At 42.3% G+C, this 40,994-nt stretch carries 35 protein-coding genes; 24 read left to right on the top strand and 11 right to left on the bottom strand.

The genetic code is table 11. The features are described 5' to 3' along the window. Positions 1 to 3: 3 nt before the first annotated feature. Positions 4 to 843 carry a dienelactone hydrolase family protein gene (locus G563_RS0126155; protein WP_028667935.1) on the bottom strand — a complete coding sequence of 280 codons (840 nt, stop codon included), beginning with the start codon at positions 841 to 843 and terminating at the stop codon, positions 4 to 6. A gap of 163 nt (positions 844 to 1,006) precedes the next feature. Between G563_RS0126155 and G563_RS0126150 the strand changes: the two genes are divergently transcribed. The 4 genes from G563_RS0126150 (at position 1,007) to G563_RS0126135 (ending at position 4,374) form a co-directional block, all read left to right on the top strand. Next, positions 1,007 to 1,369: a BlaI/MecI/CopY family transcriptional regulator gene (locus G563_RS0126150; RefSeq protein WP_028667934.1), complete on the top strand. Its 363-nt coding sequence runs from the start codon at positions 1,007 to 1,009 to the stop codon at positions 1,367 to 1,369. 33 nt (positions 1,370 to 1,402) lie between these two features. Continuing rightward, a complete protein-coding gene (locus G563_RS37265; protein WP_051211216.1) occupies positions 1,403 to 3,202 on the top strand; it encodes a M56 family metallopeptidase in 1,800 nt (599 codons plus the stop codon). 82 nt (positions 3,203 to 3,284) lie between these two features. Continuing rightward, positions 3,285 to 4,100 (top strand): hypothetical protein, encoded by an 816-nt coding sequence (locus G563_RS0126140; RefSeq protein WP_157585617.1) that lies wholly within the window; start codon positions 3,285 to 3,287, stop codon positions 4,098 to 4,100. Between the two features lie 61 nt (positions 4,101 to 4,161). Further along, positions 4,162 to 4,374: a hypothetical protein gene (locus G563_RS0126135; protein WP_028667932.1), complete on the top strand. Its 213-nt coding sequence runs from the start codon at positions 4,162 to 4,164 to the stop codon at positions 4,372 to 4,374. A 255-nt stretch (positions 4,375 to 4,629) separates the two neighbouring features. On the opposite strand, the gene G563_RS0126125 is transcribed toward G563_RS0126135, so the two are convergent. Next, complete coding sequence (locus G563_RS0126125) at positions 4,630 to 5,466, bottom strand: universal stress protein (RefSeq protein WP_169579813.1); 837 nt, start codon at positions 5,464 to 5,466, stop codon at positions 4,630 to 4,632. Positions 5,467 to 5,611: 145 nt separating this feature from the next. Here G563_RS0126125 and G563_RS0126120 point away from each other — a divergent pair, with 145 nt between their 5' ends. From G563_RS0126120 to G563_RS0126110, 3 genes are read left to right on the top strand one after another with little or no spacing between them, the layout of a single operon-like run. Further along, on the top strand, positions 5,612 to 6,388 hold the full coding sequence (locus G563_RS0126120) for a hypothetical protein (protein ID WP_028667930.1): 777 nt from the start codon (positions 5,612 to 5,614) through the stop codon (positions 6,386 to 6,388). A gap of 3 nt (positions 6,389 to 6,391) precedes the next feature. Next, positions 6,392 to 7,501 carry an alcohol dehydrogenase catalytic domain-containing protein gene (locus G563_RS0126115; protein ID WP_037328271.1) on the top strand — a complete coding sequence of 370 codons (1,110 nt, stop codon included), beginning with the start codon at positions 6,392 to 6,394 and terminating at the stop codon, positions 7,499 to 7,501. A 51-nt stretch (positions 7,502 to 7,552) separates the two neighbouring features. Next, positions 7,553 to 7,774: a VF530 family protein gene (locus tag G563_RS0126110; protein WP_028667928.1), complete on the top strand. Its 222-nt coding sequence runs from the start codon at positions 7,553 to 7,555 to the stop codon at positions 7,772 to 7,774. Positions 7,775 to 7,792: 18 nt separating this feature from the next. Here G563_RS0126110 and G563_RS0126105 read toward each other — a convergent pair whose 3' ends face one another. Further along, positions 7,793 to 8,689, bottom strand: coding sequence for a PPK2 family polyphosphate kinase (locus tag G563_RS0126105; protein WP_028667927.1), 897 nt, complete (start codon positions 8,687 to 8,689; stop codon positions 7,793 to 7,795). A 98-nt stretch (positions 8,690 to 8,787) separates the two neighbouring features. On the opposite strand from G563_RS0126105, the gene G563_RS0126100 reads away from it, so the two are divergent. After that, positions 8,788 to 9,705, top strand: a complete 918-nt coding sequence (locus G563_RS0126100) for a DMT family transporter (protein WP_169579812.1) — start codon at positions 8,788 to 8,790, stop codon at positions 9,703 to 9,705. Positions 9,706 to 9,782: 77 nt separating this feature from the next. On the opposite strand, the gene G563_RS35915 is transcribed toward G563_RS0126100, so the two are convergent. Beyond that, entirely contained in the window at positions 9,783 to 11,123 is a 1,341-nt protein-coding gene (locus G563_RS35915) for an amidohydrolase (protein ID WP_037328269.1), read from the bottom strand. 92 nt (positions 11,124 to 11,215) lie between these two features. Here G563_RS35915 and hisB point away from each other — a divergent pair, with 92 nt between their 5' ends. Continuing rightward, the gene (gene hisB, locus G563_RS0126090; RefSeq protein ID WP_028667925.1) at positions 11,216 to 12,337 is read left to right on the top strand and encodes a bifunctional histidinol-phosphatase/imidazoleglycerol-phosphate dehydratase HisB; all 1,122 of its coding nucleotides are present in this window, start codon (positions 11,216 to 11,218) and stop codon (positions 12,335 to 12,337) included. A gap of 349 nt (positions 12,338 to 12,686) precedes the next feature. Beyond that, entirely contained in the window at positions 12,687 to 13,055 is a 369-nt protein-coding gene (locus G563_RS0126085) for a DUF3127 domain-containing protein (protein ID WP_028667924.1), read from the top strand. Between the two features lie 257 nt (positions 13,056 to 13,312). On the opposite strand, the gene treA is transcribed toward G563_RS0126085, so the two are convergent. Both treA and G563_RS0126070 read right to left on the bottom strand, forming a co-directional pair. Continuing rightward, positions 13,313 to 14,848, bottom strand: a complete 1,536-nt coding sequence (treA, locus tag G563_RS0126075; protein ID WP_051211214.1) for an alpha,alpha-trehalase TreA — start codon at positions 14,846 to 14,848, stop codon at positions 13,313 to 13,315. A 61-nt stretch (positions 14,849 to 14,909) separates the two neighbouring features. Next, positions 14,910 to 16,166, bottom strand: coding sequence for an MFS transporter (locus G563_RS0126070; protein WP_028667922.1), 1,257 nt, complete (start codon positions 16,164 to 16,166; stop codon positions 14,910 to 14,912). A gap of 224 nt (positions 16,167 to 16,390) precedes the next feature. Between G563_RS0126070 and G563_RS0126065 the strand changes: the two genes are divergently transcribed. Then, positions 16,391 to 17,245, top strand: coding sequence for an AraC family transcriptional regulator (locus tag G563_RS0126065; protein ID WP_028667921.1), 855 nt, complete (start codon positions 16,391 to 16,393; stop codon positions 17,243 to 17,245). Positions 17,246 to 17,259: 14 nt separating this feature from the next. On the opposite strand, the gene guaB is transcribed toward G563_RS0126065, so the two are convergent. Continuing rightward, complete coding sequence (gene guaB, locus G563_RS0126060) at positions 17,260 to 18,735, bottom strand: IMP dehydrogenase (RefSeq protein WP_028667920.1); 1,476 nt, start codon at positions 18,733 to 18,735, stop codon at positions 17,260 to 17,262. 366 nt (positions 18,736 to 19,101) lie between these two features. Here guaB and tyrS point away from each other — a divergent pair, with 366 nt between their 5' ends. From tyrS to G563_RS0126030, 5 genes are all read left to right on the top strand, one after another. Further along, the gene (gene tyrS, locus G563_RS0126055; RefSeq protein WP_028667919.1) at positions 19,102 to 20,403 is read left to right on the top strand and encodes a tyrosine--tRNA ligase; all 1,302 of its coding nucleotides are present in this window, start codon (positions 19,102 to 19,104) and stop codon (positions 20,401 to 20,403) included. A 307-nt stretch (positions 20,404 to 20,710) separates the two neighbouring features. Then, positions 20,711 to 22,165 carry an RNA polymerase factor sigma-54 gene (rpoN, locus tag G563_RS0126045; RefSeq protein WP_028667917.1) on the top strand — a complete coding sequence of 485 codons (1,455 nt, stop codon included), beginning with the start codon at positions 20,711 to 20,713 and terminating at the stop codon, positions 22,163 to 22,165. A 105-nt stretch (positions 22,166 to 22,270) separates the two neighbouring features. Next, the gene (locus tag G563_RS0126040) at positions 22,271 to 22,909 is read left to right on the top strand and encodes a hypothetical protein (protein ID WP_028667916.1); all 639 of its coding nucleotides are present in this window, start codon (positions 22,271 to 22,273) and stop codon (positions 22,907 to 22,909) included. A gap of 21 nt (positions 22,910 to 22,930) precedes the next feature. Continuing rightward, the gene (locus G563_RS0126035; RefSeq protein ID WP_028667915.1) at positions 22,931 to 23,713 is read left to right on the top strand and encodes an enoyl-CoA hydratase/isomerase family protein; all 783 of its coding nucleotides are present in this window, start codon (positions 22,931 to 22,933) and stop codon (positions 23,711 to 23,713) included. Positions 23,714 to 23,749: 36 nt separating this feature from the next. Beyond that, positions 23,750 to 24,043 (top strand): putative quinol monooxygenase, encoded by a 294-nt coding sequence (locus G563_RS0126030; RefSeq protein WP_028667914.1) that lies wholly within the window; start codon positions 23,750 to 23,752, stop codon positions 24,041 to 24,043. Positions 24,044 to 24,046: 3 nt separating this feature from the next. On the opposite strand, the gene G563_RS0126025 is transcribed toward G563_RS0126030, so the two are convergent. Beyond that, positions 24,047 to 24,562, bottom strand: coding sequence for an acyl-CoA thioesterase (locus tag G563_RS0126025; RefSeq protein WP_028667913.1), 516 nt, complete (start codon positions 24,560 to 24,562; stop codon positions 24,047 to 24,049). A 202-nt stretch (positions 24,563 to 24,764) separates the two neighbouring features. Here G563_RS0126025 and G563_RS0126020 point away from each other — a divergent pair, with 202 nt between their 5' ends. Together G563_RS0126020 and G563_RS0126015 are read left to right on the top strand one after the other, a co-directional pair. Then, positions 24,765 to 25,064: a hypothetical protein gene (locus tag G563_RS0126020; protein ID WP_028667912.1), complete on the top strand. Its 300-nt coding sequence runs from the start codon at positions 24,765 to 24,767 to the stop codon at positions 25,062 to 25,064. Positions 25,065 to 25,111: 47 nt separating this feature from the next. Beyond that, on the top strand, positions 25,112 to 26,896 hold the full coding sequence (locus G563_RS0126015) for a MutS-related protein (protein ID WP_037328263.1): 1,785 nt from the start codon (positions 25,112 to 25,114) through the stop codon (positions 26,894 to 26,896). 4 nt (positions 26,897 to 26,900) lie between these two features. Here the strand turns inward: G563_RS0126015 and G563_RS0126010 are convergent, their stop codons facing one another. From G563_RS0126010 to G563_RS0126000, 3 genes are all read right to left on the bottom strand, one after another. After that, positions 26,901 to 27,608, bottom strand: a complete 708-nt coding sequence (locus G563_RS0126010; RefSeq protein WP_028667910.1) for an NUDIX hydrolase — start codon at positions 27,606 to 27,608, stop codon at positions 26,901 to 26,903. 51 nt (positions 27,609 to 27,659) lie between these two features. Continuing rightward, positions 27,660 to 28,562, bottom strand: a complete 903-nt coding sequence (gene rimK, locus G563_RS0126005) for a 30S ribosomal protein S6--L-glutamate ligase (RefSeq protein ID WP_028667909.1) — start codon at positions 28,560 to 28,562, stop codon at positions 27,660 to 27,662. Positions 28,563 to 28,674: 112 nt separating this feature from the next. Next, positions 28,675 to 29,145 carry an ATP-dependent zinc protease family protein gene (locus G563_RS0126000; RefSeq protein ID WP_229598572.1) on the bottom strand — a complete coding sequence of 157 codons (471 nt, stop codon included), beginning with the start codon at positions 29,143 to 29,145 and terminating at the stop codon, positions 28,675 to 28,677. Between the two features lie 182 nt (positions 29,146 to 29,327). Between G563_RS0126000 and G563_RS0125995 the strand changes: the two genes are divergently transcribed. From G563_RS0125995 to G563_RS0125970, 6 genes are all read left to right on the top strand, one after another. Further along, positions 29,328 to 30,008, top strand: coding sequence for a sigma-70 family RNA polymerase sigma factor (locus tag G563_RS0125995; protein WP_037328261.1), 681 nt, complete (start codon positions 29,328 to 29,330; stop codon positions 30,006 to 30,008). Between the two features lie 108 nt (positions 30,009 to 30,116). Then, positions 30,117 to 31,133, top strand: a complete 1,017-nt coding sequence (locus G563_RS0125990) for a FecR family protein (protein WP_028667906.1) — start codon at positions 30,117 to 30,119, stop codon at positions 31,131 to 31,133. Positions 31,134 to 31,189: 56 nt separating this feature from the next. Continuing rightward, positions 31,190 to 34,714, top strand: a complete 3,525-nt coding sequence (locus G563_RS0125985; protein WP_229598571.1) for a SusC/RagA family TonB-linked outer membrane protein — start codon at positions 31,190 to 31,192, stop codon at positions 34,712 to 34,714. 20 nt (positions 34,715 to 34,734) lie between these two features. After that, the gene (locus G563_RS0125980) at positions 34,735 to 36,588 is read left to right on the top strand and encodes a RagB/SusD family nutrient uptake outer membrane protein (RefSeq protein WP_028667904.1); all 1,854 of its coding nucleotides are present in this window, start codon (positions 34,735 to 34,737) and stop codon (positions 36,586 to 36,588) included. Positions 36,589 to 36,743: 155 nt separating this feature from the next. Next, on the top strand, positions 36,744 to 37,412 hold the full coding sequence (locus G563_RS0125975) for a hypothetical protein (protein ID WP_157585613.1): 669 nt from the start codon (positions 36,744 to 36,746) through the stop codon (positions 37,410 to 37,412). 48 nt (positions 37,413 to 37,460) lie between these two features. Further along, positions 37,461 to 40,814 (top strand): VCBS repeat-containing protein, encoded by a 3,354-nt coding sequence (locus G563_RS0125970; RefSeq protein ID WP_028667902.1) that lies wholly within the window; start codon positions 37,461 to 37,463, stop codon positions 40,812 to 40,814. Positions 40,815 to 40,994: the final 180 nt, after the last annotated feature.

The following is a 40,994-nucleotide window of genomic DNA, read 5'->3' as shown; positions in this document are numbered from 1 at the left end:
ACTTTAGCTAAACTTCTTCTTCAAATACTCAATTGAGTGCTTGTAAGCATCAGCCGTCGCTGTTGCGTCGTGCTTAGGATTGCTTGGATTGGCAAAACCATGTACGGCATCGTACATTTTCACGGTTACTTGTTTGCCCGCAGCCTTCATATTTTGCTCAAACTGTTCTACCATTTCGGGGGAAGGAGCTTTGTCTTGTTTGCCAAAAATACCCAATACGTCCACGTTCAACGTCTTGAGTTTTTCTACATCTTGCTCTGGACGACCATAATACATGACACAGCCCACCGCTTGTTTTCCTTCCAACAACGCTGACTGCAACGACAACATTCCGCCAAAACACCAGCCCACACTCGCAATTTTCGCTTTTTTACCTACATGATTCAAAGCTCCTTGCATGATAGACGTCAAACGCTCCTTCGGTACTGACTGCATGATTTTTCCGGCTTCCTGCGGAGTAGTACCCACTTGGCCATCGTACATGTCCAGTGCCAATACGTTGACATTGCCCAAATCATTGTAGTATGTCTCGGCTTCGTGCTTGATATGGTCATTGAGTCCCCACCATTCTTGATACACAAAAAGCCACTTGTCCGACTTTTTGGGAGCTTTAATCAAAAAGCCCGAACCCGTTTTACCGTCGGGCGTCGGAAAGGTAATGGTTTCGCCTTTACCTGCATAATGATACGCTTCAGGTGCCTCATGCATGGCCATAAAATTGGCATCGGCTGCCCAAGTTGCCATGTCATGGGAGGTTTGGCACAATGGAATCGGCGCCTCGACAGGCCGCTGAATGAATGCTTGCAATGCAAACATCGCTCCTAACAAAATCAGTCTTTTCATTGGAAAATGGGATAAGATGAATATAAATGTATTTACATACAATTTTAACCAAAATCCTCCTAAATGGTTTCAAATCACTCAGAAAATTAATAAGCTAAATTATTTTTTTACAAAAACTATAAAAATAGTTTGCAAACTATTTTTATAGTTATACATTTGAGCTATGGAAAAACTAACGAACAAAGAAGAAGAAATTATGCGGGCGCTTTGGAAAGCCGAACGCGCTTTTGTAAAAGACCTTTTACCGTTTTTTACTGACCCACCTTTGCACTACAACACCGTATCGACTATCATTCGTAACCTCGAAGAAAAAGGCTACGTAGGTCACAATACTTACGGAAACACCCACAAATACTTTCCACTTATAAGCAAGGAAAATTATCAGAATCAATTTGTTATCAATAAGTTGGTAGACGAATATTTTGATAATTCCTACAAAAATATGGTATCTTATTTTGCCAAAAATGACAAAGTAAGTGCCGATGAGCTTCGAGAGATATTGCGAATGATTGAAAAAGGCAATTAGCCACAAAACCTAAACTTCTAAACCTCTACTGCTATGCCGTACGCTCTGTTTTTTTATCTCTTAAAAGCCAGTTTGGTTTTAGCGATTTTGACCACTGCTTATGCGTGGTTGGTCAAGAAGGAAACTTTTTTACAAGTGAATCGGTGGCTTTTGTGGCTCAATGTTGCCGCTACGCTGTTGTTGCCGATTGCACCTTTACCCGATTTTGATTGGCTACCTGATGCGCCTGCTCAAGCCGTTGCGAGGGTATTGCCTGCCACTCCTCCGTCTGTCGCTACTGTTCCTCTTTCCGCTTCGGTGCCTTCCACTTCCCCACCCTCTTCTAGTGCGCCTGTCTCACTCTCTACGCGAGAGACTGATTATACGTTTTGGGACTGGCTTATACTTGGATATGCGTTGGTAGTAGGAGGATTGTTGATAAAACTTCTGATACAGATAGGCGTATTATGGAAACTCAAAATTCAGAGTTCGACACGTGCTACAGAATACGACGTTATATTGGTCGAAAATCCTAAAATCAGTTCTCCTTTTTCTTTTTTCAGCTGGATTTTTTTCAATCCTGAACTTTATACCGAAGATGAATGGAATCAGATTTTTACCCACGAATGCGTACATGCTCATCAACGTCACAGTATCGATATGCTCTCGGCAGAGCTTTTGAAGATTGTGTTTTGGTTTAATCCTTTTGCTTGGTGGCATCAAAAACTCGTTCAAGAGACCCTAGAATTTATCACCGACCGCGCCGTGCTTGACAGTGGCATCGAAAAAAAGTCTTATCAGTACCATCTTTTACGAAATACACTAGGCAACGAAACGCCTTCTATCACCAATCATTTCAACCAATCGATGCTCAAAAAAAGAATTCAGATGATGAACAAGCGTAATTCTGCTTGGAATGCCTTTGGAAAATATGGATTGTTTATCTCAGCTATTTGGGTGTGTGCGGCTTTCACCAAACCTTATCAGGAAATAGTAAAAACGAATCTAATAAAAAAAATGCCTGAACTTCAACCCGTTTTTCAGGTCTCAACCACCATTCCCAAAGAAAATTTACGAGATTTTGAATGGAAAAGCCCCGCTCCTATCACCCACTTAGACTCTAATTCAATATCTACTCAGCCCAAATTTGTTTCTACTTCACAACCTGTCACCTCTACTAAATACTTGATTTATAGAGATAGCACAGTCTATTGGCTAGTTACTTCAAAATCAAAACTTTCGGATCTAAATGCTATTCAGCAAGAGCTTAATAAATATGGACTCGAATTTGAAACTACTGAATTTAAGCTTGATCCGCTACGGTTGTTTAACCAACGTATCGGAGTGATATGTCTGAAAAAAGGCTCAGGAAGTACCTCCTCTGCCATTGGGGACGCCGAGTTGTTCATACCTTGTCAATCCATTTCGGGTTTTGCGACGATTGATAAAAAGGGCATAATGGGAATTAGTGAGCTAGAGCCTTCTTTACCCGAATTCAAAAAACTGGCCGAGGACGATTACCGCGCATCTCTTGAGGATTTACGCGCCCGTCACCTCGACTACCTTGTTATCGAAACAGACAGAAAAGTAGGAGGAAGAGGTTCTCGTGATTATTCCAAAGCATCTTTGGAGTATTTGAGAGCTCAAAATAAAACTTCTACTAGCATCCATTTATCAAGTGACAATTATATCAGGATTGGAGAAGAGTACCGTAGCAACATAGTGTATTTGAATGGCAGGGTTTCGAGCATTGAAGAGATTGAAAAAATCTCAGTTCAAGATCTTTACTTAGCCCGCTTCAAGGATGCCTTCAGAGACAAGAAAGCCAATATTCTAATCTTTATTTACCACTAAAGCCATGAAACCTCTCATCAATCCCGAACACTTTGCTTTTACGAATCATTTCAACCAATCGATGCTTATCAATAGAATTCAGATGATGAACAAAAACGCCGTTACTTGGAAAACAGCGTTACAATATCTCTTATTCGCAGTGGCAATAGGTTTAGTTTTTTCTTTTTCCAAACCTTCTCTTGCAATTGATGAGGCTGAAAAATCAAAGTATTTGCATCAAAACCAAAACGAGCTTGAATGGGTGATTACGCCTAAAATTTCTTTGGGTGATTTAGCCATTATTCAGCAAGCATTGAAAAAGCAGGATATTGATTTTAAGGTTTCAAAATACGTCTTAGACAATTCTCAAAACTTCATCAAACAAATTGAAACTTATCAAATTGGCAAAGGCTACAATTATGTACATACCCATGGCAATGAAAGTCATAAACTCCCTTTTAAATCTAAATTTTATAAGTACAACCCTCATACAAATCAGCTTTCATCTTCTCTCAAACCTTCCTCCTCTACTTTAGAAAAGATAGCGAAAGAAGATGAAGCAAGTGCCAAGGAAGTCTTCTCTAGCCGAATTTTGCAATACGAAATTTCTGAGCTAAAAATAAAGCACGGCATGTCGTGGGATAAGTTGCTTTACATGTCAACTAATAGCTTTACTCAAAATCCCTTTGAAGGAATTGAGGGGACACCTACGTATAAAATTAATACGCCTGCTAATGAAGTTTTGAAAAAAGCATTAGAAAATAGAGGCGCTATTTTTAGAAAAAATGGTTTTCCCGTTTCTTATGAGTATGTCAGCAAACTACTCCCCAATCAAATCAAAGAGTTTGTATCTTTTGTAATCTATGATACTAAAAATTTATACAAGCCTCAATCATTTGTTCTTATTCATACTTACTAAAGCCACGAAACCTCTCACCAATCCCGCGCACTTCGCATTTACGAATCATTTCAACCAATCGATGCTCAAAAAAAGAGTTCAGATGATGAATCGTCGCCCTTCTTCTTGTAATGCTTGGAGATATTTTACTTTTGGGTTTGTGGCATTTTCAACAATGATGTGCCAGCCTAGCATCCACTCTGAATCTATCACAGATACCCAAAAAGAACTTTGGGAACAAAAAAAATTAGAAGTAGATAACAAAAACGATATTGACATTTTTGTGGATGGATAGCGCATCACTCAAACAGACTTGTCAAAAATCCAAATCGACCACATCTCAAAAATCTACGCTCACAAAAGAGAAGAAGAAATACCTATGATTAAGCTTTCGGCTAATAACGTAAATACGCCTCAAAAAAAATGCTCTTCCCAAAATATCTATCTGATTTGGATTGAAAAAATAAAGTCCAAAAACAAAGACACCTGAGCCTAACCAGACTCAGGTGTACTCTAAACAACCCATTCTCGCAAGATTTTTATAAATAAGCTATGCTAGCACAGCTTCTTCTAAATGACAAATTAATACGGGGATGTGTGTGGCCAATACCATTTTTTTAGACACACTCGGATTGACAATACTCGATAGCCAATCGCGTTTGCGCGTCGACATCACAATCAAATCCGCTTGATTTTCATCCGCATATTTCTGCAACCCTCCTACTACCGATTCATCGTCGATGGTATGAAGTGTGTATTTTTTTTCGCCAAACACTCCTTTGATGTCATTCACAAATTGCTCATCGTCAAACACATTGACCTCAAAAGGTGCATTTACTTTTACCAAATCAAGCTCCGCCTTGAAATGTTCGGCCAGGTTGAAAGCAAACCCTAAGGCATTTTCTTCGGGCCTTTCAAGCTCGGTGGCATATACCATTTTTTTGATAGTAATGGCCTGAGTTTGTGGCGGCAATACCAGCACCGGACAAGTTGCCTTAGAGGCCACTGCCGACGCCACACTTCCCATGATTTTGTCGAGCCAGCCGCCTTTTCCGGTACGTCCCATTACTACCATAAGCGGTTTTTCAGCCTTGATTTCATCCAAAACCACCTCTACCGCACTCCCAAACACCAATTTACTTTTGCAAGCGTAGCCATTGGCTCGGCATTCTTGCGCCCACGATTCTAGTTTTTCACTTTCAATTTTCTCGGTCTGTTCGGTCAATACCATCAATGCATCCGCAGGAAGATTGGGGTCTACCACCGGGGGGTGATACGCATGTACCAAATAGAGTCCTGCGTCATAACGTTCGGCTATTTCTTGGGCTAATTCCAAAGCCTTTTGCGAATTTTCAGAGAAATCGGTCGGAACCAAAATCGTTCTCATTGTTTTTTGAGGTTGGTTGGATGCCATAAAATTGTATAGATAAAAGATGAAATGATATGATAAAAATCAGTAAACTTGGTGATAAATGTCAATCACGTATGTAAACTTTGCGTTAAGCGTTAATTTTCCATAAAAAACTATACCAATGACCTCACGTTCTGTATTTTTTCTTCTATGTTTTATGGCAGGTATAACCTGTTTTTCCCAAAAAAATCCAGCAGCACCTGGTTTTGACCAAGCCGGGTCGGATGCCAAAGCGATTCAGATTGCCGACCAAGTCATGGAAAACATGGGCGGACGCAAAAACTGGGACAAAACCCGCTACATCGCTTGGAATTTTTTCGGTAATCGCAAGCTTATCTGGGACAAATGGACGGGCAATGTACGAATCGACAATGTCAACAATGACCAAACTCTCCTTCTCAATATCAACACTGACAAAGGGCGGGTTTTTAAGTATGGCAAAGAACAAACAGCCCCCGACTCTATCACTAAATATATGCGTAGCGGCAAAGGTGCTTGGATCAATGATAGCTACTGGCTAGTGATGCCTTTCAAACTTAAAGATTCGGGCGTGACACTCAAGTATCTGGGAGAAGACAAAACCCAAGACGGCGTAGAAGCAGACCTTCTCCAACTTACTTTCAAAGGCGTAGGCAATACTCCCGACAATAAATACAAGGTTTGGGTAAAGAAAACAAACCCAATGGTATGGCAATGGGCGTATTTTGCCAAGTATGATGCCGAAAAGCCTAATTTCATTCGCCCTTGGACGGACTACAAAAAACACGGCAAAATCTATCTTTCTGGCGAGCGCGGTGACCGTGACCTAACCGACATCATGGTTTTTGACAAACTTCCCGATAGTATTTTTACCGATTTTGTCCGTCCTGATTTATCCCAATATCCCCAAGCCAAATAGACGATGTTGCTAGCATCCAAAGCCGCTATCGCCAACGGTCAGGGCGGTTTTTCAATCCAGACCTTGCACCTAGATGCGCCTCAAGGCGATGAGGTAATGGTCCAAATCAAAGCAGCGGGCATTTGCCACACTGATTGGGACTCACAATCTTGGGGCAAACCAATCGTAATGGGACACGAAGGAGCGGGTATCGTGACGCACGTGGGGCCGCAAGTTACCCAAGTGCAAGTAGGTGATGCGGTCATGCTCAATTGGGCCATTCCTTGCCATAAATGTTTTCAATGCCAAGAAGGGAACCAACATATTTGTGAAGTCAACTCCCCCGTTACCGCAGGCAACAAAGCCTCAGGAGGCCATGCCACCCTAACTTCAACTCGACTCCAAGACCATCCGATTGAGCGTGCTTTTAGCCTCGGTACTATGTCCGAATACACCTTAGTCCGGGAAACTGCTTGTGTCAAAATCAACGTCGATATGCCTTTTCCATCGGCGGCGATTGTAGGCTGCGGTGTTATGACGGGTTATGGATCGGTGGTCAATGCCGCCAAAGTAAAAACTGGTAGCTCCGTGGTAGTACTTGGCACAGGGGGGGTAGGTTTGAATGTGATTCAGGGCGCTCGCATCGCCGGAGCTGCCAAAATCATCGCCGTCGATATCAATCCTCTACGACTCGAAATGGCCAAAGAATACGGTGCTACCGATATACTTCTGGCCGACAAAAATGATGAAGGACTACTAAAAGCGGCGGCTCAAGTCAAAACCCTGACTTCGGGACGAGGTGCTGACTATGCTTTTGAGTGTACCGCTATTCCTGAGCTAGGCGCTGCACCTCTAGCCATGATTCGAAATGCAGGAGTAGCTTGCCAAGTCAGTGGAATTGAGCAAGAAATCAAAATCGATATGAATCTTTTTGAATGGGACAAAATCTACATCAACCCACTCTATGGCAAAGCCCGCCCCCAAATCGATTTCCCGATTTTGCAGGAGCTGTATGCCAAAGGAGACTTGATATTGGATAAAATGATCACAAAAACGTATCCTCTTGAGGAGCTTGCCACGGCTTTTGCGGATATGCACGCTGGACGCAACGCTAAAGGAGTCATTGTGTTTTGATAAAAATTTCCAAATTAGCTCATTCAATACCCACTTGCGTATATTTGCAGCATGAACAATCCCCAAGCCAACAATCCTCTCCACGGCGTCACCCTCGAAATGATGCTCAATCACCTCGTAGCTCACTACGGTTGGGAGGTGATGAGCGAATATGTCAATATCCGATGCTTCCAGTATGATCCAAGCATCAAATCAAGTTTGAAGTTTTTGCGTAAAACCCCTTGGGCCCGCGAAAAAGTAGAGCGGCTTTACCTTATGAGTTTGAATGATTAAAGAAATGCACCCATTCGCTCACAAGTCTTTGTCTTGCTCCTCAATCGTAGCCTTCAATTTTTGAAGTGCTACTTGGCGTTCGGGGGTAGTTTCGGGATACGACATATCTAGCTTTTGAAGTTCGGAAATCAAAATTTGTCCTACTAGCAGTCTCATATTTTTCTTATCATCGGCGGGCACCACATACCACGGCGCTTTTTCGGTAGCAGTGGCGTTGATAGCTTCTTCGTACGCATCCATGTATTGATGCCAAAACCCCCTTTCTTTGACATCTCCCTCTTCAAACTTCCAATTTTTAGAAGGGTCGGCAATACGCTCAATCAGTCTTTCGCCTTGCTCTTTTTGTGAGATATTCAAAAAAATCTTCACCGTACGAATCCCATTTCGGTAAAGGTACTTCTCAAAATGAGCAATATCGTCGTAGCGATGTTTCCATACTTTATCCAAGTCTTTGGTAAGCTCTGAGGGAAGTTTTTGGGATTTCAATAAAATTTCGGGATGAACTTTTACCACCAATACTTCTTCATAATGACTCCTATTGAATATGGTGATATTGCCTCTCTCAGGCAAATATATCAGATGACGCCACAAAAAATCATGGTCAAGTTCGAGTTCGGAAGGCCGTTTAAAAGATTGAATCTTTACGCCAATCGGATTTACTCCCGATAGTACGTGCTTGATAGTCCCGTCTTTGCCAGCGGCATCCATGGCCTGAAAAATCACCAACAATCCATATCGGCTATGGGCATACATGCGACTTTGGAGCTCGTCCATTGTAGTACGAAAATCTTTCAATTTAGCCTCATAATCAGCCTTATCTTCGTATAAATCATCAATTTTAGAAACTGCTTTTTTGATACTAAACTTTTGATTCCCGTCAAAACGAAAGTCGTTGACATTGATTTTTTTTGTCATGGTTTGTTATTTTTTATTCACCCAAAGGCTACAATTCATTTACGAAAATCAAAAATAGAAATATTACACATAGATTAGCTTTTGCTGAACTTTTAGCCGTGATTCTTTTTTACCCATACGAATCCTCTCTTTATTTTTCTATGCGCCTCACTTACTTAAAGCTCATTGCCACAGTGTTTTTTTGGGGTACCAACTTTGCCGCTGGCAAAATCGCCCTTCAATCATTAGGTCCTTATTCGATTTCTTGCTTGCGCTTCGTTTTAGCTTCTTTGTTATTGATGACATTTTTGTATCGTACCAACGGCAAATTCCCAAACCTTACCAAAAGCCAATGGGGCTTGGTATTGATCGCCGCTTTTACTGGGGTATTTCTCTACAATGTCTTCTTTTTTTCGGGAATGCAATACATGAGTACCGTCCGGGCTTCATTAGTAATTGCTTTTGTACCCGTCAGTGTAACGCTCGGAAGTTGGTTGTTTTTAAAAGAGCAAGTATCATTTGTCAAATGGACGGGTATTGTCTTATCTATTGTGGGTGCTATAGTGGTGCTTACGCGTGGCGATTTTATGGCTTTATTTTCTGACAATACTTGGGGACTAGGAGAGTTGCTTATCATGGGATGTGTCATTAGCTGGACCGTGTACACGCTGGTAGGAAAAATCACTTTGCGCCAAATGCCCGCTCTGACTTTGAGTGCTTATTCGGCCACTTTAGGAGCGCTACTATTGCTAGGCCCCGCCTTACAACACGACCTTATTTCCCAAATCGCCCACAGTAGTTGGCAGTCTTTGACGTCGGTATCGTACATGGCCACTACTGCCACCGCGTTAGGTTTTATCTGGTATTATGAAGCAGTACAACAAATAGGCGCTACCAAGGCCGCCGTAGTAGGCAATCTTACGCCTGTTTTTGCGGCATTGATAGCGGTAAGCTTATTAGGCGAAAAACTTACCTGGAGTACCATTTTAGGAGGTGGTTTGGTGATGCTAGGCGTATGGCTAACCGCCAAAAAATAAACTTATGTTTTATACCTACAAAAACGGCTCGCAAAATGTGCGAGCCGTTTTTGTAGGTATAAGCAACTATATTAAAGCTACTTAGCTGTTTTTTTAGTTTTAGGAGATGCAGCTTGTGGGGCATTCATAGCCATATAATCTACCACCAAATGACTTAGAGACTTCACTCCCAAAGTAAATCCACTCTCATCGATATAAAAATCGGGAGTATGATGAGGGGCTACATCGTATGGACTTTTGCCTTTGGCCATTCCTCCTAAAAAGAAGAAGAAACCCGGGATTTTTTTCTGGAAATAACTAAAATCCTCCGCCCCCGTGGCTACGGGTGTAATGAGTACTTTATCTTTTCCCGCAAGCGCTTCTAAAGTCGGAATCATCTTATCGGTCAGGGCGGGGTCATTGACCGTGGCAGGGTATCCAATGCCTATCTCCACGTCGGCCTTGGCACCTGCACTTTCGGCGATATGGGTCGAAATTTCCTTAATACGACGATGGACCAACGCTTGCTGCTCATCCCCAAAAGTCCTGATAGTGCCAATCATTTCTAATGATTCTGGAATAATATTGTAACGAATACCGCCATGAATAGCCCCCACTGTTACGACAGCAGGATTTTCGGTAATATTGACATTCCGACTTACTATCGTCTGTAGTCCCATCACAATTTGCGAAGCCGTCACAATAGGGTCTACGCCCGACCAAGGATTGGCACCGTGGGTTTGTTTTCCTTTGAGCTTGATTGTCAGTTGGTCCACTGCTGCCATCGTAGCACCTGGCCGATAGCGAATAGTACCTACCTCGGTTTGAGAATTGATGTGTAAACCAAAAATGGCATCTACTTTGGGATTTTCTAACACACCCTCTTCCACCATACGGTTGGCCCCGAAAGTCCCTCCCGTATAGACGCCCTCTTCAGCAGGTTGGAAAATCAATTTTACTGTACCAGCGAGGTCTTTTTTCACCGAAGCCAATACTTCTGCCACCCCCATCAAAATCGCCACATGACTATCGTGCCCACAAGCGTGCATAACGCCCGTTTTTTGATTATTAAATTCAGTAGTTACATTGGATTTAAAAGGAACATCCACACGCTCAGTCACTGGAAGCCCATCCATATCGGCACGTAAGGCCACCACAGGGCCGGGCTTTCCTCCTTTCAAGATACCCACTACGCCCGTTACGGCTATTTTTTCTTGTACTTCATAGCCTAATTTTTTCAGATGCTCGGCCACAATACCCGCTGTTCTGAATTCTTGATTCCCCAACTCGGGATGCTCATGCAAATCGCGCCGCCACGCAATTACTTTGCTTTCGATTGCATCGGCGGCTTGGTTTATGACTGGCTTGAGGCCGCTTTGGGCGTGAGCTTGCCCCAGTGCTGTAGCCAGTAAAGCGCTAAAAAGAAGTGTTTTTTTCATCAAGTTTTTAGTTTGGATCAAGAAAATTTTCAAGCAATTTATAAAAAAACGAGCTGCTAAGTTCGATATTCGCAGTTTAAACTAAGTAAGTAATGCAAAAACTTCTTTTCATAGACCGCGACGGGACCATTATCGTCGAACCTCCCATTGATTTTCAAGTAGATTCATTAGAAAAACTGGCTTTTTTACCCAAAGCTATTTCTAATTTACGACGCCTTGCCGAAGATACCGACTATGGTTTTGTGATGGTGACCAACCAAGACGGGCTAGGTACTGATTCTTTCCCAGAGGATACTTTTTGGCCTGCCCAAAACAAAATGCTCCAGACCCTTGAAGGAGAAGGTGTGGTATTTCAAAATATCCATATCGACCGTAGCTTTCCTCACGAAAATGCCCCTACCCGCAAACCCGGTACAGCCTTATTGACAGAATATTTTAGCGAGGCTTATGATTTGGCCAATAGCTACGTAATAGGTGACCGCCTTACCGATGTTCAGCTTGCCGTCAATCTTGGAGCGAAAGCCATTTTTATTGCTCCCGAATGGCCTGAAAACCTTGCCCCCGAACTCAAAAAAGCAATTACGCTCGTTAGTAACGATTGGGATGAAATCTATGAGCACTTGCGCTTACCTGCCCGCACTGCCTCTGTGGAGCGCAATACCAAAGAAACCCAAATCAAAATAGAACTTAATTTGGACGGTAGCGGAAAATCAGAAATGCAAACTGGGCTTGGTTTTTTCGACCATATGCTCGACCAATTGGCCAAACATTCAGGCGCAGATTTGAAAATATCAGTGGTAGGTGATTTGCATATTGATGAACACCACACTATCGAAGATACCGCCCTAGCGCTAGGAGAAGCTTATCGTAAAGCATTGGGCGACAAGCGCGGTATCAGTAGATATGGTTTTTTGCTTCCGATGGACGAAGCCTTGGCGCAAGTCGCTATTGACTTTTCGGGACGCCCGTGGCTAGTATGGGAGGCGGATTTCAAACGCGAAAAAATCGGCGAAATGCCTACCGAAATGTTTTATCATTTTTTCAAATCTTTTTCTGATACTGCTCAATGCAACCTCAACATCAAATGTGAAGGTAGCAATGAACACCATAAAATTGAGGCGATTTTTAAGGGTTGGGCCAAAGCCATAAAGATGGCAGTAAAACGCGACCTAAAGGCACTGGATGTGTTGCCTTCTACCAAAGGAGTGCTTTAGAGTGATAAGAATCAGTAGAGAAATTCTTAAAAAAACAAGGATTAAACTTGTATCTAACCTCCTCCCCTTATTACTTTTGTACAGTTTGTAAAAGGTTTCACAAAATCAAAAATTAATATAATGGACTTAAGAACTATTGGTACTCTTATATTTTACGCTACATTGCTTGGACTAGCATTTTGGGTAGGAAGCCTCTTAGAAAGTCAAGAGCGTAACTACAAAAAATTCTTCAAAGACTAAGCCCAGTGTTCAATCCATAAGAAAGCGAGCTGGTAGATAATACTAATAGCTCGCTTTTTTTATATACTATCATCAAAATCACATCGTAATTTCGAGCATTATCATAATTATGGACATCAAAGGAAGAGTAATTCAACTACTGGCCTTACAGACAGGAGAAGGCAAAAACGGCGCATGGAAAAAACAGGATTTTGTTATTGAAACCGAAGGACAATACCCTAAAAAAGTATGTATCTCTGCTTGGGGAGACAAAATCAACGAAAGTGCGCTACAGATTGGCAATGACGTCAATGTCTCTTTTGACATCGAAAGCCGTGAGTACAATGGTCGCTGGTACACCGACGTAAAAGCGTGGAAAATTGAGTCCCTAAGTGCGTCCTCTGTTGAGGCAGCGCCTACGGCTTCCACCTCATCACGCCCAACCACCGAACTACCCACCACTTTTAAAAGTGACGACGAAGATAGCTTGCCTTTTTAAAGATAAGCAGTTTTGACTTCTCTGAAGTCCTTGGTGTGAAACTGAGACCCTCGTTCTACAAAGGTGGGAGCTTCTCCAAAGCTATTTTCAAAACAGCAGTTTTGCCTCAGAGAGGCACAAGGTTTGTAGATCATAAATCTCCACAAAAACCAAGGACTTCGGAAAAGTCACACCTAGGTAATGTAGCTAGCTTTTAATGATAAATTGTCATTATATGATAGCTATGCCATTGCCAATCTTGCGATGACTCGTGTGTCTCAATTATCATCCTCGTCGGTTATCATTTTTAAATAAACCCCATTGGTCCACCCAAAACCGTCTTGATTGGGGTATTCGCCTCCTTGTGCCGATTTCTCTTGCCCTTCCACGTTATACTTCTCCATCATCTTCCCTACTGTGGCATAGCGTATTTCGTTGTTTTGACACCAGCGGTGTTTTATCTCTTTTGCAAGTGTTCTAAAACCGTAATTTTTAAGCCCTCTATAAGCTATCCATTGAAGTGGTGCCCAACCGTTGGGAGCATCCCATTGTTGATGCGTGGTTTGTAAGGTAGTTAGTAGTCCACCTTTTCTTAAAAATCCCTTTTCTAATACCTCGGCTACTTGAGTCGCTTGGACTTGCGAGGCAATTCCAAAAAACAACGGAAACGCCCCCGCTACCGTATGATTGGAGATAATTACCTGCATCTTCCAATCATAATCGGAATAAAATCCATCTACGGCATTCCAACAATACTTCTCGATAGCGCCTTGCCTTTGAGTTGCTTTTTGCTGATAGATAGCCGACAAAAATTGGTTCCCCTTATTCTCGTAAGTTTGTTGAAGACATTTTTCGAGATACCAAAGCAAACAATTCAAGTCTACCGGAATAATATCGGTCGTATGAATAGTCGTCATATTTTGGCCATCTTTAAACCAACGACTACTAAAATCCCAGCCCGATTCTGCCGCTGCTCGTACATGCCGGTATACGTCTTCCGGTTTTTGGTTTTTGATTTGTTGTGCCAACGCCACATCTTCTTTATAAGCTTCGGGCCGAGGGAGGGGTACATCATCCCAGTAGCGGTTGAGTACACTGCCGTCAGGGAGCATTACGGTTCTGGCCTGTGCACTTAGATAATCATATTGTAATGAAAGCTCTTCTCTTCCTTTCATCCAAAAGCCATACTCTTTTTCTAATTGGGGTAAGTATTGTTGCCACACCTCCTCGCCTTTGTGCCTTGCCAAAAGCTGTACCATAAGGGCAAAAAAAGGAGGTTGCGAACGCCCAAGATAATAAGTACGGTTGCCATTGGGGATAAAACCAATGCTATCAATCAGATGTGCAAAGTTATTGACCATGCTTTCGATGAGCGCATACTGACCCGACACCTCCAATCCCAGCATAGTAAAGTACGAATCCCAATAATAAATTTCTCTAAACCTTCCTCCCGGCACCACATAATCGTAAGGAAGGGCAATCAATGTTCCTTGGGCGGTGGCGGGCGAACGTGCCAAGATGAGCCATAAGTCTTCCAAATGTAATCGTAGTGGCTTGGAAGGGTCGCTTTGATAATCAGCCGTTTGCGCTGTTGGTATTACAAAAAACGTTTCTACAAAAGATTTTAAATCAAAACCTGATTCTTGTTTTTGCCGATGATACGCTTCTAAAATCTCCGCAATAGTACCTTTAGCAATGGCGTCCGTAAAAGTCTTTGAATCAGAGAATATCCCACTTTGTTGGATTTCCTCATACAAACACTGAAAATCTTCCATGAGCATAAAACCGGAGTTACGTGCTTCTGACAAAGTCATGGGAGTAAATTTTAGATACGAAGATTAGTTTAGGAAATCGACGAATAGTCATAAAGTCGAATTAATGTCCGCCCATTGATTCAATTTGAATGGTGGTATTTTTTCCTTGCAATCGACTGAAGAAATAAAGCGCAACAATCAAAAGACCAATCGGAACAAGCGAGAAATAAAAGGCTGTTTGCCCCCCATAATGCTCAAAAATATAGCCCGTAATCAGCGAGCCGGTAGTTCCGCCCAAAGCTGAGAAAATCACAATCAAACCCGACATAAGGCCGTGTTGGCGTACAGGAAGTGAACTAAGAATCAGCGAGTTGATAGCAGGATAGATAGGAGCTAAAAAAAGTCCGATTATGGGAAAAATAAAAGCGGCCAAAGGCGCATTTCCCCAACCTGTCACCTGACTCGTATCGATGTTTTGGGCCAAAGGCAGAGCCACCAATACCAGCCCCGCAGACACTAGCAAGCAACCCACCAATACAATTAACCAATTGAGTTTTTTGAGAAGAACCCCCGCCAAAAACCGCCCCACAGCCGTCGCAATCGCCAATAGACTCGCCATCTGAATGCTCAACGCCGCTGGCAAATGCAGTACTTTGTTGTTGAAGGTAGGCAACCAACTCATGATACTTTGCTCAATCAAAACATACGTGAAAGCACATATCACAAAAACCAATACCAGCGGTAGCACCACCAACCGAAACATTTCCACAAAGTCATTTAGAAAAGGCTTGCTTTCTTCGGTTTTGAGCGAAGATTCATCAAAAGAAGTAGTAAGAAGTAGGGTAAAGGCAATGAGTGATATTCCACCTAAGATGTAATATACATTGAGCCAGGCCGTAGGCGAGCTTTCGTCGATAAAACCACTAAAAATAAAATAACCTGCCAAGATGCCAATCATAAAGAAAGACTCAATGAAATTCATGAGACTGATGTGTTCTTTCTTGTCGGCAGTTACCAGACCAATCGTCCCATAAACCGAGACTTTGATCAAAGCAAATCCCGCCCCTGCCACTGCAAATAGCACTTTAGTCATACCAAAAGAATGAATCGTGGGCATCAACAAACACACCAAGGCATTGAATCCTAATGCAATCAGCATGGCATTTTTGTAACCAAGGCGATGAATATAGGAAGCTACCAAAAACGACACTGCCGCAATACTCAAATCTTTGAAAGCCTCTAATACCGAAGCCGAAGTCTCCGATACATTGTAGGTATGTTGGACTTGCAAAATCACCGTACCGACGCTGTTGAGCAAAATCGCAAAAACGAAATAATTGAGGAATATCGAAAGCTTTACTTTCCAGTAAGATGGCATAGCATTAAAAATATAGATAAGGCAGGAATAAAAAACTAAAAAAATGAAGCGGGAATAACACCCGCTCCTTAAACATCATAGGTTGTGAGATAAAGCCAATTTTTAAAGTATTCATGGCAAAGTTCAAATTTTTCTTAAGAAAAAAATAAACTCCTATTGCTCAATTTTTATCCTGTATTAAGATTTTTATCCCTATTTTTGGGTTAATCATCTTAACACAGGCGATGAAAACCGAATTTGAAGTCATCCGTCCCGATGAAGGGAGCTCTTTTCGCATTTTACACAACATCGTATTGCCCGAACTTTTTCGGTGGCAATTTCACTACCATCCCGAATACGAGATCGTGTGTGTATATCAGGGCTCAGGCCGGCGCCACGTGGGAACGCATTTGAGCTACTACGAAGACGGTGATTTGGTTTTTATCGGTCCCAACGTCCCCCACTCTGGTTTTGGACAAGAAGCCGTTGGCCCCCACGAAGAAATCGTGGTGCAACTCAAAGAAAATTTTTGGGGAGATGATTTTTTGGAAATGCCCGAAATGAACGCTATCAAACGCCTTTTTGAGCGGTCACACCAAGGCATCTGTTTTTATGGAGATACCAAAGCACAAATCAAAAAAAGGCTCAAAAAACTGCTAGAGTTACCTCCTTTTGAGCGTTTTATGGAGCTTGTCAATATCCTACATGTATTGGCCAATACTTCCGAATGCTACTTTCTCAATGCCGAAGGGCTCAAACTCGAAGTAAGCCAACGCGACGAAGTACGCCTCAATCGGGTTTTGAAATATGTTCAAGAAAATTACCACAAACCTATTGACATCCAAGAAATAGCCTCGCTTTCGCACCTTACCGTTCCTTCGTTTTGTCATTATTTCAAAAAAATGATGAACCTGACTTTTACGGAATTTGTGAATCAGTACCGTGTCAACCAAGCCACCCGGCTATTGGCTAGCAATCGCAGCATCACCGATATTGCCTACGAATGCGGTTTTGGCAATGTGGCCTATTTTAATCGTGTTTTCAAATCCCACAAACAACAAAGCCCTTCGACATTCCGAAAGGCTTTGAGAATAAACTAATACTTAAAAAACACCTATCTTTTGGTGGTATAGTTAGGCGCTTCTTTTGCAATCTGAATATCGTGAGGGTGGCTCTCGCGCATACCAGCCGCGCTGATTCTGACAAACTGCGCTTTTTGTAGCTGCTCAATATCAGGTGCTCCACAATAGCCCATACCTGCCTTAAGTCCACCTACCAATTGATAAAGCACCTCAGCTACTTTGCCTTTGTAAGGTACCCGTCCTACGATTCCTTCGGGAACGAGCTTTTTGATATCATCTTCAGCATCTTGGAAATAGCGGTCTTTAGAGCCATCTTCCATTGCCTCTACCGAACCCATACCGCGATACGATTTGAAGCGGCGCCCTTCATAAAGGATCTCTTCTCCGGGAGCTTCGTCGGTACCCGCCAAAAGCGAACCAATCATCACGGTGCTTGCACCGCCAGCAATCGCCTTCACTACATCACCAGAGTACCGAATACCACCATCTGCTATGACGGGTACTCCGCTGCCCTCTATGGCTTTAGCAGATTCATACACTGCCGAAAGCTGCGGCATCCCAATTCCCGCAATGATACGAGTCGTACAGATACTACCTGGCCCTACGCCTACTTTTACGGCATCGGCACCGGCTTCTACCAGAGCTTTGGCGGCCTCACCGGTAGCGATATTACCCACGATCACATCCAACTGCGGAAACTGATTCTTTACGCCTTTGAGGGCATCTATTACTCCACGCGAGTGGCCATGCGCTGTATCGATACTTACTACATCTACACCTGCTTTGAGAAGAGCCTCCACCCGACGAATAAGGTCTGGCGTAACACCCACTGCGGCACCCACTCTTAGACGACCAATTGAGTCTTTGCAAGCATTGGGGCGGTCTTTGCGCTTGATAATATCTCGGTAAGTCACCAAGCCTACGAGCTTGTAAGCACTATCCACAATCGGCAATTTTTCTATTTTGTATTCCTGCAAAATGCTTTCGGCTTCCTCCAAATTGATTCCTTCCCTAGCGGTAATGAGATTATCTTTGGTCATGATATCAACCACTGGCTTTGTCAAATCTTTCTGAAAACGCAAGTCGCGGTTAGTGACAATTCCGATCAATTGACTATTAGCATCGACTACCGGAATTCCCCCAATTTTAAATTCGGACATAATCCGGTGGGCATCGCGAAGGGTAGCGTCTTGATTGAGCGTAATAGGATCCACAATCATTCCACTTTCTGAGCGTTTTACTTTCCTAACTTGCGCAGCCTGGTCTTCTACACTCATGTTTTTGTGAATCATCCCAATCCCTCCCTCTTGTGCCATTGCGATGGCGAGTTCGTACTCAGTAACGGTATCCATGGCTGCCGACACCAATGGAACGTTCAAACGGATGTTGCGTGTAAGCTGGGCTTGCGTGTTGGTATCGCGCGGTAAAACTTCAGAATAAGCGGGGACGAGCAGTACGTCGTCGTAAGTGAGAGCCTCGTAGAGGAATTTGGATGTGTCTGAGAACATAGCAAATGAACGATTCGTTATTTGCCGCGTAAAATTACGGTAAATTTTTGTGATGTTAAAATCTTGATGGTTTTTAACGGAAAAATAATCTTGGTTTCGTTTCCCTCTTTTTTCCCGTACCTTTGTGAACTTTTTAGAAAAAGGGAATAAAGAGGCTGTCTCAAAAATCTAGTAGTACCAAATTATCTTCGGCGTCTATTCAACCTCACCCCCTAAATCCCCCTCTCCTTTCAGTAGAGGGGGACTTTTAAAGCCCTTCTCCAGAAAGGAGAAGGGTTGGGATGAGGTTAAAGCCAAAGAATATTTTGTACCCTGTTACTTTTGTGACAGCCTTACAAACCACTACAACTCAATTATTATAGTCAAGTGAAAAATTTCATCGAAGAATTACGTTGGCGCGGGATGCTGCAAGACATGATGCCCGGCACAGAAGAGCAACTCCAAAAAGGCATTACTACGGCCTATATTGGATTTGACCCTACTGCGTCGTCGTTGCACATCGGCAATCTGGCCACGGTTATGCTACTCAAGCATTTTCAGTTGTGCGGTCATAAGCCCATTGCGCTGGTGGGCGGTGCTACTGGAATGGTAGGCGACCCCTCTGGCAAAGCAGCCGAAAGGTCTTTTCTTTCTGAAGAAACGCTTCGCTACAATGAATCCTGCATCAAAAAGCAATTGGAGCAATTTTTGGATTTTGAGACTAGCGAAAATCCCGCCGAAATTGTCAATAATTACGACTGGTTCAAAGGCATCGGTTTCTTGGAGTTTTTGCGCGAAGCAGGCAAGTACATTACTGTCAATTATATGTCGGCCAAAGACTCCGTAAAAAAAAGACTAGAAACCGGGATTTCCTTTACTGAGTTTAGCTACCAACTATTGCAGGGATACGATTTTTATTGGTTATATAAAAACAAAAACGTGCGCCTTCAAATGGGAGGCTCTGACCAATGGGGCAACATCACCACTGGAACGGAGCTGATTCGCCGTAAAGAAAACAACAACGACGAAATGGCTGAGCACCGCGCCTTTGCTCTTACGACTCCCCTCGTCACCAAAGCCGACGGGACCAAATTTGGCAAAAGCGAAAGCGGAAACGTATGGCTCGACCCCAAGATGACGTCGCCGTATCAATTTTATCAGTTTTGGCTTAAATGTACCGATGCCGATTGTCCTCGGCTTTTACGGGTTTTCACCCTCTATAGCCGCGAAGAAATCGAAGCATTGGAAGAACAACACAAGGGGGCGGAGCACTTACATATCATGCAAAAAGCCCTCGCCAAAGATGTCACTATCCGAGTACACTCGCAAGAGGCTTACGAAATGGCGGTGGCTGCCTCCGACATTTTGTATGGCAAAGGCACACTCGAAACGCTCCAAAGTATGGATGAGGATACCTTCAAGTCGGTATTTGAGGGAGTAGCCCAAACGCACATCTCACGCGATAGCTACGATAGCTGCACGTCAGTTACGGATTTGGTGTCGGTACTAACTAACCATGAGATTTATCCCTCAAAAAATGAAGCTCGCCGTGCGATTCAAGCAAATTCTTTGAGCATCAATAAAACGAAGGTGACAGACCCCAATGCCAAGCCCGAATTTCAACTGCTTCAAGATAAATATTTACTGGTATCAAAAGGCAAAAAAAACCACTTGATATTAGTCTATTAGTCTATCATTTTGTAGTGTACAAAAAAACGCCTCTAAAAATTAGGCGTTTTTTTTGTGCCACAGTTTTGGTATATATTAAAAATCTATTTGGGATATTTATATACAAATCACTCATAATCAATCGATTAAAACACTTGCTTTTTTCAACACTCTGGGGCAAGGCAACCTATTTTATTGAAAAAAAATTTTTTTTCAATAAAATTCCTTTCAAACACTAACTTTGGCACGACTATTGAGAAAGGCTCTTTTGTAGATTGATTACGCAAAACAAATCGCATGGAACACTCTCTATAACCCAAAAGCCATCATGCAGAAATTAAGCCTAAACCAGACTTTACAGCAGAAGCTTTCGCCTCAGCAGATACAGTTTATTAAGCTACTTCAAATTCCAACTGCGGAATTGGAAACCCGAGTAGAGGAAGAGTTGGAAATCAATCCAGCATTGGAAGAGGGAATGGATGAGGAGTTACAGAATAAAGATGAGTATGGAGATGACAATGACGACGATTATGACGATGAATACAATCAACGTGATGATATTAGCCTTGATGATTACCTAAATCAAGATGAATATGCAGGCTATAAAATGCATAGTGACGGTTCTTTTGGCGAAGAAGAACGCGAAATGCCAATCGCAACCCTTCACACTTTGCATGATGCCCTTATGCAACAATTCGGGTTTTTGAGACTCAACGACCGCCAAAACATCATTGGGATGCAGTTGCTAGGGAGTATCGAAAACGACGGCTACATTCGTCGTTCGTTGCAGGCGATTGTTCATGATTTGGCTTTTTCTCAAGGATTTTATTGTGGTATCGACGAAGTAGAGCAAGTACTAAAAAAAATCCAGACCTTCGACCCTCCGGGTATCGGTGCTCGTAATCTGCAAGAGTGCTTATTGCTACAACTAGACCGCAAAGACCCCAACGACCCCAATGTCACGTATGCGATTAAAGTAATAGAAGATTTTTTTGAAGAATTTTCAAAAAAACACTACGAAAAAATTCAAAAAAGGCTAGGTATTAATGACCATCAAATGAAATGCGTCATTAGTCTTATTACAAAGCTCAATCCTAAGCCTGGCTCGGTAGAAGGAGAAGATGGATTAGCCCAGTACCTGTTGCCTGATTTTTGGGTCAACAACAACAATGGCAAGCTAGAAGTACATCTTAATGCAAAAAATGCTCCTGAGCTTCGTATCAGTCGTTCGTTTGCCGAAATGCTTGACACCTATGACAAAAGCGACAAGTCTAATCGTCATATCCGCGAAACAGTCACGTTTGTAAAGCAAAAATTAGACGCCGCAAAATGGTTCATTGATGCCATCAAACAGCGCCAAAATACCCTGCAACGTACGATGGATGCCATCGTCAACTACCAATATGAGTTTTTCTTGGAAGGTGATGAGGCACGCTTGAAACCCATGATTTTGAAAGATATCGCCACTTTGATTGAAATGGATGTTTCTACCGTATCACGGGTAGCCAATAGCAAGGCCGTTCAGACTGAGTTTGGGGTGTATCCCCTCAAATATTTCTTCTCTGAAGGTATCTCAACCGACTATGGCGAAGATGCTAGTAGCCGCGAAGTAAAATCAATTTTGAAAGAGCTTATCGAAAACGAAGCCAAAGGAAATCCTTTATCTGACGACAAACTTGAGAAACTCCTCAACGAGCGTGGCTACAACATTGCCCGCCGTACGGTAGCCAAATACCGCGAACAACTAAACATTCCTGTGGCGCGTTTGAGAAAACAACTTTAAAAAGAGAGGACTACATAAAAAAGTAATAGCGACACGTTACAAATGAATTTCTATTTTTGTAACGATTTTTTCGCTTATACTCACTTTTAATGTTTTAGTCATCCCTTGAATACGCGTTTAGCTCAGGTATTTTCGGTAGTCCTTCATCCGTTACTGATGCCCACTTTGCTGTTGGGCGTTTTATTTTTTTTTGCGCCTTCTGTGATTGGGGTAGATATTCTAAACCCGACCTTACGTATCACTTTATTGGGATTTGTGAGTATTACTACCTTTGTATTGCCTGCTCTCACTATCTATTATCTTTATCGAGCCAAGTATATCAAGAGCCTGCATATGCAAGACTTAGCCGACCGACGGCTGCCTTATTTTGTGACAGCCCTCTTGTATGCGCTATCTACTTATTTTTTTACTGTCCAATTGAGAGCTCTTTCAGAAATATCCCCCGAAATCGGAATTGTTTTGGGAAGTATTACGGTTTCTATCCTATTGGTAGGAATTATTAGCCTCTCTTGGAAAATCAGTGCACACGGAGTAGGTATAGGAGGCTGTTTTGGTGCTATTTTGGGAATAGCAGTTAAGTTTTCTCAAACCCAACTTCTATATCCTTTGGTAATACTGACTGTACTCGTGGGTTTCTTAATTAGCGCGCGTCTTTATCTCAACGCTCACACACCTTTGCAAGTAATAGCAGGTTTATCACTCGGAATTTTAGTAAGTTTGCTTACTGTATGGCAATTTGTTTGAAAAACTTAAATTTTACCTATGATGAACTACGAGCATATTCTTTTTGAAATCAACGACGGAGTTGCAAAAATCATTCTTAATCGACCTCAAGTCTATAATGCACTCAACACGGGGTTATTACAGGAGATTACAGCTGCCGTCACCGCCGCAGCTACCGATAGCACCATCAGAGTAGTGGTCATAACAGGCGCTGGCGATAAAGCCTTTTGCTCAGGAGCAGATCTCAAAGAAGGTATGCGCGATAATAACAATTTGGGAGATTCGCTTCGTCAGTATTATAACCCCATGATTCTGGCTATTCGTTCTATCCCCAAACCAGTGATTTGTCGGCTCAACGGCGTCGCAGCAGGTGCAGGATGTTCGTTAGCACTTGCTTGTGATGTGGTGATTGCCGCCGAAACTGCCTATTTGAGTCAAATATTTATCAATATTGGATTAATGCCTGATGCCGGTTCTACCTTCTTCTTACCAAGACTTGTAGGGATGCAGCGCGCCTTCGAAATTGCCTCTACGGGCCGTAAAGTCACCGCCACCGAGGCGGCTCAGCTTGGTTTAATCACCAAAGTAGTGAAAGCTAGTGAGCTAGATATTGAGATTTGTGAAGTGATTACCTACTATCGAAATGCTCCCACGCAGGCAATCGGAGCGATGAAAAAAGCCCTCAATCAGTCGATTTATTCTAATCTGGATGAAATGCTTGAACTAGAAGCCGAATCGCAAGAAAAACTGAGCCATACCTATGACGCTGGTGAGGGGATTATGGCCTTTTTACAGAAAAGAAAAGCCAAATACCGAGGCAAATAAGATGTTTTAACCTTTCATTTTACTATTACTACGACAATGCTCATCAGGATTGTAAGAATGACTTTTGTTCCCGAAAAAGTAGGCGAATTTTTAGCCATTTTCGAACAATCAAAACGCCAAATCCGAGCCATGAAAGGTTGTCATCATTTAGAGCTATGGCAAGATTATACTCTTCCCAATGTATTTGTTACTCACAGTCATTGGGAAGATGATAACGCCCTCAATGATTATCGCAATTCAGAGTTGTTTAGAAACACTTGGAGCAAAACAAAAGTATTATTTGCAGATAAGCCTGTTGCGTTTTCTTCTAAAAGTAGCGAAATAGTGTAGTGTTTATCCAAAAAGTGCTTTCAGTTCGGTAGCTTCGGCTGGATTCATACGTCCAGCGAGCACAAGTCTCAATTGCCGGCGTCGTAGTGCGCTCTGATACAGCTTCTCTTCTTCTTCTGTTTCGGCTACTACGGGAGCTACTTCAATCGGTCTTCCGCTTTGATCTACCGCCACAAAAGTATAAAAAGCGGAATTGGTATGCACCTCCTTTTCGCCCGCCGATATATTTTGAGCGCTCACTTTGATATGTACTTCCATCGAAGAGTTGAAAGCCCGTGTAACTTGCGCCTCAAAAGTCACGATATTACCTAGTTTAATAGGCTCAGCAAAAGATACGTTGTCTACCGAGGCAGTCACTACGGTACGGTTGGCGTGTTTTTGAGCGGCAATAGCCGCACAAATATCCATCCAATGTAGTAGTCGCCCCCCCATGAGGTTGTTGAGCGTATTGGTATCATTAGGTAAAACCATTTCGGTCATGATGGTGTGGGACTCGCGAGCAAACTTAGGCTGAGGCATAAAGTTGTTAGTTGTTGATGTATGTAAAAGTAAATGGTCTTATGATTTTATTTATAAGTATTATGAAAGAGGCCACAAATTTAATTCTAAAGTCCTAAACCACAATCCACCGAACCATTTCACTCACAGGTATGTTATTTAAGCACTATATCGTACATCTGTTAATAAAGTATTTGAATTTCCCAATAACTTCGTATATGTTATGAGTCAATTCATGGTCGAATTTGTATTGCCAAGAGAAATGCCAGAAGATTTTTTGGCTAAAATCCCCCATCAACGCCTCAAAATCAATCAGTTGATGGAAAGTGGCAAAATCACTGCCTATTCGTTGTCTATTGATCGCTCTAAGCTTTGGTGCGTGGTCAATGCCAACAACGAATTTGATGTAATGGAGATTATTTCGGAGTTTCCACTGATTGATTTTATGCACCCTACTATCTTTGAATTGATGTTTAACAATACCGCCACGGCCGTCAAATTGCCTATGTTTTCTTTAAACTAATCAACTTTGGTAAGCAATATGCTTATCTTTGGGGAAAAATTACAGCCGTGACACCTTTCGATACTTTTACTCAACTTCAAACTCACTCACACCAAAGCGCTCAGTCCTTTCACCAACTTTATCAACGTCTTTCTTGGCTGAGGCTGCTGTTTTTTGTAGGTACTATCTCCTTGTGTTGGTTATTGTACGAATCATATTTAGTGGCAGCCATTATATGTGGGCTAGTGGGTATCTTGCTTTTTGGAATTTTACTCAAAAAACACCAGCAAGTTAGCCACAAAAGGAATTTACAAAGAGCCTTGGCCGATATCAATCACGAGGAAATCGCCCGCCTTTCACTAGCTTTTTTGCGCCCTGAGACTGGCGAAAATTTTATCCCAACTCATCATCCTTACTGTACAGATTTAGATATTTTTGGAAAGCACTCGCTTTTTCGGCTACTCAATCGCGCTCATACTCAGCCTGGTATGCAGACCCTTGCTAAATGGCTGCTCGCGCCTTCTGACCTTATCGAAATCACGATGCGTCAGCTTGCTATTGCAGAACTTACGCCCCTACTTGAATGGCGGCAGAGCATCGAGGCTACTGCCCGGATAGAAAAGCAAGTATCTCAATCACCAGATTTTCTGCAAAATTGGCTCCAAGCGGGCGAAAATCAATCTATTGTAAGATGGCGTCGTTGGCGACTACTACCTATATTCTCAATAAGCCTAATCATCGGGGCTTTCATGGATTTGATTCCGTGGGTAATAGTCATCCTTCTCTTGGGCTTTCATGGCTATATTTTGAGTAAATTGAATGCATCGGTGAAGCTTTATGCCGAACAATCCCAACAAATCGTTGACACACTCAAAGCCTACGGGCATATTTTATCCCAAATCGAACAGCAACCTTTCAAAGCTGATAAACTGAAGCAATTACAAAAACAACTAACTTCTTCTAATCAAACTGCTTCGGCTTCTATCCGCCAACTAGCCCAATATACCGAGAACCTCAATTTTAGGCTTAATCCTTATTTTATGTTGGCTATAGGCCTGCCTACTTTGTGGGATTTGCAATGGATGACCAAGCTAGAAGATTGGAAAAAAGTACATAAGCACGATTTAGAAACTTGGCTAGGAACGTTGGGGGAAATTGAAGCGCTCAGTAGTCTCGCTGGCTACGCCTATGCCCATCCTGAGCTTCCTTTTGCTAGGTTTGATTCGCGCCCTTTTCATTTTAAAGCTTCCAAGTTGGGGCATCCACTTTTATCGGCTTCTAAGCGCGTATCTAATGATTTTGAAGCCAACCATGTAGGCCAAACTTATCTAATCACGGGTTCAAACATGTCGGGAAAAAGTACTTTTCTCAGAACCGTAGGACTCAATATAGTGATGGCACTTACAGGGTCGGTAGTATGTGCCAAATCTTTGGATACTTCTTTGGTCAGGGTTTTTACGAGTATGCGTACGCAAGACTCTCTTGAAGAAAACACTTCTTCTTTTTATGCAGAACTCAAACGCCTCAAAGCCCTGCTCGAACTCACTCAAACGGGCAGTGTACCTGTTTTTTATTTTTTAGATGAAATCCTCAAAGGGACCAATTCTTCTGACCGTCATCGGGGAGCCGAGGCCTTGATTCTTCAACTTCATCAGTCCAATGCCTCAGGTTTTGTATCTACTCATGATTTGGAATTAAGCCAAATGGCAGATGAGCATTCATTCGTCCACAATCACAGTTTTTATTCTACTTTCAAAGACGGGAAGCTTCTGTTTGACTATCAACTGCAAGAAGGCGCTTGCAAAGAATTTAATGCCACAGCATTGATGCAACAAATTGGCATTAAAATTTAGAGGACTAAAATGCCGAATTTGAAACAAAATTCAAGAAGGAATTACTATAGGTTTCGTATCTTTCTTGATCGACTTGGTACAAATAAGCTCCTTTTTTGGATGATTTTTGTTTTTCTTTCAATTTGACCAACAAGCGTGTCGATAATATTTTTCGGCTAAAATTTCGCTTGTCAAAAGTAGTTTGAAAGATAGCTTCGTAGAGCTTTTGTAACTGCGGAATCGTAAATTTTTCGGGCAGTAACTCAAACCCAAGCGGATGCAAAGCGGCCTTATACCGTAGCTTATTGATGGCCAAATCTATCATTTGGCGGTGGTCAAAAAGTAGTTCTTTGGGCATCTCGCTTACCGGAAACCATTCCGCATGATAGGCTTGCGAGAGCGTAGAGTCGATGTGTTCGATATTAATCAGTGCAAAATAAGCTACCGATACAGTTCGCTCTATCGGGTCTCGATCCACATCACCAAAGGTATACAATTGCTCTAAGTAGACATTTTTGAGTCCCGTTAGTTCAAACAAAATCCGCTCTGCCGAACGCTCCAGATTTTCGTTAGGAGCAAGCCACCCACCCATCAAAGACCATGTTTGTAGGGTAGGGTTTGGTCCTCTTTTTACCAACAAGATTTTTAACTGCTCGCCATCAAATCCAAAAATAATAGAATCCAAAGCCACAAGACATTTGGGCTGTTTGTTGTAAGAAGCCTTATCAAGCATATAGTACTATTTTCATCATAGGTAAGAAGACGAAAATTAGTATTTTTTACTTTATACCCCAATAGTGTCGCCTTCATCAACGGGTATTTTTTCTTCAATATACCCAATGATGAGGTCTGCCACATTGATGCCCGTTGTTTTTTGGATACCTTCAAGGCCAGGCGACGAATTGACTTCCATAATCATTGGTCCACGATTCGACTGAATCATATCTACGCCAGCTACCTTGAGTCCCAAGGCTTTAGCAGATTGTAAAGCAGCTTTTTCTTCTTCAGGTGACAACTCGATGGTCTCTGCTTTTCCGCCGAGGTGTAAATTTGACCGAAAATCCCCTGGCTGTCCCTGCCGACGCATAGCCGCCACTACTTTATTTCCAATCACAAACGCTCTCACATCAGCCCCGTTGGATTCAGCAATATATTCTTGAATCAACACATTGGTTTTCAGACCATAAAAAGCCTCAATAGTCGATTTGGCGGCTTTGCCTGACTCGGCCAAGACGACCCCTACGCCTTGGGTTCCTTCTAGTAGTTTGATAATAACGGGAGGCCCTCCTACAAGCTTGATTAAATTGTCAATATCTTTGGTCTGATTGGCAAAAACCGTCTTGGGGATTTGAACTCCTGCTTTGGATAAGATTTGCAGGCTCCTGAGTTTGTTTCGAGACCTCATGATAGCCTGCGACTTCACGGTGGTAAAAATCTTCATCATCTCAAACTGCCTGACCACCGCACAGCCATAATCAGTCACAGAGGCGCCTATTCGGGGGATGATAGCATCGATTCCCTCAATAATTTGGTTGTTGTATAAAAGTACTGGTTTTTCTTCTTCAATCATTACATGACATAGCGAGTGATTGATAATCACTCCTTCATGTCCTCGTTTTTGAATAGCTTCCAACAGTTTTTTGGTAGAATATAGCTTTGAATTAGCGGAGAGAATCGCAATTTTCATAATTAATTGATAGTCAATAAAATTCCGTTTGTGTGATAAGCAAACGCGGCAAAATTAAAAGGAAGTATGGTGAAATAATGTTACGATTTTGTTAATCAGTCAAGTGAGTAATCTAGACAGAAGTAGAGAGTAATTTCTGAGAGTAAGACACATTTTCTAAGCTTACATCTACCACAAAACGGTTACGAAGCAATTTGCGGCCTATCAAAACTGGGTATCGCATTTGTTGGCGGTCAGCAAGCGAAAATTCGGTCACAAACATTTTACCAAACAATGCAACTTTTGTTTTAATAACATAGCGCATTTCAGTTTGTCCAAAAGAGTTTTTGACGGCTTTTAACTCAAAATGATTAGTTTCAAACTTTTGATGTTTTTCGCCACGGTGCGCAGGTAAATAAAAAGTCAATGTTTCTTTAATAAGTTGTACTTTATAACAATGAATCGCTGAAGTATATGCGCCAGTATCTACTTTAGCCCGTACATCCGTTATCCCTAAATCGGGAAAATCTACCACATCGTTACGGCCAATCACCCATTTTTTGGGTCTAATTACAGTTTTAAGCTTTTTCTTTTTTGTTTTCACTATCGTGGCAACTATCGTATCGTCAAAGATACATTAAGATAAGGTAAAGGGTTCCAGTATATTGACATTTTCTTAAAGTAAGCTAATTTATCATTAGTTTTGGTCAATATAACACCTAGAAAATTGTAATAATTGCAGTAAAATTGTAACTTTACATACAGTAATATTTGACTAACCTAAAAATGAGCCTTAGTATCGATTACAACTCTATTCCTACAGTTGATGGTCCGGTGCGGATTTTGAATGAGGAAGTGAATGCATTTGAGGAGGTAGAAAGTCCCACAGACGTAGAGTTTTTTATTCGTCAGGCATTTCAATCTAACCCTCAACTTGGGTGTGAGCTACTTTATCGCTCATACTATCAGCCCCTTTGTAGTCATGCAGTGAGGTTTCTTTATTCCAAAACCATCGCTGAAGATTTAGTATCTGACATCTTTTATCAATTTTATTCCAAAGAAACCTATCGCGAAGTAACGACCTCTTTCAGAGCTTATTTGTACAAGACGGTACGCCACCGTGCCTACAATTATCTGCAAAGGGAATCAAAACGTATGACAGGCTTGGAGATTTTAGAAAATTCTTCTGACGACGTCATCTCTCAGCCCGACTTAGTTACTCAATACGAAGAACTGTATCAAGAAATCGAAAAAACAATCAGCAACCTTCCCTCACAACAACGCAAGATTTATTTGATGTATCGGTTTGAAGGTAAAAAATATGCTGAAATCGCCGATATACTCCAATTATCGTTGCGCACGATTGAAGTTCAGATTAGAAAAGCGAATCACACACTCAGAGATATGTTGAGAGCAAAAGGTATTACAATACTGAGTTTTGTCACCGCTTTATTGGCTGATTTCTAACAAAATTTATCTTTTTCTAAAAATTTTTAAATCTGGTATAAGGGTTTGTAGATAGCACATGTGTCTATCCTATGAAAGTAATACTAAAAGCCCTTAAAATACCATTTTGTGAGACAAATCTTTGTTACGAAACCCCTTCTTTTTGATTATTTTGCTGGTCAAGTTACAGCTATTCAACGCTCTCAAATAGAAGAATGGGCTTTAGACCCTTCCAACGAAGAGTTTTTCTATTTGTGTCTTCATGAATGGGAATTGAGCAGACCTATGTATCAGGCAAACCTGCCTGAAGGCATAGAGCGGTTCCATAAGCAACTAGAGATGCCTTCTTTAACTAATGAACAGCCCACCGACGCCATTGAAAAAAGACAGCCAAGAAATCCGTGGTGGACTTGGAGTATACAGTTGGCTGCTGCAAGTTTTTTACTTATTTCGCTCGTAACTCTGTGGCTCTATCAAGAGCAAATTTTCACCAAAACATATACTACCAATTATGGTCAAACCCAATCTTTTACCCTAGAAGATGGTAGTAAAGTATCCTTGAATGCTAATTCGTCGTTGAGTGTTCCACGCTTTGGTTTTGGGAGTTCTACCCGTACTATCTTTTTGAAAGGAGAGGCGGATTTTTCAGTAGTTCATACCAAAGATGACAAACGATTTTTAGTAAAGACAGGCGCTTCGTTTGATGTAGAAGTACTCGGAACTGAGTTTACGGTTTTAGCACGGGAGAATCAATCAAAAGTGGTACTTACCAAAGGCAAGGTCAATATTCAGTATCGTTCCAAAAATCAACGTCCACAGCTTTTTACCATGAAACCTGGGGATTTAGTATCCCTTACCGATAAGGGAAACATGGAAATAAAAAAAGTAATGCATCCCGAAAATTATTCCGCTTGGAAAAACAATCGCTTTGTATTTGACAAAACTAACCTAAAAGAAATTGTTACACTTCTTCAAAACAACTACGGTATTCGGGCCCAAATTGAAGACAAAGAATTGCTTGATTATTCTTTGTCTGGCTCATTTCAAGCCCGCAATGCCGAAGAGTTATTAACGGCTCTATCCGAAATTTTACCAGTTTCTATTCAGCAGAAAGACAAAAAAGTAATCTTCAAGTCAATTCATTAACCAATCTTAACTAACAATTAATTTATTTATCTACTATGACAAAAATGAGCTACAAAATGAGGCTAATTGGCGTCCCCCTAGCAGCAATGATGGTAGGGCAGCCCATTAGTCAAGCACAAAACATGGAGCGCTCTCCTCTAGCGCACCATACCCCTGCTCCTGAAAGGAAAGGGACCAAAAGCTTGAAAAAAGTCTTAAACGACTTACGTCATCACTATAAGGTAGACATTTTGTTTTCTGACCAAATGGTTGAGCCTTATATTGTATCAGCAAATGAGATTAACTATAAGGAAGGACTCGAAAAAAACATCGAGACACTATTGAAACCATTGGGTTTGGGGTATCGTAAAAGTAGCGACGGCTCTTATGTAGTGACTCGTTCGGGAAAAGTTGAGAAGCAAAGTGCCATTCCTACGGTAGCAGTAGGAAACTTAACCGCTTCTCTCAATCCTAACCTCACTCCCGAAGGAACTGCCACCCGTACGCAAACTGCCTTGGCACAAGTAAAAGGTAAAGTAGCTGACGAACAAGGTCAGGGACTTCCTGGAGTAAGCGTATTGGTAAAAGGTACTACGCTTGGAACCGTAACTGACAACGACGGTAACTATACTTTAAACTTCACCAACGATAATGCTATTTTGGTGTTCTCATTTATCGGTTATCTTCCACAAGAAGTTCCTGTTAATGGACGCAATAGCATCAACGTAACGTTGATGGTAGATGTGAAAGCCCTTAATGAGGTAGTCGTGGTGGGTTATGGTGTTCAGAAAAAAGAAACTGTAACGGGGTCGGTTGTAAGTGTAAAAGGAGGTGACTTGGTAAAATCGCCTGCCGTCAACCTCTCACAATCTCTCGCAGGTCGTCTTCCTGGGGTAGTAGCTACCAACCGCAGTGGTGAGCCAGGCTACGACGGAGCGGGTATCCGTATCCGTGGTTCAAACACCCTTGGTAACAACGACGCCCTTATCGTAATCGATGGTATCCCTGGTCGTGCCGGTGGTTTGGACCGCCTCAACCCTGCCGATATCGAAACTATCTCCGTCTTGAAAGATGCATCGGCTGCTATCTACGGTGCTCGTGCTGCCAACGGGGTAATTTTGATTACCACCAAAAGAGGTAAATCTGGTAAGCCTGAGCTTTCTTACTCATTTAACCAAGGCTGGTCACAGCCTACCCAATTGCCCAAGCTAGCCAATGCTGCTCAATACACTGAGATGCTCAATGACTTGGATATTTATGGATTACCTGCTAACGAATGGGCGGCTGCTACTGCGGCTTACAAATCAACAGGAGTATATACTACCGCTGCTGGTGCTCAACGTAAAGCCCCTTTCCAACCTGAAGATTTCCAAAAATACCGTGATGGCTCAGATCCTTGGGGACACCCTGATACTGACTGGTATGGCGCTACCCTCAAAACATGGTCGCCTCAAACTCGCCACAATGTACAATTGAATGGTGGTTCGGAAAACGTGAAGTATTTAGCTTCTTTGGGCTATCAAAACCAAGACGGGAACTATATCAATTCAGCCACGGGCTATAAGCAGTATGATTTCCGTATCAACTTGGATGCCAAAGTAAACAAGTACATCAACTTGAATATGGGGGTAACTGGCCGCCAAGAGTCTCGTTTCTTCCCTACCAAAGGTGCTGGTGCGATTTTTAGGATGTTGATGCGTGGCAAACCCCAACAGCCTGCTTACTGGCCTGACGGACGCCCTGGCCCTGACATTGAAAACGGTGAAAACCCCGTTGTAATTACTACCAATGCCACGGGCTATGACAAAGACAAACGTAATTATCTTCAAACCAATGGACAACTCGACATCAAAATCCCTGGCGTAGAAGGTCTGAAATTTACAGGAACTGCCTCTATCGACATTTTGTCGCGCAACATGCGTCGTTGGGAAACTCCTTGGACTCTATATGAGCGTGGTACTGGCTTTGAAGCCGATGGCGTAACTCCCAAATTGATTGCTAGTAAACGCGGACCTGCCGAGCCACGCCTTACTTTGACCAACGAAAATCAGCTCAATATCCTTCTAGGAGGTATTCTTACCTACGAGCGTACTTTTGGTGCACATGGTTTAACATTCTTGGCTGGAACCAACAAAGAGACTATCCAAGGTGATAACTTCAACGCTTTCCGTCGTTATTTTATCTCTCCTGCCCTTGACCAAATCTTTGCAGGTGGTGACTTAGAGAAAAACAACGGTGGTGGTGCTTTCGAACGCGCTCGTTTGAACTACTTTGGTCGGGTTGCTTACAACTACAAAGAGAAATACCTAGCTGAATTCTTGTGGCGTTACGACGGTTCAGATATGTTCCCTGAAGCTACACGCTATGGTTTCTTCCCTGGTGCCATGGTGGGCTGGGTACTGTCTGAAGAAGATTTTATCAAAAAATCTTTGCCTGTATTCAACTACTTGAAACTCCGCGCCTCTTACGGACAAATGGGTAACGACCAAGTGTATCTTCCTAACACTTCTACTCTTGCTACTTATCAGTACTTGTCTACTTATGGTTTCCGTAGCTATATCATTAACAATACTGAAACTAAGACTTTGTACGAAACACGTGTTCCTAACAACTCTATCACTTGGGAAATCGCTAATAATGCTGATATCGGTTTGGAAGGTCAATTGTTAAATGGAAAAATCAACTTCGAATTTGACGTTTTCTCAAACAAACGTACCAACATCTTGTGGTTTAAAAACGCTTCCGTACCTCAATCAACGGGGCTTTCTTTACCAGCACAAAATATCGGAGAAGTGGCTAACAAAGGTTGGGAATTCAACATCGGTTATCGCAACCAAGCAGGTGCTTTCAAATACAACGTAAGCGTAAACGGAGGATATGCCAAAAACAAAATCCTTTTCTGGGACGAAGCTCCTGGGGCTCCTGAATGGCAACGCACGACTGGTAAGCCTATGAACACCGTACAAGCTTACATTTATGACGGTGTATTTAAAGACCAAGCAGAAATCAATGAAAATAAAATTGATTACAAAGCGATCGTAAATACCCTCCGCCCAGGTGATATGAAGTATGTGGACTACAATGGTGATGGCAAAATCACCCCCGACGACCAAGTTCGTACCAATTTCAACAACATCCCCATGTTTCAAGGAGGTTTGAGCTTGATTGCTAGCTACAAAGGTTTCGATGTCAATATCCTATTCCAAGGCTCAGCAGGTGCTAAACAATACGTAAGCCCCGGTGAAATGGGTAACATCGGTAACTTCCTTTACAGCATGTACAGAGACCGCTGGACGGTAGAAAACCCAAGCAGCGTACACCCTCGTATTGCTAACCGTAGCGACCAATACTTCTCAGGAAACAACACCTACTGGTTTAGAAGCACTGATTATATCCGTCTCAAAAACTTTGAGATTGGATATGCTATTCCTTCAGTGCTCACAAGCAAAGTAGGTATGGGAAATGCTCGTATCTATCTCAACGGCCTGAACCTTTTCACTATCACCAACTTTGATTCATTTGACCCTGAATCAAGCTCATCAACTGGTCAATATTATCCTCAGCAGCGTATCATTAATGCTGGTTTGACAGTTTCTTTCTAACAAACATTTTTGAAATAAATATGAAAAAACTAAAATACATATCAGTCACTGCTCTCTCTGCCATGTTGGTTTTGGCAGGTTGTAACGGTGATTTTGTCAACACCCAACCTCTCGATCAATTGTCGGAATCGACAGTTTGGACCGATGGTGCCTTGACCGATGCGTTTGTTACTGAAATTTACGCAGGTTTTGGTAATGGAGGATTTGATGAACAAATGCTCGCCTCTTTGACCGATGAGACCATTTTTACTCACCCTGGTCGTGGTATTACAACTATTACCGAGTCACGTTCAAACCCTGCTGACCCAGGTTGGATCAACGGAACTTTGAGTTGGGCCAACATGTACTCACGTATTCGTGCCTGTAACTTAGCACTGAGTAAATTGGAAAAACCACAATTCAATGATGCCACTTTGGTAGAACGTTTGAAAGGGGAAGCGAAATTTTTGCGTGCTTATTACTATCACCAACTATTGCGCTACTATGGTGGTGTACCTCTAGTGGATCGTCCATTTGAATTGGGAGAAGCAGACTACCTATCAGAGCGTAATACTTTTGAACAATGTGTAAACTTCATCGTAAAAGACTGCGATGAAGCCGCTACCCTTCTCAATGGCAAGTCATTGGCCGCAGGTAGGGCTACGAGAGCTTCCGCTTTAGCTCTTAAATCTCGTGTGTTGATTTATGCCGCTAGTGATTTGTATGATGTACCCACTGCCAAAGCTAAATCAACTGTTTTGGCCGCATTTTCTAAACCAGAAATACTTGGATATACAAGCGGTAGTCGTGCTGAACGCTGGCAAAAAGCCAAAGATGCCGCTAAAGCGGTATTGGATATAAGTGGCTTAGGTTACCAACTTGCTTTGGACAAACCTGCTTCTAAAGACGAAGGAACTACTAACTATCATAATATTGCGATGTCAAGAAATGGTGGCGAAAAAGAACTCATCTTAGGACGCTACTTCATCAATGCCAAACAAGAAAACGGTGGCCGCCAAGGGTTGTTTAATGGACCTAATGGCTACCACAACTGGGCTGGCAACACCCCTATCCAATTGATGGTTGATGATTATGAAATGATGGATGGTACCAAATTTGATTGGAATAAAGCCGATCACGCTACCAAGCCTTATGACAATCGTGACCCTCGCTTCTACGCTTCGATCTTATATGATGGCTCTAACTGGAAACCTCGTACTGCCGACGTAGCCTCAAAAGACCCTGCCAACCAAATCCAAACCGGAACTTATGAAGTGGTAAGTGGTGGTTCAAAAGTTCCTTTCTTCGGATTGGATACTCGCAAATCATCGGTAGAGGACTGGAACGGTACTTATACTGGCTATTATGCACGTAAATTTATTGATCCAAACCCTGCAATTGTAGACCAAAATACTTGGCAACAAGTACCTTGGCCTTTGTTCCGCTATACCGAAGCTGTCTTCAACTATGCCGAAGCTGCCATCGAGTTAGGTCAAGATGCCGAAGCCCGTACTTGGCTCAACAAAATCCGTTTCCGCGCTGGAATGCCCGCTCTTACCGAATCGGGTGATGCTCTGCGTCAGCGTCTGAGAAACGAAAAACGCATCGAAATGTATCTTGAAGAACAACGCTACCACGATGCGCGCCGCTGGATGATTGCACCTACTACATTAGGCCGCAAAGCAAATGGTATCAACGTGACCGGTACTCTTAAAGCTGGTAAGAGCGTGACGCTTTATAAATACGACCCAACTAGCTACGATTATACTTACAAAGTATTTGAAATCGACCCTGGTAAAGAAAACCGCGCATGGCTAGATAAGCAATATTTCTTGCCTATCCATCGCGATGAAATGAACCGAAATAGCAAGTTGGTACAAAACCCTGGCTATTAATATTACAATTCACCATCTTTTGAGTAATCTTATCTATGCCTGTGGTTCTCACAGGCATAGATTTTTTAAGAACGTGCCTTTCTAAGTTATAATAATTTCATCTTCATATCACGGATATGCCCAAACAATTATTAATAACCGGAATTGGAGTTTGTATGACCCTATCCCTTGCGGCTCAAAACCCTAACTTGATCAAAATTAAGTCAGAGAAAGAGATTGAAAAACAAGTCGCCTTCACAGACCGCTATCGCTTACCAGCCTTTCAGGAAGGAACAGTATCATTCTTGACTGGCGGCAATAGTAAAGCGAAACTTAATTATAATCTCTTATTGGGAGAAATGCACTTTATTGCCCCCAACTCAGATACGCTTTCGCTTTCCAATGAGTATCTTATCAAAAATATTCAAATCAACGATATTGTATTTTATTATAATAAAGACATTGGGTATGTAGAGGTAATGCTGGATACCCCTACCGCCAAACTTGGAGTTAAGCAAGTATTTCGCATCGCTAGCCTCGAAAAACAAGGAGCTTATCAACAATCATCAGGAGCTGGCTCTATCAGAAATTATAGTGTCTTTTCTCATGGCAATGGCTCCGTCCAAAAACTTGAAACAAAAGGAGATATAGTATTTTCAAAAACAAAAACTTATTTTTTTATTGATGTTAATAATCGCTTCTATAAAGTTAGTAAATCAAATATTTATAAGATATTTCCAAAGCATAAATCTACCATCGAAAAATACCTTAAAGAGCACCCTATTGATGTTTATGATGAAGACAGTCTCAAAAATTTACTTCAGTTTTGTAATCAATTACCTTAATTCTTATTTTACATTCTGGTCATTGCCCCAACTCGATTTTTAATTTCCATGAAGCTCCCTTTCTCTTTTTACGTCCTAAGTTTTCTTGTATTGACCACTATCGGCTGCCAAGATTCCTCTTCTGAAAAAAATGAAGAAGCCGATACAAGGGACGAACCTGCTCTTTTTACCCTCCTTACTCCCGAGCAAACACACGTAGATTTTCAGAACATCATCACCGAAGGACTCAACACAAACGTATTGATGTACGAATATTTTTATAATGGTGGCGGAGTAGCGGTGGGAGACCTCAATGGCGACAAACTCGACGACCTCTACTTTACGGCCAATCTTAGTGCCAATAAGCTCTACCTCAACAAAGGTAAAATGACCTTCGACGACATTACCGAGGCTTCGGGAGCAGGTGGTCGCCAAGGCCCTTGGAAAACAGGCGTTACGATGGCGGATGTCAATGGCGACGGACGTCTGGATATATTTGTGTGTCATTCGGGCAATCTGCCCCCCGAAAAAAAAACCAACGAACTCTTTATCAATCAAGGCAACAATGCCCAAGGTATTCCGACTTTTCTCGAAAAAGCAGCCGAATATGGGCTTGATAGCCCTTCCTCTAGCACCAATGCCTATTTCTTTGATTATGACCGCGATGGAGATTTAGATTTGTTTTTGCTCAATCACAACATCAAATCTTTGCCCGTACTCAACGAATCGAGCAGTGCTCAGCTAGAAAAAATAGAAGATGAAATCAGTGGCTCACGACTTTTTAAGAACCAAGGGCAACGATTTACGGATGTTACCAAACAATCGGGCATCCATAGCTCGGCACTCTCGTACGGATTGGGAGCAGGAATCGGGGATTTTAACCAAGACGGCTGGCCCGATATTTATATCAGCAACGACTACACGATTCCTGACCGTCTCTATATCAATAATCAAAAAGGGGGCTTTACCAATCAACTAGCCGCCTCAATAGGGCATACGTCTCATTTTTCGATGGGCAACGACGTGGCCGATATTAACAACGACGCCACCCCTGATATTTTTACGCTTGATATGCTCCCCGAAGACAATCGTCGCCAAAAACTCCTCATGGCTCCCGACAACTATGAGAAATTTGATATGGTAGTGCGCTCGGGCTTTCATAAACAGTACATGCGCAACATGCTACAGCTCAATCAAGGCGCTACCCAAACTCCCGCACCTCTTTTCTCCGAAATTGGTCAATTGGCCGGAATTTCCAATACCGATTGGAGCTGGGCGGCACTTTTTGCAGATTATGACAACGACGGCTGGAAAGATCTCTACATCACCAACGGCTACCTGCGCGACTATACCAACCTTGATTTTTTGAAATACATGAATGATTTTCAACAAAATCAAGCCAATATTGGCCGCCAAGATGTATTGAATTTAGTCCAACAAATGCCGGCCTCCAACGTCGTCAATTATGCATTCAAAAACAACAAAGACCTCTCTTTCAAAAATGTAGGCTCTCAATGGGGACTAGCTCAAACCTCCAATAGCAATGGGGCTGTATACGCTGATTTGGACAATGACGGCGACCTTGACCTTGTCGTAAATAATATCAATCAGCCTGCCTTCATTTACCAAAACGACGCCCAACAAAAACTCGGGCATCATTATCTCAAAATAAGCCTTGAGGGAGGTAGCATGAACCGGCTAGGCATTGGAGCAAAAATCACTATTTATCAAAAAGAACAAGTTCAATACTTGGAGCAAATGCCCATGCGAGGCTATCAGTCGAGCGTATCGGGTATTATGCACTTTGGCCTAGGAAAAATCGCTAATGTGGACTCCCTAAAAATAGTTTGGCCTAATGGCAAACAACAACGCCTCACTAACCTCAAAACCAATCAATGGCTCACCCTCAAGGAAAAAGATGCTACCGAAACTCCTTCTAAACCCAATAAGGTAGCTCCTATTTTCCAAGAAACACCTTCGAAGATTGCTTACACTCAGCCTGCTTCCAGTTTCAACGATTTTAAGCGTCAGATACTGATGGTCAATCCCCAATCTTATCCTGGCCCTCCTATGGCAAAAGGAGATGTGAATGGTGACGGTCTTGAAGATGTTTTTGTAGGAGGAGGCAATGGGCAAGCTGGGGCACTCTTTATCCAACAAAAGGGAGGAAGTTTCACCAAAAAACCACAAGCCGCCTTTGAAGCCGATGCCAAAAGTGATGCAAGCGATGCTTTGTTTTTTGATGCCAACGGAGACGGCGCTCTTGATTTATACGTCTGTCATGGAGGTTATGCCAATTTTGCCCCTAACGACCCTCTTCTGCAAGATGTTCTTTATATCAATGACGGCAAAGGCAATTTTACCAAAAACCCCGCGGCCCTGCCTTCTATGCTTGCTAGCACAAGCTGCGTAAGAGTAGCCGACATCAACGGCGACCAAAAACCCGACTTATTTGTGGGCGGACGCGTAGTGCCGGGAAGTTACCCCGAAATTCCTACTAGCTTTTTGCTCATCAACGACGGCAAAGGCAATTTCAAAGATGCAATTACGTCCCTCGCTCCTACCCTTCAAAAAGTAGGAATGGTCACTGATGCCGCTTGGCTTGATCTCAATGGTGACAAAAAATCGGAACTTATTGTGGTAGGCGAATGGATGCCTGTCATGGTTTTTGAACAAACCAACGGTAAATTGGAAGATAAAACAGATAAGTATTTTGATAAGAAATACAATGGATGGTGGAACAAACTCCTTGTGGAAGATTTGAATGGAGATGGCAAACAAGACTTGTTGGTAGGGAATTTGGGACTTAACTCCCAGATTAAAGCCTCTCCTCAACAGCCTGCCGAATTGTATTTCAAGGATTTTGACCAAAATGGGCGCATTGATCCCATTTTATGTACCTATATTCAAGGCAAGAGCTATCCGTACATCACCCGCGATGAAATGATTGGTCAACTTCCTATCATGGGTAAACGCTATACCGACTATAAAACTTACGCCGACGCTACGCTCAAAGATATGTTTGGGGCCTCTGAGCTAGAAGGAGCCACGCGATTAGAAGCCAATCACCTCGCCACTACATTGTTTGAGCAAAACGCTAATGGCAAATTTGTAGTTAAGCCATTACCTACTGAGGTTCAAATGTCACCTGTTCACGCTATAGCAGTCATTGACTATGACAAAGACGGGAAAAAAGATTTATTACTTTGCGGAAATCAGCTTCGTACGCGTTTGCGGTTGGGTCAATATGATGCTAATTTGGGAATATTGCTTCACAACAATGGCAACAATAACTTTAGCTATATACCCCAACTTAGGTCAGGTTTCAATCTGACTGGCGAAGTGCGAAGTATCTTAAACATCAACAACAGTCTTTATTTTGGAGTCAATCAACAGAAAATCGCAAGTTATACTTTACGGTAACCTTACAAGAAAAGGCTGTCTAAAAAGTAACAGGCCACAAAATATTCTTTGGTTTCAACCTCATCCCAACCCTTCCACTTTCTGGAGCTACGGTTTATACATATCTCTCTGTGCTATCTTAAAGCCTAGATAGATATTATTAAATTGTTTAATTCCGTCGTTGAGGGTGATAATACCTGG

Origin of the sequence: Runella zeae DSM 19591, from assembly GCF_000423565.1 — a bacterium.
GTDB classification, from domain to species: Bacteria; Bacteroidota; Bacteroidia; order Cytophagales; family Spirosomataceae; genus Runella; species Runella zeae.
This window is presented reverse-complemented; position numbering and strand designations above follow the sequence as displayed.

What these genes read in the sequence shown, in the direction of transcription:
- G563_RS0126155 (WP_028667935.1), bottom strand. Translation starts at nt 843, where the DNA reads ATGAAAAGACTGATTTTGTTAGGAGCGATGTTTGCATTGCAAGCATTC.
- G563_RS0126150 (WP_028667934.1), top strand. Translation starts at nt 1,007, where the DNA reads ATGGAAAAACTAACGAACAAAGAAGAAGAAATTATGCGGGCGCTTTGG.
- G563_RS37265 (WP_051211216.1), top strand. Translation starts at nt 1,403, where the DNA reads ATGCCGTACGCTCTGTTTTTTTATCTCTTAAAAGCCAGTTTGGTTTTA.
- G563_RS0126140 (WP_157585617.1), top strand. Translation starts at nt 3,285, where the DNA reads ATGATGAACAAAAACGCCGTTACTTGGAAAACAGCGTTACAATATCTC.
- G563_RS0126135 (WP_028667932.1), top strand. Translation starts at nt 4,162, where the DNA reads ATGCTCAAAAAAAGAGTTCAGATGATGAATCGTCGCCCTTCTTCTTGT.
- G563_RS0126125 (WP_169579813.1), bottom strand. Translation starts at nt 5,466, where the DNA reads ATGAGAACGATTTTGGTTCCGACCGATTTCTCTGAAAATTCGCAAAAG.
- G563_RS0126120 (WP_028667930.1), top strand. Translation starts at nt 5,612, where the DNA reads ATGACCTCACGTTCTGTATTTTTTCTTCTATGTTTTATGGCAGGTATA.
- G563_RS0126115 (WP_037328271.1), top strand. Translation starts at nt 6,392, where the DNA reads ATGTTGCTAGCATCCAAAGCCGCTATCGCCAACGGTCAGGGCGGTTTT.
- G563_RS0126110 (WP_028667928.1), top strand. Translation starts at nt 7,553, where the DNA reads ATGAACAATCCCCAAGCCAACAATCCTCTCCACGGCGTCACCCTCGAA.
- G563_RS0126105 (WP_028667927.1), bottom strand. Translation starts at nt 8,689, where the DNA reads ATGACAAAAAAAATCAATGTCAACGACTTTCGTTTTGACGGGAATCAA.
- G563_RS35915 (WP_037328269.1), bottom strand. Translation starts at nt 11,123, where the DNA reads ATGAAAAAAACACTTCTTTTTAGCGCTTTACTGGCTACAGCACTGGGG.
- hisB (WP_028667925.1), top strand. Translation starts at nt 11,216, where the DNA reads ATGCAAAAACTTCTTTTCATAGACCGCGACGGGACCATTATCGTCGAA.
- G563_RS0126085 (WP_028667924.1), top strand. Translation starts at nt 12,687, where the DNA reads ATGGACATCAAAGGAAGAGTAATTCAACTACTGGCCTTACAGACAGGA.
- treA (WP_051211214.1), bottom strand. Translation starts at nt 14,848, where the DNA reads ATGACTTTGTCAGAAGCACGTAACTCCGGTTTTATGCTCATGGAAGAT.
- G563_RS0126070 (WP_028667922.1), bottom strand. Translation starts at nt 16,166, where the DNA reads ATGCCATCTTACTGGAAAGTAAAGCTTTCGATATTCCTCAATTATTTC.
- G563_RS0126065 (WP_028667921.1), top strand. Translation starts at nt 16,391, where the DNA reads ATGAAAACCGAATTTGAAGTCATCCGTCCCGATGAAGGGAGCTCTTTT.
- guaB (WP_028667920.1), bottom strand. Translation starts at nt 18,735, where the DNA reads ATGTTCTCAGACACATCCAAATTCCTCTACGAGGCTCTCACTTACGAC.
- rpoN (WP_028667917.1), top strand. Translation starts at nt 20,711, where the DNA reads ATGCAGAAATTAAGCCTAAACCAGACTTTACAGCAGAAGCTTTCGCCT.
- G563_RS0126035 (WP_028667915.1), top strand. Translation starts at nt 22,931, where the DNA reads ATGAACTACGAGCATATTCTTTTTGAAATCAACGACGGAGTTGCAAAA.
- G563_RS0126030 (WP_028667914.1), top strand. Translation starts at nt 23,750, where the DNA reads ATGCTCATCAGGATTGTAAGAATGACTTTTGTTCCCGAAAAAGTAGGC.
- G563_RS0126025 (WP_028667913.1), bottom strand. Translation starts at nt 24,562, where the DNA reads ATGCCTCAGCCTAAGTTTGCTCGCGAGTCCCACACCATCATGACCGAA.
- G563_RS0126020 (WP_028667912.1), top strand. Translation starts at nt 24,765, where the DNA reads ATGAGTCAATTCATGGTCGAATTTGTATTGCCAAGAGAAATGCCAGAA.
- G563_RS0126010 (WP_028667910.1), bottom strand. Translation starts at nt 27,608, where the DNA reads ATGCTTGATAAGGCTTCTTACAACAAACAGCCCAAATGTCTTGTGGCT.
- rimK (WP_028667909.1), bottom strand. Translation starts at nt 28,562, where the DNA reads ATGAAAATTGCGATTCTCTCCGCTAATTCAAAGCTATATTCTACCAAA.
- G563_RS0125995 (WP_037328261.1), top strand. Translation starts at nt 29,328, where the DNA reads ATGAGCCTTAGTATCGATTACAACTCTATTCCTACAGTTGATGGTCCG.
- G563_RS0125985 (WP_229598571.1), top strand. Translation starts at nt 31,190, where the DNA reads ATGAGGCTAATTGGCGTCCCCCTAGCAGCAATGATGGTAGGGCAGCCC.
- G563_RS0125980 (WP_028667904.1), top strand. Translation starts at nt 34,735, where the DNA reads ATGAAAAAACTAAAATACATATCAGTCACTGCTCTCTCTGCCATGTTG.
- G563_RS0125975 (WP_157585613.1), top strand. Translation starts at nt 36,744, where the DNA reads ATGACCCTATCCCTTGCGGCTCAAAACCCTAACTTGATCAAAATTAAG.
- G563_RS0125970 (WP_028667902.1), top strand. Translation starts at nt 37,461, where the DNA reads ATGAAGCTCCCTTTCTCTTTTTACGTCCTAAGTTTTCTTGTATTGACC.